We start from the raw sequence: 57,671 nt of genomic DNA on the forward strand, positions 1-57,671 counted from the left end.
AACCTTCATTATCGTTAATGTTACCACTAGCAGCCTGCATGTAAACGGGAATACCTGCCTTGTTTTCAGTGATAAGGTTAAGCACAACTTGATTCAACTCTGGCCGATGATCTCGGCTGTATCCTCGTACTAACTTAACGGCTTTACTGTCGATATCATGCTCATAATTGCCGTCAACATGAATACTTGTTGAGTCTAAATTAATACCTTCGCATGGTAGCTCTAGATGCTTAACCACACTCGCAGATAATGTTTGATAAATACCTGATACACCCGTTTCATAAAGTTTATCAAGGCAACGACCCAGCGCATCGTCATTAATGTATTCAGCCTTGATCCCGTTACCTATAAGACGCTCAACAGGACGGTCTTTGAAATATTCTGGATACATGTGTAAGGTGCGACCAACAAAGCCTAAGCCATTTAAGATCATAGCCTCAACAAGTTGACCGTAAGAAATAAGCTTGTCATCACTTTGTTCAGGGAGTGCTTTATCAATTAAGGTGGCAATACCAAGCTCTTTGTTCATGCCAGCAACCAAACCTAAATGATCAAGACCTTTTGTTGAATACGACGCCATAATTTTTCCATCACCCAAAGATAAGTAATAGATCAAATATGGCGATCTGCGTCAAGCTTTTTTTTATTATATTTTTGGGTGCGGAAAGACAGTTACTATTCATAAACAAAATGATTTTTATCTTAACATTAAGCAAAATCGTTTAAAAAGTGCCACAAATTACATGTTACTCTCGCAAGGGAGCCGCTATAATAGCGACATTTATCTACTTCCATTTAATAAGATCTTTAACCTTAATTATGTCTGACTATTCTTTACGCTTCGGTGGTATTAGCCGGTTATATGGCTTACACGGAGCAAATACTTTAAAGCAAGCACATTTTTGTGTCATTGGTATCGGTGGCGTTGGTGCTTGGGCTGCTGAAGCCCTTGCTAGAAATGGCATTGGTAATATAACTTTGATTGACCTTGACGATATTTGTATTACCAATATTAATCGTCAAATCCATGCACTCACGTCAACCATAGGAGAGAGCAAAGTAGAAGTGATGTGTGAACGCATCAAGCAAATTAATCCTAATTGCCAAGTTAATGTTATTGATGATTTTATCACGGTAGAAAACTTAGCTGACTTGCTTAATAAAGATTATCACTACGTTATAGATGCTATTGACTCGGTTGATATAAAAACCCGGCTTATTGCTTTTTGTAAACGCAATAAGCTCCCTATAATTACTATTGGTGGTGCCGGTGGACAAGTAGACCCAAGCAAAATACGCATCACAGATTTAAGTAAAACTTACCAAGACCCATTATTGGCAAAAGTTAAAAACCAATTACGCCGTGAATTTAACTTCCCCCGCGCAGATCTTAGCAAAGCCAGTAAGAGAAAGTTTGCAATTGATGCGGTATTTTCTACTGAACAACTACGCTATCCAACTGAGGCGGGAGATGTATGCTTAGCAAAACCTGAAGTTAATAGCGAAGGTGAGCAAGGCGCTATGCGTTTAGATTGCAGTAGCGGTTTTGGTGCTACGACACACGTAACTGCAACCTTTGCATTTTTTGCTGTTGGTCGAGCAATAGATAATCTGTTAGCCAAATCTACTGCGAACAACAAAAAACCTTAAGTACTGCTTGCATCGATTAGAGGCTCTATTTTAGCGGGAGATGCAGTAGGCATAAATAAGTAATTTGTTATTAAACTAATGACTTAGGGCAGCTTAGCGCGACTAAGCATAAAGTGTTCATGCATTGTCGATAATGAATAGGTTGCCTTGCTTTTATTGCTAACAAACTGCATCCATGCAGCGTTAGTTATTAACGAATAAAAGTAGTTATTTAGTAAGCTTGTTATTAATCAATAAGTTGATACTGTTCACGTAATATGGCAACAATTTCAGCTTTTGGGTTGTCACTTAAGACAATTTTTTCTCCCGTAATTTTCTCTGCAATATCAGTATAGGTTTTGGAAACATCCATTATTACTGGTAAAGGGAGTAAATTATCACGCGCTAGTGCTTCGCGCTCTGGCATACGGTCTTTATTTAATAAGATATCTGCGTCAGGGAAATGTTCCAGTAAACGTTGGCGAAAACCTTCTTTCGAATTTTCGACAACATTACCAGCACGGTATTGTTCACCGTCCCAAATGCGTGATGAATCAGGCGTGCCCACTTCATCCATATAAATTAATTTATCATTGCCTGCTTTGTCTTTTACATAGCCAAATTCAAATTTCGTATCGACAAATATTTGGTCAAGCTCCTTGAGTGCATTTGAGATAACATTAAAGCCTTCGGTTAACAGTTTCTCGTATAAAGCAATATCATTAAGGGATTTAAAGTTAAAGGCCGCGTAGTTATCTTCGATATTTTTCCGGGTAATGTTAACATCATCCACTTCAGGCACACCAGGAATGCCTGTCAAAACCCCCTTAGTTGACGGCGTTTGTAAAAGTGATGACAATTTTGAATCTTTGTTTAAGCCTTCAGGTAACGTTATGCCACAAAATTCACGTTCACCTTTAACATAACTACGCCACATAGAGCCGGTGATGTATTGGCGGCAAATTGCTTCTATCATTACTGGCGTTGCTTTTTGTACTATCCAGACAAACGGATGTGGAATATCTAGAATGTGGCTGTCGGCAAGCCCTTGCTCTCTAAACAGTTTAAACCAATGGTTTGAAATAGCATTAAGTGCTGCACCTTTTCCTGGCACGCCTTTCATACCACCCTCACCTTGCCAAATACAGTCAAAAGCAGAGATACGATCACTAATAACCATTATCGCTAGTGGTGTGTCGCTAGGCACATTATAGTTTTTTTCTGCAATTAAACGCTTACTGTCACTTGCTGTTAACCAATAAACGCTGCGAACTTTACCACTATGAACAGGCTTGTCGGTACGGATAGGTAAATCATTATTTATTGCTAAAACCTGATCAGCTAAATTCATATTTAAACCTTAATTATCAACAGTTAAATTAATTATATTGAATATTATTTTGCATTAAAAAAATAATATTCAATATAATACAGCTATTGTAATCTATTATTACGACAGACTTTAGTTCAATTTCAAGGTTAAAGCACGGAGCTTATGGTAATAAGTGAGTACTTTAAAACGCAGAAAGTGGGCTAAAGGACAAGTATAAATAATTAAAAAAAAGAAAAAAGGACGCCTAGTGGCGTCCTTTTATAATAAAGCTTTTTCAATTCTTATGCTGCTAAAGAAGCTTGCGCTTTTTCAACTAAGAATGTGAATGCTGCTTTGTCATATACTGCAATATCAGCTAGGATCTTACGATCAATTTCAATAGAAGCCTTTTTAAGACCATTAATGAATTTGCTGTAAGATAAACCATTTTGACGAGCTGCTGCATTAATACGAGCAATCCAAAGTTGGCGAAATTGACGTTTACGTTGACGACGGTCACGGTAAGCGTATTGGGCAGCTTTAGTTACAGCTTGAAAAGCAACACGATAAACGCGACTACGAGCACCGTAGTAACCTTTTGCTTGCTTTAGAACTTTTTTATGACGTGCACGAGCTTGTACACCACGTTTTACTCTTGCCATTTTCTATTTCTCCTATTAACCGTGACGTAAAAGTTTTTTAACTGACTTAACGTCAGATGCAGCGATCATACATTTAGGGCGTAAATGACGCTTAACTTTAGTACGGCGTTTAGTCAAAATATGACGTAAGCCAGCTTGTTTAAACTTGTAACCTGTAGCTGTTTTTTTAAAGCGCTTTGCAGCACCTTTATTGGTTTTCATTTTAGGCATGTTAATAACTCTTCAATTTATACCTTTAACCTCGATGGAGGTAGGTATATGCCAAATATTAAGTAGCGAGGGCGAAATCACTATTGTCACAAAATGAACTAGTTAATTTACTTGTAAGCCTTTACTACCAGCGTAAAGATAAAATTGGTGAATTTATTGCACTTAACAAGGCATAATAAATTACTTTTCAAACCAAAGATTATCTATTTTTTAGGGGCTAGTACCATCACCATTTGACGTCCTTCTGCTCTACGCGGAAAGAATTCTAGAACGGTTAAATCTTCTAAATCGTTTTTTACACGCGTTAGGAGCTCTAAACCAAGTTCTTGGTGGGCCATTTCACGGCCACGGAAACGCAATGTTACCTTGACCTTGTCGCCGCCTTCTAAAAAGCGTCTCAGGTTACGTAATTTCACCTGATAATCGCCTTCATCTGTACCAGGACGGAATTTAATTTCCTTTACCTGAATTTGTTTTTGATTTTTACGTTGTTCTTTTTGTTCTTTGGCTTTCTCATAGATGAACTTACCGTAATCCATTACACGACAAACTGGTGGTTTAGCCGTTGGACTTATTTCAACAAGATCAACACCTGCTTCATCAGCTTGGTCCATTGCTTCATCTAAGCTCACAATACCGCCTGCTTCGCCGTCAAACTTAATTAAGCGAACTTCGTTACCAGGGATGCCTGTGATTAATTCATTTAAACGATGTACCGGTTCTTTTTGCCCGCCTCGTTGTCCACCTTTAATAGCCATGTTCCTCCTACAGAAACCTTTTTTATTTACTTATTTATTGTTTTTTAGCTTTATTTCATTATTAAAATGCTTTATTGATATTGCTCAACTTTGCCTTTTCGTTTAGAAACAAAAAAAACACCTGCTTGCTAAGTAACAAATTTGAACACTTAGCAAGATTAAATTTTATTATAGCCTGTATAACCTTATTATTTTCTTGTTTTAACTTCTTCAGTTAATTTAGCAATAAAGCTATCTACAGACATTTTACCTAAATCTTCACCACTTCGTGTACGTACCGCTATTTCGCCAGACTCCATTTCTTGATCACCAGCAACTAATAAATACGGCACGCGTTTTAAAGTGTGCTCGCGGATTTTAAAGCCTATCTTCTCATTTCTCAAGTCTAACTTTGCTCTAAAGCCACTTTCTTTTAATTTTTTTACGATATTTTGACAATATTCGCTCTGTTTATCGGTAATGTTCATTAAAGTGACTTGAATTGGCGATAACCATGTTGGGAATTTCCCCGTGTACTCTTCAATTAAAATACCAATAAAACGCTCAAGTGAGCCTAAAATGGCACGGTGAATCATCACCGGAGTATACCGTTCGTTATCTTCACCAACATAAGTTGCGCCTAAACGCTCTGGCAAAGCAAAGTCTAATTGTACTGTACCACATTGCCAAGCTCGGCCTAGACAGTCCATGAGAGTAAATTCAATTTTAGGGCCGTAAAAAGCACCTTCACCGGGTAAATACTCAAATTTAATACCACTGTCAGTAAGTGCTTGTGCCAACCCAGCCTCTGCCTTGTCCCAAATTTCATCACTGCCAATGCGGTTTTCAGGGCGCGTTGATAGCTTTACCACAACCTCTTCAAAGCCAAACGAGCCGTAAACGTCGTAGACCATATCGATACATTTTTTTACTTCATCTTGTACTTGTGATTCCATACAAAAAATATGTGCGTCATCTTGAGTAAAACCGCGAACACGCATTAAACCATGCAAAGAGCCTGACGGTTCATTACGATGACAACAGCCAAACTCAGCAATACGTAGAGGTAAATCACGGTATGATTTTAAACCTTGGTTAAATATTTGCACATGGCCTGGGCAGTTCATGGGTTTTATTGCGTACTCACGCTTTTCAGATTCAGTGGTGAACATGCCATCAGCATATTTGTCCCAGTGGCCTGACTTTTCCCAAAGACTTCTGTCCATCATCATTGGCGCTTTAACTTCATCGTAATCATACTCATGCAGTTTTTCGCGCACAAATTTTTCTAATTCTGTATAGATTGTCCAACCATCATTGTGCCAAAACACCATACCTGGTGCTTCTTCTTGCCAATGAAATAAATCTAAGGTTTTACCAATTTTGCGATGGTCACGTTTTTCAGCTTCAGCTAAGCGTACTATATACGCTTTAAGCTGCTTTTTATCTGCCCATGCAGTGCCGTAAATACGTTGCAACATTTTATTGTCAGAATTACCGCGCCAGTAAGCACCAGCAACTTTCATTAATTTAAAATGATGACAATGACGCATACTTGGTACATGTGGGCCACGACACATATCAATATATTCTTGATGATGGTATAACGCCGGCGTATCTGACTTGTCGATATTCTCATCAAGAATTTCTAGTTTGTATGTTTCACCGCGTGCGGTAAACGCGTCGTAAGCGTCTTGCCAAGAGCCGGTTTTTTTCACAACTTCATAACCCGTACGGGCTAATTCTGTCATACGTTTTTCAAGTTTGGCTAAGTCTTCTTCGGTAATTGATGTTTCAAGGTCAATATCATAATAAAAACCATTTTCAATGGTTGGGCCAATAGCCATTTTAACATTAGGGTATAATTGTTTTATCGCGTGCCCTAATAAATGTGCGCATGAATGGCGAATGATCTCAAGCCCTTCACTGTCTTTACTTGTGATAAGTTGCAACGTAGCGTCTTGTGTAATCAGTTCACAGGCATCAACAAGGTTACCGTTTATCCGACCAGCAATGGTTGCTTTAGCGAGACCAGGGCCAATGTCGAGCGCGACATCCATTACCGATACTGCATTATCAAAAGAGCGTTGTGAGCCGTCAGGGAGAGTTATTACTACCATTTACTAAAACCTTAGTTATTCAATCTGTTACATAAAATGGTGCAATATATTGGCTGGTAAAAAACAAGCATATTAAGGCGCTTCTCTTCGTCGCTAAATCGCACTCTAAAAATCAGGCTCAGGATTATAGCAAATGAATTAAGCATATGCATGCACTATCACATCATAAAATGCACTTGCCCCTTAGTCGGTGGTAACCCGATAAGTGCCGTAACAAAAGTGACGAGTTAAAAGCGGTATAATTTAGCGATAAAACTAGCGCAGCTAGCAAGTGGTAAAAATAAATGTTTTGACTATCTTTCGCTATATGCCATATTAAGGCTAAACATTATCACTTAGTTTTTGATAATTAGCCTATAGACAAAGAGAAAACACACCAAACAGAGCATATATGAAAGGCAGTAGAAGTGTCACTGAAATTGTATTGTTATCTATAAGTGGTTTAGCTGCATTGCTGATACTTCCCTTTGCTTTGATCCGCTGGCACAACGGTGATACCACCATTGCTATTATTGATGCAGTAATATCTCTTACCTTTATTGTTTTTTTTACCTTTATTTTTATAAGCCAAAAAGTTGATCTTGCCAAATATTTACTCGCTGCCTTTTTAGCTGTTGCTGTCATTATGAGTATTGCTGTAAAAGGGCTATCCCAAATATATTGGCTGTACCCCATTTTTATTGGTCTTTATTATTTAGTGCCACCAAAACCAGCGACAGGCTTATGTCTAGCACTAATAACCGTAGCACTATCTATAACACCAACTCAGCCCAACACTATAGAAGTATTAACCATATCCATTACCACCATATTAACTTCAGGCTTGGCCTTTATTATATTTCGTTCATATGAAATTAAGCTCGTAGACACAGAGAAACTCGCCGCGATTGATTCATTAACCGCTACAGGTAATAGACGCGCTCTTGATAATAAACTATCTGAGTTGATCATCAGTCAGCGCAGGGGCACTTACCCTATGTGTTTATTACTGATTGATTTAGATTGCTTTAAGGAAGTGAATGATGCGCACGGGCATGCGATTGGCGACAATATTCTAATAACCACATGTGACATCATAAGAAAGCATACTCGCATATTAGACTCGTTATACCGATACGGGGGAGATGAGTTTATCATTGTGCCATTGAATATGAGTGTAGACTCAGCCCAACAACTAGCAGAAAAGTTGCGTAGTCTTATTGCGCAACATCAATTTGAGTCTAATATACAGCTCACATTATCGATAGGCGTGGCTGAGTACAAAACTGATGATACCCCTGAAAAATGGATTAAACGTGCGGACATCCAATTATATAAAGCAAAGGAAAATGGTAGAAATAAAGTATGTTAGCCCTGCCCTTTATTTCCCGTGCCTGAGATAAAGTTGCTATTAGCATACACATTAATCAATTTAACTTGAGCACTCAAAATTAACGGCTGGATTTCCTTGCAAGATAAATTGCGTATTGACTTTACAAAGTCTAGTGACCACTTTGTGCCATAATTTAACCAAGCGTTAGGACATATCACAACGAAATAACACAATGACATATTAAACAAATGGCGTAAGGTGCAAATTGTTAAGGAAATTGATTATACCTTGCTTTATTATCTTACTATTGGGGCTGGCTTGATATTTATTGTACTGTTATGCCGTCATTACTTTATGTCGACGTTAATAGATCACTTGAGCTATGTGGCTCGGCAAGAAGGTATTTCGGCAATTTTGATGATAGTTCTTGATTTTTTCAAGCAAATTAATGATGAATTTGGCCATATGGTTGGCGATAAAGTACTAGCGCAGTTTTCGTAAATTTTATCAACAATATTACGCTCTGGTGATATTGCAGCAAGGTGGGGTGGTGAGGAATTTATTGTCCTATTACCTGAGACTGAGGCGAATACCATGCCCACACAGCTAAAAAGTAAAAAGCCTCGTCTATACTTCAGTCAACATGGCTAATGCCATTGCTTCGGCTACTTTAATACCATCAATACCTGCTGATAAAATGCCGCCTGCGTAACCGGCTCCCTCACCTGCTGGGTACAAACCTTTTGCATTCAAACTCTGTAGTGTTTCTTTATTTCTTGTAATTTGAATCGGTGAAGACGTACGTGTTTCAGCCGCAGTTAATATAGCTTGATCCATAGAGAAACCTTTGATCTTTCGTTCAAACGCCGGCAATGCTTCTCGAATGGCGCTTATGGCGTAATCAGGTAAAGCGTCACTTAAATCACAATAAACGACCCCTGGCTTGTATGATGGAGTAACACCGCCGTGTTCGCCACTTTGTCTACCTGCCAAAAAATCTCCTACAAGCTGTACCGGCGCGTCATAGTTTGCACCGCCCATGCTAAAGGCTTGTTCTTCTATGCGACGCTGAAATTCAATACCAGCTAGTACAGTGTTATCTTTAGCTGCAAATTTACCTTGATTAAAGTCTTTAGGATCAATACCAACAACAATAGCGCTATTAGCGTTACGCTCGTGGCGCGAGTATTGACTCATCCCGTTTGTTACTAACCGGCCAGCTTCTGATGCGGCGGCGACGACTGTGCCACCGGGACACATACAAAAACTATAAACACTGCGCCCATTGCTGGCATGATGCACCAGCTTGTAATCGGCAGCGCCTAAAATGGCATTGCCGGCATGGTTACCAAAACGTGCTTCATCTATTACTGATTGTTCATGTTCAATACGAAAGCCCACTGAAAAAGGTTTTGCTTTTATATAAACTCCCTCATTATAAAGCATTTTAAAGGTATCTCTTGCGCTATGACCGATGGCCAGCGCAATATGCTGCGTTACAATATGCTCACCACTGGCTAATGTTAGGCCTGTGACTTGTTTCGCGCTAAAGTCAGTTAGTTCGTCTTGATCAAATTTGATACTCTTATCATGCTCAAAATGAATTTGCTCTACTCTTTCGCCAAAGCGAACATCACCGCCCAGTTCAATAATTTTAGCACGCATTTTTTCAACCATGGTCACTAACTTAAACGTGCCAATGTGGGGCTTGCTTACATATAAAATTTCACTTGGTGCGCCCGCTTCAACAAATTCATGCAGCACTTTACGGCTATAATGTTTAGGGTCTTTTACTTGGCTGTAGAGTTTCCCGTCAGAAAAAGTACCCGCACCACCTTCACCAAATTGTACATTCGACTCGGTATTTAATATTTTTTTACGCCAAAAGCCAAACGTGTCTTTAGTGCGCTCTCTTACCTCTTTACCTCGCTCTAAAATAATAGGGTTAAACCCCATTTGAGCCAACACCAAACCAACAAACAATCCGCAGGGCCCTATACCAATGACCACAGGGCGTTGTTTAAGTTTTTCAGGTGCTTGCGCTACAAATTTATATTCCATATCTGGCGTTATTTTAACCTGCGAGTCGCCCTTAAACCTAGCGAGTAATTCGTCGTCTTTGCTTGTTTTTACGTCTAAGGTGTAAATAAGGACTATATTGCTTTTTTTACGCGCGTCATAACCGCGCTTAAACACGGTAAAGTTCACTAATTCAGCGTTAGTAATAGCCAACTTATCAAAAATGGCCTGCTCAATAGCGTCAGCTGAATGGTCCAAAGGTAATTTAATATCGGTTAAACGCAACATGATTTGCAATCCAGAATGAGAAAGGTAAGTAGTTTATCTGTGCATTTTACCTGATACTGAGAACCATACCAATTGAAATATATGACTAATGACTAGTCTAGTAAATTATGCTTTTCGTTAGTGGCAATTCACACAAAATATTGTATTTAGCCAAAAGCAAGGTATGATCTACCAAAACAGAACAAAGGAATAATGATGGCTTTTGTTGTCACCGATAATTGTATTCGTTGTAAATATACAGATTGCGTTGCGGTATGCCCCGCTGACGCTTTTTTTGAAGGACCAAATTTTCTTGTGATCAACCCTGACGATTGCATAGATTGCGATTTATGCCCGGTTGAGTGCCCCGCTGGTGCCATTTTTCAAGAAGATGAGGTGCCTGAGGAGCAAAAGGGCTTTGTTGAATTAAATGCCCAGCTGTCGCAAATATGGCCAAGAATTACCGAGGTAAAGGCAGCCCCAACTGATGCAAAAGAATGGGATGGTGTTGCCAACAAATTACAATACCTCAAGGTGGAAGAATAACTCTTTTTAATAAAAAGAAGAGCGATAGCGTAAATAATAGGCTAAGCCGCTATTACTTTTTTGCTACTGATGATAACCAACTTTATTGGACAAAAAAAAGCCAAGTAAATACCTTGGCTTTTTTAAAAACTTCAATACTAAATTAATAATAGCTTACTTTAGACGTTATGCTGTTTCGTTAACACTGGGGGCTGCTTTTGACACCATTACCATTGCAGGGCGAATTAAACGGCCATTTAGCTCATAACCTTTTTGCATGACGGCAACAACAGTATTAGGTGCAACCCCTTCTACTTCTTGCATAGACATGGCTTGGTGTAAGTCTGGGTTAAATGGTTGATCCTGAGGGTCTACGGCTTTGACTCCAAACTTTTCTAATGAAGATATTAAACCTTGTAAAGTCAGTTCAACGCCTTCAATGATAGCAACATTGCTTTCATCGTCTTTATCAATGTTTTGTAAAGCTCGCTCTAAATTATCTACTGTGATCAATATCTCACCGGCAAATTTTTCTAAAGCAAATTTTTTCGCTTTTTCAACATCTTGTGCTGAGCGACGACGAATATTGTCTACTTCAGCTTTAGCGCGAATAACGGAATCTTTTTGATCAGTAACCGTTGCTTGCGCCGCTGCTAAACTCAGCTCTAATTCATTAATACGCTCTTGCTCTGCGCTAATAGCATCATTGGCATGCTCATGCTGCTCTTCCACTTGCTCTTCAGCTTGTTGCACAACTTCTTCCGCTAATTGCTCTGCTGATAACTGCTCTTCTGATTTTGTTGACTCTGTAGTCATAAAAAACTCCAATTAAATCTTAGTAACTTTACAATAATAAAAACGCAATGAAACTAATAATGGGGACAAGCTTTCGCTATTCAAGCTTTTATAACAATTTGAATAAATTAATTGATATAAAAGGAGCCAAGTTAAGGCTGATTAATAAAAGGTTGCGAGATAAACCTACTCCCTTATATAAAACCAAGGTTGTAAAAGCAAAGGTTGATCGCTAGCCTTAATCATAAATTAAAAGAATAATATCAAATACAAACTTTACAAGCCATACAAATAAAGGGAAACTTCCCTTAACCGATTAAACAAATTAATGATGACATTATAATGGTTCAACACTATAAAACAATTGGGCTAATTGGTAAGCCTAACCATCAAGGTGCAAACGCTACCATAGCAGCACTACATCAATACTTAATTGAAAATGAGTATAAGGTATTAGTAGAAACCTCAGTTGCCAATACCGTAACCATTACCAATATGACTATTAGCTCACTGACTGAAATTGGTGAACAGGCTGATCTTGCCATTGTGGTTGGTGGTGATGGTTACATGCTTGGCGCTGCCCGCGTTTTGGCTTGTTATAACATAGCTGTTATTGGTGTTAACCGAGGTAATTTAGGCTTTTTAACCGACTTATCTCCTGATGATATCATCCCCCCGTTAATGGATATTTTAAATGGTAAATCACGCTGTGAACAACGCTTCATTATTGAAGCTGAAGTTTACCGACATGGCAAGCTAAAAAGTGCTAACAGTGCAGTAAATGAAGCTGTTTTACATGCGGGCAAAGTCGCGAGCATGATAGAGTTTGAAGTGCACATTGATAATTCTTTCATGTTTAGCCAACGCTCAGACGGGTTAATTATTGCAACACCAACAGGGTCAACTGCTTATTCTATGTCAGCTGGCGGCCCTATTTTAACACCCAATTTAAATGCATTAGCTTTAGTCCCTATGTTTCCTCATACTCTTACCAGCCGGCCTATTGTGGTTGATGGCGATAGTGAAATTAAGCTGATACTTGCCAATGAAAACCAAGAGAGTTTACAAGTAAGTTGTGATGGTCATGTTATTTTGGCCGTTATGCCAGGTGATGAAGTTATTATTAAAAAAAGCCCTTATACAATACGCTTAGTGCACCCACTCGACCATGATTATTTTAACGTATTACGCTGTAAACTGGGCTGGGGTAATAAACTATATTAATTATGTTTTACTGTGTACTATGCATTAACTAATTGAAAAAATTATTTAATATTTAACAACACTCAATAATAGCAGAAATATTAACAAAAACATTTGCACAAAACCATTTTACTGTATAAATTAACAGGTATACATTTACACAGTAAATTACGTGGTAACATATGCTTTTACATCTAAATATTCAAAACTTTGCCATTGTTAAATCCCTTGATATCGACTGGCAAGCCGGTATGACTACCATTACCGGTGAAACGGGTGCGGGTAAGTCTATTGCTATCGATGCATTAGGTTTATGTTTAGGCGATAGAGCAACAACCAATGTCGTTCGCCCTAATAGCAACAAAGCGGAACTTGCCGCCACGTTTGAGATTAAAAAGAATAAAAGTGCACAACAATGGCTAAAGCTGCATGACCTTTTAATAGAGCCTAGCAGTGAGTGCATTTTGCGGCGGGTGATTTCGGCTGAGGGGCGCTCTAAAGCCTACATCAATGGTAGTCAAGTGCCCCTAGTACAACTTAAAGAAGTAGGGCAACTACTGATTAACATTCATGGACAACATGATCATCAGCTTATTGTTAAGTCAAGCCAACAATGTAAACTCCTTGATGAATACGCCAACCACCAAGTACTACTTGACGAAGTGAGACATTACTATCAACAGTGGCATAAGTTAAATAAAGAGCTAACTTTATTACAGCAAAATAAGCAGCAACGTGAAGCCCAGCAACAATTGTTGCAGTATCAAGTTAATGAACTTAACGACTTTTCCCTACAAGCAGGTGAATTTGAAACATTAGAAAGTGATTATAAGCGCCACGCTAACGCGCAAGACTTACTTGACACAACACTACAGTCATTGCAAACCCTAGCCGAAAGTGACAGTTTTAACGTACTAGACTCCTTAAGGCATTGCAGTGAAAACATTGCCGCACTTGCCCGCCTAGATAAAAGGCTTGCCAATGTTGCCACTATGCTGAACGACTCTGTTTTGCAAGTTGAAGAAGCCTCTGCTGACCTTAGACATTACTATCAAGATCTGGAATTAGATCCTCAAGCATACGCTTTAATTGAAGAGCGTTATTCAACTGCATTACAACTCGCTAAAAAGCACAGTTTATCGCCCGAAACATTAGTAAGTTTTCATCAAGCACTGGTGCAAGAGTTAAGTGAGATGTCAAATGATGAGTCAAGGATTGATGATATTATTGAAGCTATTGTAAAAACTGAACAAAGCTACCAAGACTGTGCTTTAGCTTTAACCATCTCTAGAAAAAAAGCAGCAAAGAAATTAAGCGAAAAAATTAGTAAAAACATGCAAGCGCTGAATATGCCCCATGGCCAATTTAACATTGCAATTGACTCAAGTAACGCAACCAGTACTCGGCTTAATAACACGAACCGTGCCAAGGAAGTTAATCCTAGCGAAAGTGCTAGTTATAGTGCCGGTATGTCAGCTAATGGTGTCGATAAAGTGGCTTTTGAAGTAAGTATAAACCCAGGCCAGGCGTTGGAAGCAATGAACAAGGTAGCATCTGGAGGAGAACTATCGCGGATAAGTTTAGCTATGCAAGTTATTTTAGCTGATAAAGTGGTGACCCCTACCCTAATTTTTGATGAGGTAGATGTGGGCATAAGTGGCCCTACGGCAGCTAGGGTTGGCAGTAAACTACAAGAGTTAGCAAAAAACACGCAAGTAATTTGTGTGACCCATTTACCACAAGTCGCTTGTAAAGGACATCAACAGTTTTTTGTTAGTAAACTAACCGATGGTGAACACACAGAAACAAAAGTAACGGAACTAAGTGAACAAAGCCGCGTCCAAGAAATAGCACGTTTACTGGCTGGTGATAAAATATCTGAGCATAGTTTAGCCAATGCAAAAGAGTTATTAGCAAGTTAATTGCGCCGTTAGTAGGAAATTTATGAAAAATAGCTTTGTAACTAAAGCCATGCTTGGTTACTATTAACAAATTGTTCAAAAGTACCTGGGTAAATAGTTTATCTCGGTGAGCATTTTATACATTGTCATTTGATTGTATTGATTTATATTTAAGGAAAATAGAACTTCATGTTGTTTCGCTCCTCCATTATTGCCTTAGCCTTATCACTTTCTGCCTGCTCAAGTTGGGTGTACCGTATTGATATTCCGCAAGGAAATTATCTTGAACAAAAAAATATTGATAAAATACAAGTGGGGATGACCAAAGAACAAGTTAAGTTTGTGCTAGGCAGCCCGGTTTTACTTGACGCGTTTGATAACGACACATGGAATTATGTCTATCGATTTAAGTCTGGCCGAAGTACAAAGTTTGACACGCAAAAACTATTTACCGTAACATTTAAAGAAGACAAGCTAGTGTCAGCTGATGGTGATTTTGAGTTGTCTGAAGATTTTAATATTCCCTTTAACGCGCCAATTACCCCTGAAGATAAGCAGACTGTTATACCTGCGGATGAAACAAGTTAATTGTTACGCTGCTATAATGAGCACACTAAACGAGTAAATATCACATTAAAGGGGCATTCATTTTACCTTGCTCACAAATGATCGCCCCAAATAATGATTACTTTTATTAAAACTTGCTTGTATCCGTAAACAAGCCAACTTTTAAATCTTTAGCAAAATATATTTCACGGCCATCAACACTGACGGTACCGTCTGCTAACCCCATATATAACTTGCGTTTAATAACTCGTTTAAAGTCTATTCTAAAAGTTACTTTTTTAGCTGTAGGTAAGATTTGCCCAGTAAACTTCACTTCACCTACACCTAAAGCTCTCCCTCTGCCTGGGCCACCGGTCCATGCGAGGAAAAAACCAACCAATTGCCACATGGCATCTAAACCTAAACAACCTGGCATAACGGGATCACCTTTGAAGTGACAGTCGAAAAACCATAAGTCTGGTGAAATGTCTAACTCTGCTTCAATAAATCCTTTACCAAACTCACCACCCTCTTCTGTGACCTTAAGTATACGATCCATCATCAGCATGTTGTCTGAAGGAAGTTGAGAGTTACCTTCACCAAACATTTCGCCGGAGCCTGCTTTTACTAAATCTTCTTTGCTGTACGAACTTTGTTGTGCCATTGCCATCAGTATTTTTACCTATATGTGTTGTTTATTGTAGACTGTCGTAGTTATTGGAGGTTACTTTAGCGAACACTTGTACTCTAAACAACTCTGAACAGTAAAATAAAGTCGTTAAAATGATAAAAATCAAGTTTTATTGACTAAAAAGCCACCATCACGCTTATTTTACTGGTAATTTTTTATATTAACTTTACTGCCTTATTGCAAAATTAAGTGGTCAGCGTAATATGAATGTCTTTATAAAAATTTATAAAGCGCATCGAGATAAATATGAACGATACGACAAAAAAGAAGCAAGCACTCACCAACGCCGAAAAACAAAAACGCTACCGAGAACGACAAAAAGAACGTGGTAAACAAGAGATGCGTGGCTATTTATCACCCGAAGCAAAGGTGTGTTACCAGCTAATTTCTGAGCAAACTAACTGGTCAGATAGTATTATTTTAAGCAATGCAGTACGCTTGACCTATGCTGCCTATAAAAATGGACAAATTGGCTTACTTAATAATTGGCTAAAAAATAACGAGTTATAAAGGTAAATTCCATTGATAAAAATATTATTAGTTGATGACCACGAGTTAGTGCGTGCTGGTATCAACAAATTACTGAATGAAGTTAGGGGTTTTAAAGTTATTAATCAATGTGCCACTGGCGAAGATGCAATTACACTTTGTCGCCTAGCACAACCCGATGTTATTTTAATGGATATGGATATGCCAGGCATGGGCGGGTTAGAAGCGACGAAAAGAATTTTACGCTTAGCGCCTGACATAAAAATAATTATGCTTACCGCCCACACAGAAGAACCCTTACCTAGCAAAGTAATGAAAATTGGTGCTGCAGGCTATCTTACGAAAGGAACTGCATCAAGTGAAATGATTAATGCCATTAGAGCTGTTCACTGTGGTCAACGATACTTGCCAGCTGACATAGCCCAACAAATGGCTTTAAGCCAATTAAAAACAACAGAAGAAAATCCGTTTAATGGTTTGTCTGATCGCGAATTACAAATAATGTTGATGATCACGCGTGGTGAGAAAGTGCCTACTATTTCTGAGAGCTTACATTTAAGCCCGAAAACAATTAATAGTTATCGGTATCGCATGTTTAATAAATTAAATGTTGGCAACGATGTGGAGTTAACGCATTTAGCTATTCGCCATGGCATGATAAACACAGAAAGATTATAATTTTGTCACACACTGACCCCACACCAAAGCCCAGTTTTGATAGCGGATCTTTTTTGCGCTCAGTCACCGATCAGGCAGGTGTTTATCGAATGTATAATGCCGAACGAACAGTTATTTATGTTGGCAAAGCTAAGCAACTTAATAAACGCTTAGCCAGCTACTTCCGCCAAGATGTTGGTTCAGTAAAAACAAAGGCATTGGTGAAGCAAATTTGTGCAATTGACGTAACCGTTACTCACACAGAGGGCGAAGCGTTAATACTTGAAAATAACTACATTAAAAAATACCAGCCAAAATATAATATTTTACTGCGAGATGATAAATCCTATCCTTATCTATTAATTACAGACCACAAACACCCAAAGCTTGGTTTGCATCGTGGTGGTAAACGCACCAAAGGTGAGTACTTTGGCCCCTACCCTACAGTTGGTGCTGTTTGGGAAAGCTTGCGTTTAATGCAAAAAATATTTCCGATTAGGCAGTGTGAAGACAGCTATTATAAAGCCAGATCTCGTCCTTGCTTACAATACCAACTAGGACGCTGCTTAGCTCCTTGTGTTGATAAAGTGTCCCAACAAGACTACCAACAACAAGTGAGCTTAGCTAAATTATTTTTAAAAGGTAAAAGCTCAATGGTCATTGAACAGCTTGTTGACAAAATGGAGCTTGCAAGTAAACAGCTTAATTTTGAACAAGCAGCTAAGTACAGAGACCAAATTACCACTTTGCGTAAAGTACAGCAGCAACAACATGTTAGTGGCATTGCTGCTGAAATGGACGTTATTGGTTTATTTCGTCTTAAATCGCAAGTTTGTCTTCACTTATTGTGCATTCGTGATCACAAAATACTAGGTAGCAAAAGTTACTTTCCTGTTGTTCCTAGCGAGACTAGTGATGAAGAGGTTTTACAAGCGTTTATTGGCCAACATTATTTAGGAAATGAATTAGGTAGTGGCGTCAATGAAGGCATAATACCAAAAGAAATCGTGGTTCCCCATGATTTTGAGCAACTAACCGAGCTGGCTGCACTCCTATCGAACCAGTCAGAACACGAGGTTAAAATATCGACCAGAATTCGTTCTGAACGCCGTCAGTATTTAAAATTAGCCGCAACAAATGCCCAAACAGCGTTAATTACCCGTAATAGCCATAAAGAATCAATGCGTGCTAGGTTCGCGGCTTTGAATGAAGTGTTTGAGTTAGCCAATGGTATTCACCGTATTGAATGTTTTGATATTAGTCATACCATGGGGCAGCAAACCATTGCCTCAAACGTTGTTTTTAACCAAGAAGGCCCGCTTAAGTCTGATTACCGGCGCTACAATGTTTATGGTATTACCCCCGGAGATGATTATGCTGCGATGGCTTTCGCCTTAAACAAACGATACGGAAAAATAAAAGCAGACGATGTAGAGTCATTAAAAAAATTACCTGACATTGTTTTTATTGATGGTGGTAAAGGGCAGCTAGCTAAAGCCGAAGACTTTTTTGCGCAATTAAGCACAGCACAAGGCTTGGACAAAATTCCTTTACTTGTTGGGGTTGCTAAAGGTGAGTCAAGAAAGCCTGGGTTAGAAACGCTTATTTTAGCAGGTTCTCATCAGTTAATTTCGTTACCGGCGACATCCCCTGCTTTACATTTAGTGCAGCATATTCGTGATGAGTCTCACCGTTTTGCCATTACAGGTCATAGAGCCAAAAGGCAAAAAGCGAGCAAAAAGTCTGTATTAGAATCAATTGAGGGTATAGGCGCTAAAAAACGGCAAGCATTACTAACACACTTAGGGGGCTTACAAGAAGTAAGTAAAGCTAACGTGGCCGAGTTAGAAAAGGTACCTGGTATTAGCAAAGCATTGGCGCAAAAGATTTATGATGCTTTGCACAACAAGTGACTGTATATAACGAATAATACTGTGTAGAATGGAAAAAGAACTTTTGCTGTTACATTTCTAAATAAATACTATGTGGACATTACCTAACCAAATCACCTTATTTAGGATCATTCTGATTCCTATATTTTTAATAATTTTCTATTTGCCTTTATCTTGGAGTCACTTTGGAGCTTTTGCGGTATTTTGGATTGCGGCAGTAAGCGATGCTTTAGATGGCTACTTAGCACGTAAATTAAATCAGTCTTCGGCTTTTGGCGCTTTTATAGACCCTGTGGCTGATAAATTAATGGTAGTCGCCGCTTTAGTAATGATAGTGCAAGATTATCAAAGTTGGTTAATCGCTATTCCTGCTATTATGATGATTGCCCGAGAAATTTTTATCAGTGCCTTACGAGAGTTTATGTCATCACGCGGTAAACGAGATCTTATTGCCGTGTCTGATATGGGTAAATATAAAACTGCAGCGCAAATGCTGGGCATTATGGGGTTAATCTGGCGACCTGATTATGATATTCCATTAATTTTATTTTACTTACCCCATGAAGTAATTAATTATGCAGCCTATTTTTTCTATTTTATTGCGACTATTTTAACCATTTCTACCTTGGTAGATTACTTTAAAGCCGCACTACCAGAATTAAAAGGATAAATTTGTTTGCTATAGCGCCAAATGAGCTGAATTTTAACCAGTCGAAAGAAAAAAAGAATTAATTAGTTGACTGTAACGTAATACGATGTAGAATGCGTTTCCGTTGACAGGGAGTCAACCGATGAAGCGGCTGTAGCTCAGCTGGTAGAGCATCACGTTGCCAACGTGAATGTCACGAGTTCGAGTCTCGTTAGCCGCTCCATTTTCTAACATTTATTTTGAATGTTGAGCACTAAATATAAGTTTGTTATTTGTTGAAGGGAAATTGTTAATTATAACTTCTGCTAATAACCTAACACCTTGGCAAGGTGATGGTAGCGACTTAGGTGAATGAGACTCGTCTCTTACACAGCGTTTTTTAGTGCTAAGGTTGATAGTATTCAACAAAAGTAAATTTCCTCAACTCGTGTTGATAAAATGGCGGGTTGGCAGAATGGCTATGCAGCGGATTGCAAATCCGTGGACCTCGGTTCGACTCCGGGACCCGCCTCCATTATGCCCGGGTGGTGGAATTGGTAGACACAAGGGATTTAAAATCCCTCGCTCATAGAGTGTGACGGTTCAAGTCCGTCTCCGGGTACCATTTCATTAACAAGAGTTGAGAATTAAATTTAGTGTTATTTTTACTTGTCAAAAGATTTTAAATACGCTAAAATGCGCGCTCATTTTTAACGAAATGAAGGTGTTACAAAGTACAAGCTCTAATGAAGCGGCTGTAGCTCAGCTGGTAGAGCATCACGTTGCCAACGTGAATGTCACGAGTTCGAGTCTCGTTAGCCGCTCCAATTTTTGCGAATACTTTATTAGTGGCATAGTAAAAATGTACATCAAGCTCTAATGAAGCGGCTGTAGCTCAGCTGGTAGAGCATCACGTTGCCAACGTGAATGTCACGAGTTCGAGTCTCGTTAGCCGCTCCAACTTTTAGTAGTGTATGTTCAAATGAAAATATGACCTCTTGCCAAAAGCAAAGTGAATGTCGCAAATTACGTTAATAAGAATTATCTTATTATCAGTTCCAATTTTCAGATTTAGAAATGTAAAAGTAGGTACCAACCTACTATAAAAATACTCCCATTATTTTTTAGTTTATAATTAATAAATATATTGCCCGGGTGGTGGAATTGGTAGACACAAGGGATTTAAAATCCCTCGCTCATAGAGTGTGACGGTTCAAGTCCGTCTCCGGGTACCACTTTTAAAAGTCTTAACTTTCCCTTTATAACACTGTTATAAATTAAGCTATTCTATCCCATTGTTTATCCGTCTTTATTACGCAGCAGACTCTATTTATCGTTCTTAAACCAAATAGCAATTTTACTATATTAAACTATTGCCTACTTGTGCTGGTTCAAATACGCCATGGCGACGTTGCTCTCAATCCCAATAGCGAGTCGAATACAAGTAAATTTAACCAAAAGGTCAGCAAAAAATAGCTGGGACAGCGTCATTTATTCAACCAAGATCAGCTTAGTTAACATGCTTTTACCCAGTCACCCTAGGTATAGCCAAGTGAATTACTGTGTTTCTATTATAGATCGTCGACCAATGATTGTATTTTATCGACAATTGCTAAAACACCATTCCCCCGTGATGGACTTAAATGCTGCATTAACCCGAGGGTGTCAAAGTAGTGGTGAATATCAAAAGACTTTATTTGCTGTGCTGTTCTACCATTAAATACAGCTAGCACTATCACCAATAAACCACGAATCACTCTAGCGTCGCTATCTGCTTTAAAACTAAATACGCCCTGAGAGCCTTTTTTAGCGACAAGCCAAGCTTGGCTTTCGCACCCATTAATTAAACTCTGTTCACCTCTGAGGGCTTTATTTAAGCGCGGCAATTGCTTACTTAACAACATAATCTCTCGATGACGAGCGTCCCAGCTTTTAAGCGTGGAAAATTGCTGAATTATTTCAGCACCTACGACGTCTTTATTCTGTGCATTGTTGTGAGACTGTTTCACTACTGCGCTTTGTTGCTGTTGCGCAATGACATTATTGTTATCGTCGGTATTATCTATTTCAACCACCTTAAGCAACGCCCCAATAAAGTGATCGATTTCCTCAACGCTATTATAAGCTGCCATAGAAACTCTTAGGCAGCCTGACAACTCAAAGTATTCCATTAATGGCATGGCACAATGATGCCCACTACGTACTGCAACACCATAGCTATCAAGGCTTGTTGCTATATCATGGTTATGATTGCCTTTCACTGTAAAAGCAATTACCGGAACGTCAGGCGCTTGGCCAACCAAAAACTCAATACTAGGAATTTTACTTAACGCTTGATAACAGTATTGTGTTAAGTGCTGCTCATAAGCCGTCATTTCCACATGCTCATACTGGCCAATAAAAGCAATGGCTTGTGCAAAAGCGATAACACCGGCAATATTTGGCGTACCGGCTTCAAACTTAAACGGTAATGTATTAAAGGTGGTTGCTTTGTTAAAACTGACAGTGTCGATCATTTCACCGCCTGATTGATAAGGTGGCATGGTTTCAAGTAGTGCTTGTTTACCATAAAGCACACCTACGCCCGTTGGCCCATACATTTTATGCGCTGAGAAGACATAAAAGTCACAATTGAGCGCTTGCACGTCAACCGGAAAGTGTGCAACTGCTTGAGCACCATCTATAACGGTAATAGCACCCACGGCTTTGGCTTTGTTAACTATCTCAGTAATGGGGTTTATTTTCCCTAAAATATTAGAGACATGCGCGCAACAAATAACTTTTGTTTGCTGGGTGATCAGTTGTTCAAGATGGCTAAGATCAACCCGCCCAGCTTTATCTAATGTGACCACTTTAATGACTGCGCCCGTTTGCTGTGCAAGTAACTGCCAAGGCACAATATTAGCGTGGTGCTCACTGACCGCTAAAATAATTTCATCGCCAGCGCTAAGTAGTTGTTTGCCTAACGTTGATACCACTAAGTTAATGCTTTCTGTGGTGCCTTTGGTCCAAATAATTTCTTTCGTGCTTTGTGCATTAATAAAGCGTTTAACTGTGTGCCGAGCTTGTTCAAAGGCACTTGTTGCTTTAGCGCTTAAGTTATGCGAGGCCCGGTGAACATTAGCATTAATATTGTGATAAAAATGTTGGTAACTGGTAATAACTGCATCAGGTTTTTGTGTCGTAGCGCCATTATCAAAATAGACAATTGCCGAGTTAGTTTGACCTGGCTGCCCTGTTATACTGTTCTGACGAATAAGCGGGAAATTTTGACGAAACTGCGCTGAATTAAAATGCTTCATTGGTGGGGTCTACTTGTAAAAATAAGATCATACTCTTGTCACAATTATATCGTATAAACCTTAGATCTCTTAGTTCGGATGCGACAAAATTAATTTACACAGGTAATTTAACGCGGTCTGATATATAATAACAACCTGTAATAAGGTTATACAGGAGTATCTTATGGGGTTATATTCATGGTTTTTAAGATCGAACAAAAGAGCTGTTGATACCAAGCTATCAGAAAAGGCAGAGCCAACTAATTATATTAGTAACTTTACGATGTGGCCAACAGCTAAAGTAAAATCAAATACGGATATCACACTTGTAACCTACAACAGCGCTATTGATAATAACATACCAATAAATAAAGAAGACGTAGCGCCAACGAAAACAACATTAGGTATAATTAAATAATTACCTCGCTAAAATCATCCACTTTATTGGGCATTAAAATTCGCCCCTTCGTACTTTTATGCGTCGACTTTCTGTACTTTCCCAGCGCTCAGCTTGCTTAACCCAGTAGCTGCCGTGTTTACGATTATTACCGTTATCATCTTGTTGAAAATAAGCTAACGCTATATTGTAATGAAAACTAGGCATTCTATAATCTACCTTGTTTGCTTGTAATACATGACGATACAGTGGTGGGAAACTTAACGAAGAATACTGCAGCTTTGTGCGCGTTGATACCCCCTTAAAAGCACCATGTTCGCTTTTCAATTGCGCATTTAGCCTGTTACAGCTTTTAGCGTGGAATAGACCTACTTCATCTTGGTATGCGTCTGGTGTACCTAACAGCCAAAACTGTTTGCCGCTAATATCTGTTGCTAGCTGTACAATGGGGGTAGTATTTTTAATGTACTTTGCCCAAGCTAATTGTTTTAAAATACTCGCCCGCACTGCTTCTTTACTGCCTTGGTAACGTTTTTTTAACACGGCAATATTGTGTGAAAAAGCTGTTTTTTGCGGTGCCTGACAGGTTACATGTCCGGCAGGTAAGGGGTATTCGTCGACAAAACCTAATAAGTGACTCACTTCATGTGCGAACACATCTACCGTGTCTTGGGCGTCAAAGTATAGTATTCCCCGATGAACATTAGCGCCACCTTGGGGTAACATCAACCCTAAGTACCGAGTGTTGACTGTTTTAACCCAGGGTTGCCAAGTCTGCTCGTTGCAGCTAATGGCTAAATTTTTATTATTGCTACAGTCAAGCGCATTAATAGCCATATAACGCACAGGGGGAAAACAAACAGCCTTACTTATATCTTTCCCTTTAAAGCTTGCAATAATGCTTTCTAGGTGCTTTAAGTGCGCCAAATTCGTAGCAAAGAGTTGGATACTGTTAGCACAACTTGGTGTTGGCTGTTTTGCTTTAGCCAACTTATTGATATTAGGCAAGACTTGATACTTATGTAGATCGGCTAACAATAACTGCCCTGCTGCTGTTTTTTGTAATATCGCATGGTAAGTATTGAACAACTTTTCCGCCTCGCTCACCTTGCCTTGTCTAACAGCAATTGTAACCTTGAGTATGATCGCCGCCACTGCGAGTTTTTCAGGCTTGATTTTTGCAAATTTTGCAAATACTGCAAGGGTTTCCGATGCCGCTGTTAAGTTGTTATGTTTAAAGTAATACTGAGCTAATGCAATTGATGCTTTTTTATGTTGTAGCCGAATTGCATTTTTATACCAAAAAACGGTTTGGTAGGTATTGTTCTTGGCTTGATAATAGTTTGCCAGTTGATAAGCCGCCTCTGCGTCTCGCTTCGCTAACTTTTGTGCTAACAAACGCCATTGCTCACTATGGCGTTGTGAATTTTCCCAAGCAAGGTTAAGTGCCGCTATATTGTTTCGTTTTAGCGCAACGTTTAGTTGTGCTTTACTTTGCTGGTTAGCGTTTATTACTTTTGTTAAAAAATCATCTACAACAAATGTGCTTTTCGACAACCCTATTAAAAGTATTAGCGAAAAACACCAGATGATCAGTTTGTTTTTCATTAGGTTCAGTCGGTTGTTGGCACAGCCAGTGTCGCTTTTTTGGTGCGCATGAGGTCTAACTCCAGTTTCGCATAGCGATGCTCAACAAATTCATAGACATTGGTGCTTAATGACAATTTAAAGTAATTTGCTGCTGCGATGTCATCCCCCTGGAGTTGGCTATATTTACCTAAGTAAAAATAAGCCTCACATAACCTATCTGTTAGTGCTTTCCTTGATTGAACATCATGGGTTAAATCATTGACAAACTCCCCTTGACTAATGTCATTAAGGTATAAATATATAATTTGTTTAGCCCAAGTACGCTCGTCAACCGCGCTTGCTCTTTCTTCTAACATTTTTTTCGCTAAGCTTGGATTCATTTTATATTCGGCTAAATATAACCATAATAAACGGTAGGGATCATCACTTTGTTGATAGTGAAAGTCATTAAAGTCTTGTGCAGCTAAGGCAGGCCTGTCGCCATAGTACAGTGCAATACCGCGATTTAAATGGGCATATTCATGTGCTGGGTCTAGCTCTAATACAGAGTCAAATTGCTCATACGCTTGAGCAAACTCTCTTAGCTGGGTAAGGTGTATGCCGATGAAGTTGTATGCTTCTGTCATATCTGGTTTTAATTGTAACGCTTGTGAAAAGTCTAAGCGAGCTAAGGAGCGCAAGCCCACGCTGTCAAATAATACACCCCGGTCGTAATATAACTGTGCTTTTTGAGCATCGCTGATTTTAACACGATTAATCACCTCAGATAAACGGGCAATAGCAATTTCACTTTTAAAGTTTACTGCTAGTGGCTCGGCAATGACGAGTTGATTCATGGCTGATGTGTTAGCTTTATAACTATCGGTTGATACACAGCCTTGTGTTGGTAATATCATGAAAAGTATCATGAATACTAGTGGTTGAAACTTAGATTCAATAAAGGATAAGTTCACTAACGCGCCTTAGAAGTAATCAAATTTGTAGAATCTAGATTGTACTTGATTTACTAACAAAAAAGGAGCCAAAAGGCTCCTTTTTAATAGACTAAATTATTATCTAGCCTTGTCTTTACCAACAGGGTTATTCAGCAGCAGGTGTTGCTTCTGCTGGTTTTTCTGTTGCTTCTTTAATACTTAAACGTACACGGCCTTGGCGGTCAACTTCAAGTACTTTAACTTTTACTTCTTGTCCTTCAGATAATACATCGCTTACATTGCTCACGCGCTCTTCTGAAATTTGAGAAATATGTACTAAACCATCTTTGCCTGGCAATACATTAACAAAAGCCCCAAAGTCTACAATGCGAACCACAGTACCAGTGTAAAGCGTGCCTACTTCAATTTCAGCTGTTAATGCTTTTATGCGGTTAATGGCGTCTTCAGCTTGCACACCTGAGGTAGCAGCAATTTTAACCGTGCCATCGTCATCGATTTCAATCGTTGTACCTGTTTCTTCTGTAAGTTGACGAATTGTTGCACCACCTTTACCGATAATGTCACGAATTTTATCTTGGCTTACTTTTAAGGTATGTATGCGTGGTGCAAACTCAGAGATTTCTTCTCTGTGGCCTTTAATAGCTTGATCCATTACCGTTAAAATATGGGTACGTGCTGCTTTTGCTTGGTTTAACGCAATTTGCATAATTTCTTGCGTGATACCTTCAATTTTAATGTCCATTTGTAGTGCTGTAATACCACCAGTAGTCCCTGCTACTTTAAAGTCCATGTCACCTAAGTGATCTTCATCACCTAAAATGTCTGATAACACGACGAATTTATCACCTTCTTTAACAAGGCCCATGGCTATACCAGCAACAGAAGCTTTAATTGGCACACCAGCATCCATTAGCGCAAGTGAAGTACCACAAACAGACGCCATTGACGATGAACCGTTAGATTCTGTAATTTCAGAAACAACACGTACAGCATACGGGAACTCTTCTATCGTTGGCATTACTGCTAACATGCCACGTTTGGCTAAGCGGCCATGACCAATCTCACGACGTTTTGGTGAACCAACAAAACCTGTTTCACCAACACAGTAAGGAGGGAAATTATAGTGCAGCATAAAGGCGTCTGTTTTTTCACCCATAATGGTGTCTAAACGTTGCGCATCACGTTGAGTTCCTAGTGTTGCCGTAACAAGGGCTTGTGTTTCACCACGGGTAAATACCGCTGAGCCATGCGTGCGTGGTAATACACCTGTCATTACGTCTAAGGCACGAATTGATTCAGGATCACGACCATCGATACGAGGGTTGCCATCAGTAATACGGCCACGGACTACTGTTTTCTCTAAATCATGGAATAAATCTTTTGCTTCTTGTACGTCAAGTTCTTCATCTTGTTCCAATAATTGCTCTAAAACCGCATTACGGATTTCAGCAATTTTTTCATAACGAACTGTTTTTTCAGTAATTTGATAAGCTTCGTTCAGTTGCGCTTCGCTTAATTCGGCAATTTTAGCGACTAATTCAGCATTTTTAACCGGTGCAGTCCATTCCCATGCAGGGGTATTTACTTCTGCTTTAAACTCTTTAATTGCATCTACAGCAACTTGCATTTGCTCGTGGCCAAAGACAACAGCGCCTAGCATGACTTCTTCTGATAATACGTCAGCTTCTGATTCAACCATTAATACTGCAGAGTCAGTACCTGAAACGACTAAATCTAATTGGCTTGTTGGTAATTCAGATTGTAACGGGTTAAGAAGGTATTGACCGTCGGTATAACCAACTCGAGCAGCACCAACTGGGCCACTAAATGGCACGCCTGCAATTGCTAACGCAGCAGAAGTGCCAATTAATGAAATAATATCTGGGGCAATTTCTGGATTAACAGAAACAACGGTAATAATAACTTGTACTTCGTTATTGAAGCCTTCTGGAAATAAAGGACGAATTGGACGGTCAATTAAGCGTGCAATTAATGTTTCTTCTTCTGAAGGTCGGCCTTCACGTTTAAAGAAACTTCCTGGGATTTTACCCGCAGCGTATGTACGCTCTTGGTAGTTTACTGTTAACGGGAAAAAATCTTGTCCTGCTTTGGCTTCTTTTTTTGCTACTACTGAAACTAATACACTGGTATCGTCCATGCTTGCCATTACTGCTGCAGACGCTTGACGTGCAATATTACCTGTTTCAAGTGTTACGGTATGTTTACCAAATTGAAATTGTTTTGTGACTGGGTTAAACATTTACTATGTTTCCTTAATTCTTTTGTTCGTTCTGTTTTATATGTTATCCATACAAAAAAGTAACGCATTGATTATTTTAATCAATCTGTACAATTATTTATTCACTTAAACACTAAATAGGTTAAGTTGAACAAAAAATTATACAGTTTGATTGATTAGTCTTTTGCCTTTGTATTACTTTATCGCTGTATTATGAATAAAAGATTAAAGTTTTGTTAGTAGTTAACATTGCTATTGAATATCTAGCTAAACACTAACGAAGTTTAAATAATTTATCCCTAAAAAGCTGTAATAAAATTAGGCAAGCGTATTATACCGACCTAAATATTATTTGCTAGCAAGAATCAAGTGTTATCGTATTTTGCTTAAGTGAATAGATACTTTTTATATTGCTTGATATTACTGAGGGTAATTCTATGGTGTGATATTGCAGGGTAAGTTTTATTAATGCCAACAAAAAAGGAGCCTAAAGGCTCCTTTATTCATAGTAGGTTCAAAGCGACTACTAGCGACGTAGACCTAACTTACCAATTAAGGCAGTGTAACGAACAACGTTTTTACCTTTTAAATAGTCAAGTAATTTACGACGTTGTGCAACCATGCGCAATAAGCCACGACGTGAATGGTGATCATGCGTGTGCTCTTTGAAGTGACCTTGTAAGTGGTTGATTTGTGTAGTTAACAAAGCAACTTGAACTTCTGGTGAACCTGTATCACCTTCTTTTTGTGCGTATTCAGCAACGATAGCTGCTTTTTCTGTAGCATTTAAAGCCATAATAAATCCTTAGTGTGAAACTCTACCAACCTAATAAAAAATTTATAGATCCAGAGTTAACATAACAACCTGAGCCAAACACTAATCCAGCCGAGGTAACGAAAGAGCGCGCATTCTAACAGAGAATGAAGATATTACAACAATTAAATCTATGTTTACTGCCAAGCAATATACAGCTTAGTTGTTCACTCCCTGTTACTTCTACTGTGCTTAGTCATTCTCTATGTAGTAAAGCTACGACTTAAGCCAAGCATAGCGGCTAAATAACAACAATACGTTTAGGAGCGACTTGTCCATCATCGTCAATTACCCCCACGCCAATAAATTCAGCCGTTTCATCTTGTTCATCTTCACCAATATACACTTGCACACTGCCGTCCATAGGAGCTTTATAGGCTTGCACAGGATTGCCATGGCGCAAGAAATTAGCTGACATGTCGTCAACATACACAGCTGGCATACCTTCAACTGCGCTTTGCATAGGCAGCAATAATGGGTCAAGTAATTCTGATGGCGTTATTTCTTGTGTTTGTGCTTGTGCAAGTAAGGCCTCTAACTGCGGTAAGGTGACCATTTTATCTACGGGGTAACTACCTACAGCTAAACGCCTTAAATCGGCAACATGCGCGCCACAACCTAACAACTCGCCTAGGTCGTCAATAATTGTTCTGATATAGGTTCCTTTTGACACATGAATTGTTAGTTCAACTTCATCTTGCTCAAAACGTAATAAGTTTAAAGAAAAAACAGTGATCTCTCGTGCTTCACGAGGTACTTCTACCCCTTCTCTGGCGTATTTATATAGCGGTTGGCCTTGGTATTTTAACGCAGAATACATCGAAGGAATTTGTTTGGTCGTTCCGCGGAAGGTATCAAGCGCTTCTTTTAGTTGCTCGGGCGAAACCACTACCGGCTTTTCACTAACAATATCACCGTCAGCATCACTGGTGGTTGTACGAACCCCCAATTTAGCGGTCACTTGATAGGTTTTATCCGTGTCTAATAAATATTGAGAAAACTTAGTTCCCTCCCCCAAACAAATGGGTAACATACCAGTAGCAAGTGGGTCTAATGCGCCTGTATGACCTGCTTTTTGCGCAAAGTAAATACGCTTAACTGCTTGCAATGCATGGTTAGAGGACATTTCATAGGGTTTATCTAATAAGAGAACACCGTTAATAGGGCGCCCTTTTCTACGTTTTGCCATAGGTTATTTGCTCTGCTCACTGTCATCAGTACTATTTAGGTTATTGTTATCAATTTGATTGTTATTAGTGTCGTCGTGATGACTGTCGCTTGCAATGGCTTGGTCAACTAAAGCGCTCATACGAACACCTTCAGCCATTGAACTGTCATAAACAAAGCGTAAGTGTGGCATAATGCGTGCTCGTAAACGTTTGCCTAACAATGAGCGAATATAGCCTTCTGCTTCAGCTAACACTTCAAGCGAGGTTTTTATATCTTGTTCATTATCATTATAAAAAGTCACAAACACTTTAGCATAAGCTAAATCTCGTGTTACTTCTACTGCAGATACTGTGGTCATACTTAAGCGTGGATCTTTAATTTCACGCATTAAAATAACCGCTATTTCTTTTTGGATTTGCTGACCTACACGATCAGTACGGGCATATTCTCTAGCCATAATTATCTCCTAACAAAAACGGAGGCCAAGCCTCCATTTCTATTCTTATTACGCTATCTGTTGCTTTAGATTACAACTAATAACTTCAAGTGCAAAGGTAAACGAGTCCTGGGTTAACACCATGATTTAGCAACTTTTTACACTATCCACAACCTCATTTTATAATGCTGCCATGGTGAAGTTAGCAAAAATATAAAGCTACAGCGTTCTTTGTATTTCTACCGTTTCAAAAACTTCAATTTGGTCGCCTACGCGAACATCATTGTAGTTCTTCACGCCAATACCACATTCAGTGCCGTTACGAACTTCTTGAACATCGTCTTTAAAGCGACGTAATGATTCAAGTTCACCTTCGTAAATCACCACGTTGTCACGTAACACGCGAATAGGTGCGCTACGTTTAATTGTCCCTTCAGTAACCATACAACCAGCAATAGAGCCAAGTTTAGGCGATTTAAATACGTCACGTACTTGTGCTAAACCAATGATTTCTTGTTTAAATTCAGGGGCAAGCATACCACTCATTGCTTGTTTAACTTCATCAATTAATGAGTAGATGACACTGTAATAACGTAAATCGATATTTTCTGTTTCAATTATTTTACGAGCCGACGCATCAGCACGTACGTTAAAACCAACAATAATGGCATTTGACGCCGCCGCTAAAGTTGCATCTGTTTCAGTAATAGCGCCAACACCAGAGCCGATGATTTTTACTTTCACTTCGTCGGTCGATAATTGTACTAATGATTCATTAATTGCTTCTAGCGAACCTTGAACATCTGATTTTATCACTACATTAACTTCAGATATTTCGCCTTCTGCCATACTGGCAAACATGTTTTCAAGCTTGGCTTTTTGCTGACGCGCTAATTTAACATCACGGAACTTACCTTGACGATATAAAGCTACTTCTCTCGCTTTTTTCTCGTCTTTAACGACAGTTGCTTCATCACCTGATTGCGGTACACCACTTAACCCGAGTATTTCAACAGGAATTGAAGGGCCTGCAGACTGGATACTTTTGCCATTTTCATCTCGCATAGCACGAACACGGCCATATTCTAAACCACAAAGCACAATATCACCTTGGTTTAATGTTCCTTCCTGAATCAATATGGTAGCCACTGGGCCACGGCCTTTATCAAGCTTAGACTCAACGACTACACCGTTAGCCATTTTATCAACAACTGCGGTAAGCTCCAGTACTTCTGATTGCAGTAATACTGCATCAAGTAGTTCGTCAATACCTAAGCCGGTTTTTGCTGATACATGACAAAATTGTACGTCGCCGCCCCACTCTTCTGACAGTACGTCATGTTGTGATAATTCACTTTTAACGCGGTCTGGGTCAGCAGTTTCTTTATCCATTTTATTAACCGCAATGATAATTGGCGAGTCAGACGCTTTTGCGTGTTGGATCGCTTCAATCGTTTGCGGCATAACACCGTCATCGGCTGCAACGACAATAATAACAATGTCTGTTGCTTTAGCACCACGTGAGCGCATTGCAGTAAAGGCGGCATGGCCTGGAGTATCTAAGAAAGTGATCATACCATGACCTGTTTCTACGTGATAAGCACCAATATGTTGTGTAATACCACCCGATTCACCCGCGGCAACTTTTGCTTCACGAATATGGTCAAGCAAGGATGTTTTACCATGGTCAACATGTCCCATAATAGTCACTACAGGTGCACGTGTTATTTCATCACCGGCATCACCTCGGTCTGCTAGTACCGCTTCCTCTAAGGCGTTCTCTTTCACCAACACCACGTCAAAGCCCATTTCTTCTGCAACAAGCGCTGCAGTTTCTTGGTCAATTACTTGGTTTATCGTTGCCATTGCGCCCAATTTGAACATAGCTTTTACGACTTCAGCACCTTTTTTCGCCATTTTGTTGGCTAACTCAGCAACCGAAATTGTTTCGCCAATGCGAATGTCTTGCACTTTCGTTTCTACAGGCTTAGTGAAGCCATGCTTTAAACTTTGTGGTGCAGATAATGTTGCTTTACGACCTTTAGCAGCACGACCACCTCGTGCATTTCTGTCTGGTGCCGCTTTTTTCTTTTTACGACGGCGACCAGCACCTTCGTCAGCAGCGTCAACTTTGTCTTCTGCTTCTTGCGCATAAACAGACGATGTTACATGAATAACTTCTTTTTCTTTTGCTTTACGCTCTTCTTCTTGTGCTTTCCAGCGCGCTTCATTTTCTTCTGCAAGTTTTCTGGCCGCTTCTGCTGCTTCTTTTGCTTCAGCTTCAATTTTAGCTGCCGTTTCTTTTTCTTGAATTAAACGAAGTCGTTTCGCTTCTTCCGTTTCTTCTACTTTAACTACCGGCGCTTTTTCAGTTACCGGTTGTTTTGCTTTTTCCGCCGCTGCTTGCTTCGCCTTTTCAGCTGCTTCTCGTTTGGCCTCTGCTTTGCGCTCTGCTTCTGCTTCTGCTTTTGCTATGGCAGCTGCGCGGGCGTTTTCAGCTTCTTTGGCGGCAAGTTCAGCTTTTGCTTTTGCTTCTGCTTCCGCTTTAGCTTGTGCTTCTGCTGCTTCTTTCGCTGCGGCTTCTGCAAGCTGCTGCTCTTCAATGTCACTGCGTTTAACATAAGTACGTTTTTTACGTATTTCTACATTAACAGATTTAGCTTTGCTGCCATGCCCCATAGTCAGCGTTGACTTGGTTTTACGGTTTAGCGTTAATTTATTCGGTTTTGCTTGTGAATCATCACCATGTTGCTTTTTTAAGTAACCTAACAATGATTCTTTTTCATCTTGCGAAATTATATCAGTTGCCGACTTCGGTACGCCTGAATCAGCCAGCTGGCTTACTAGACGTTCCACCGGTGTACCAATTTCTTTGGCAAGCTCTGCTACAGTTATATCTGCCATTTACACTATTCTCCCGGCGTTATTTATTCTTCGTTAAACCAACAAATATTACGTGCGGCCATTATTAGCTCGCCCGCTTTGGTTTCAGTTAATTCTTCAATATCGCTAATGTCATCAATGCCTTGTTCAGCCAATTCTTCCAATGTGTTTATGCCACGGCTTGCTAATACAAAAGCTAAATGACGCTCTAAGCCTTCAAGTGCTAGTAAGTCTGCTGATGGTTCTGAACCTTCTAGCGATTCTTCACTGGCTAATGCTTGTGTTGTTAAGGCTTCTTTGGCGCGTTCACGTAGTTCTTCAACTATTTCTTCAGTTAAGCCATCAATTTCTAGCATTTCAGACACTGGCACATACGCCACTTCTTCCAACGAAGTAAAGCCTTCGTCGATAAGCAAGGTAGCAAAGTCGTCATCCAGATCTAGTTTTTCAACAAATAAACTGAGTACTTTATCGTTTTCTACTTGATGCTTTTCTTTCATCGCTTCAACAGTCATTACGTTTAATTCCCACCCCGTAAGTTGACTTGCTAAACGAATATTTTGACCGCTGCGGCCAATTGCCATTGCTAGATTGCTTTCTTCAACAGCAATATCCATAGTACCTTGGTCTTCATCAACAATGATTGAGGCGACCTCTGCTGGTGACATAGCGTTAATAACATATTGAGCGACATTATCGTCATAAAGTACGATATCAACACGTTCTCCACCAAGCTCACCCGACACTGCTTGTACACGCGAGCCTCGCATGCCAACACAAGCACCGACTGGGTCAATACGCTTGTCATTGCTTTTTACTGCAATTTTAGCTCGAGAGCCAGGATCACGAGCTGCACTTTTAATTTCAAGCATTTCTTCGCCAATTTCAGGGACTTCAACACGGAAAAGCTCTATTAGCATTTCAGGCTTAGTTCGGCTGACAAAGAGCTGCGCACCTCGTGCTTCTGGCTTTATTTCGTATAATAAACCGCGTACTCTATCGCCTGGGCGAAAGCTTTCACGTGGTAACATATCGTCGCGGTAAATTATCGCTTCAGCATTGTTACCTAAGTCTAAGATTACACTCTCTCGACTAGATTTTTTCACAACACCCGTTACTAACTCACCTAGTTGCTCTTGATAAGCTTCAACAACTAAGGCACGCTCTGCTTCGCGAATTTTTTGCACTATCACTTGCTTAGCGGTTTGTGTTGTTACGCGGTCAAATTTCACTGATTCAATTTGATCTTCAATATAATCGCCAACTTTTAATTCTGCATTCTCATATTGCGCTGCCGATAACGTTGTTTCAGCATAAGGGTTTTCCATTGCTTCGTCGCTGTCTTCAACGATCAACCAACGACGGAAGGTATCAAATTCACCTGTTGCACGGTCAATACAGACACGTACACTTATATCACCTTCATATTTTTTTTTGGTTGCTGTCTCTAAAGCTGTTTCCATTGCTTCAAAGATGCTTTCTCTAGGTAATGCTTTTTCATTTGATACCGCATCAACAACCAGTAATATCTCTTTACTCATGCTCTTTAGCCCTAATTTTTTTTGGTTAACTGTTTAGCTTATTTTTATCGTTAAACTTAATGGCAATAAGTGTTCATTGGCTTTACCAATGTAGGCCTTATTTAAATAGCCCTTACGATTTAACACTAATACAGTTACTTTTATTAAACTGAAATATTTATTTTCAATTGTTTTTGTCTTTATAAACGTGCGACAAGATTTGCCTTGTCAATATTATTAAACACAAGCTCGTAATCGCTGCCGTCTACATTTATTATTAATGTGTCATTTTCTATGGTCACTAAAGTGCCTTTAAATTTTCTACGTCCGTTTAATGGTATAGCTAATTTAACATTTACTGTTTCACCAATAACTGATTTAAAATGCGCCATGTCAAATAATGGTTTATCAACACCAGGTGATGATATTTCTAGATTATACTCACTGCTTATTGGGTCTTCGACGTCTAAAATAGCACTTACCTGATAACTAACTTCTGCGCAATCATCAACATCAATGCCATTCTCATGGTCGATAAACAAGCGTAAAACTGAGTTATTACCCGCACTGATAAACTCAACACCGAGTAATTCTTTTCCTGTTTCTTCCACTGCGGGACGAAGCATGTCAGTTAGTTTTTGTTCAAACTTAGCCAATCGTGTTCTCCTGTTCATTTATACTATTGCGCATAAAAAGCGACCACTTAGCACGACATTTAACTAGGTTTCTGACGTTACCAGGGTGCTATACGTTCCCAATGGGCACGTACCTAATAAAAGGCATTAGCATTAAATACACTTTAAAAAGTTTAAAGGTACAAAAAAAGGGCATAAAGCCCAGCATGTTTTTTTTTGCTGTGTATTTTTGTTTTTAATGCTTGTTAGGCCAATAAACTAAACACTAAAAACAAAAAAACCCCATAAAAGGGGCCTATATCACTGACCCCATGCTTTTATTGACTACTTAACTAGATAAAGTCTAGTGAGTCTTAAAATAAAAACACCAATAGCAAGAATAGGAACACAAAACTAAATAGTTAACCTTTAGCCTTGTATTCTTCAGTGACATCTTACTAGCTGTTAACTTTGCTTTAACTCATCTTAAAATTAACAGATAGGATTATATAAGGGCGCGCCCTTAAGCGCAAGCTTGAATAACAACTTATATGATGTAAAGCAAAGACAATGACAACTTTAGCTCATTAAAATGAATAAATTAACAACTGTAATATAAATAAGTTATCATGCACTATATTAGAGTACTATAATAAATAAAAAGGGGGACATAATTGATTAATTTCACCCTGATTATTAGGAATATAACGCTAGCTTAGCTATAACTTAGTTATACTTTATTTATGTTTTAATTAGTATGTTATATAGCCATATAACAGCACTAAAGAGCGTGGCTATACTAGTGATACAAAGTACTGATTGAATATTTATCGCAGCAGTTATATCGGAGCAATCATATTATGAAACCTTTAGTGATGATAAACAGCTTTAATACTCTTTGCTACTATCTTTTTATGGAGTAAGTTAATTCGCTATGTATACATTTTCCCAATTATTACTAAGAAATATGGGGTTAGTGTTAATATTTATTTTATCTATTAGCACAGCGTCACTGTCTATATTTTCTACTTTGCTCAAAAGTAAGTCAGACGATAATGTGCAAGTCATTCAAGTGTTATCACAACAGCTTACACCAAGTGAAGATGAAACAGCGATTGCCAAAAGCCTTTCAACTAAGCTTCAGCGAGTATCAAGCTATAATCATTTAACGATTGAGAATTTGGCTGGTAAAAGGCTGTCAACGTTTGAAAACAAAAATAGAAGTTTTGCCTTCCCTTTTATTGCACCTGACACTCGTGAAGTTAGCCTTAACGAACTCCCATTAACAATAAAATATCAACTTAACTTTGATAGAGAGTCAACGTTAGTACTTTATTTTATTCTTATTTCAACGGCTTTATCATTACTATTAATCATGATCGCCGTCATAAAGAGTACAAAGCGCTACAAAGCCATGTTTAATGTAATTGGTCAGCAAATTAAACATGACTTCGCGGTGATTAACCACACACCTACAAACAATAAAGAAAACAGTGCAACTGATAAACAACTCTTAGAAATTCCAGAATTGCAGCAAGGTATTGCTGAAATTAAACAGTTAATAGCGCATCAGTTAGCAAGTGTGACGCAGTTAGAGCAAAAAGCTTATGTAGATCACTTGACTGACCTTGATAACCGAAGCCGCTTTGTGCAGTTTTATGAAAGCTTAATTGATAAAAGTAGCGCAGTGAAATTTGGCGTGTTAGTAATGACACGGTGTACAGAGTTACAAACAATCAATCAAATACATGGTTACAAGGAGGGGGATAATTATATTATCCATGTTGCTTCTTTACTGAAACAAGTTATCTCTACCTTTCCTGACGGGCGTTTGTTCCGCTTAAACAGCTCTGATTTTGCCTGCATTCTTCCCAATACGACGCTAAAAAAAGCAGAAGACTTTGCTCAGCAGTTAACTCAGCTATTTAATACCTACCAAGCAACGTCCGAATTAGAGTCTATTGCATACACTGGTTTAATTTCATTTGATGAAACTAAGTCTTTAGGTGAGCTACTCGCTTTGGCTGATACTGGTGTTAACATTGCACAAACACAAGCGGCTAATTCTTGGCATGCACAAGCTGACAATGATATATTGCATGAAAGCGGCATTAATTATGGTAATCAAAACTGGCGTCAAGAAATAGACAGTGTTATTGAAAATCAGCGCATCAACTTATTAGTGCAGCCAATTCATCCTAGTGGACGCAACAGTAAAGTATATGGTGAGGTATTAGCACGTTTTCATAACTCTAATAATGATGCACTTCCAACAGCATCTTTTATTGCCATGGCTGAGAAACTAGACAAAATAACAGCCATTGACAAGCTGATTATTGAAACAACCATTAATGAAATTAATCATAAAAATATGTTTGACCAGAGCTTTGGCATAAACATTAGTTCCCGCAGTATCAACGATGAGTATTTTATGATTTGGTTAGAGCGTAAATTACTACGTGAGTCTAGGGTTGCGCCAAAATTAATTTTTGAAATAACAGAGTATGGACTACAACAAAACATTAAAACGAGTAAACGTTTAATAGATATGTTACATCGTGTTGGTGCTAGAATTACTGTAGAGCGTTTTGGTGTAGGGTTAACGTCATTTAAATTCTTTAGAGATTTAACCCCTGACTACATTAAAATGGACAGCTCTTATACTCGCAATATTGATGATGACAGAAATAACCAATACTTTTTACGTCTCATGGTAGATTTAGCGCATAGACTCAGTGTTAATGTTTTAGCAGAAAGCGTTGAAAGCCAAGAAGAAAAACATACATTAGAAAAGCTCTTTATTGATGGTTGCCAAGGCTATTATATAGGAAAGCCAGAGCCACTGTAGTGCGTCACTTAGCTATATTGGTAAAATCATTAATATCCCTATGCAGAGTAGTGTTGTTATATCACTTAAAACAAAGGATAATGTCGCTAATACTCTAAAACTAACGTTCTGATCTAACTCGCAAATGACCGATTATATTCTGCTACTTATTGGCACAGTACTCGTAAATAACTTTGTATTGGTGCAATTCCTTGGTTTATGCCCTTTTATGGGAGTGTCATCTCGTACTGAAACGGCCATAGGTATGTCTTTTGCCACGACCTTTGTTATGACGTTAGCCTCTTTACTTAGCTACTTAGTGACTACGTATATTTTAGCGCCACTTAATATTGAATACCTAACCACCATGAGCTTTATTTTAGTGATTGCCGTAGTGGTACAATTTACAGAAATGGTGGTTCATAAAACAAGTGCTAGTCTTTATCGTTTATTAGGCATATTTCTTCCACTCATTACAACGAACTGCGCCGTATTAGGTGTTGCTTTATTAAATTTAAGATTAGAGCACAACTTTTTTGAATCTATCATTTATGGTTTTGGTGCGGCAGCTGGATTTTCCTTGGTGTTAGTGATGTTCTCAGCAATGCGAGAGAAAATAGTAAATGCTGACGTCCCCAGCCCATTTAAAGGCGCTGCCATAGCAATGATTACCGCAGGCCTTATGTCGCTAGCCTTTATGGGCTTTTCTGGCCTAGTTAAGATCTAAGGCGCTGCTATTATGAATATTCTTATTGCCATACTCGTTCTTGGGGTTATCGCTGCACTATTTGGTGCAATTCTTGGTTATGCCTCTGTCCGCTTTCATGTTGAAGGCGACCCTATTGTTGAACAGCTTGATGCCTTACTACCGCAAACACAATGCGGGCAATGCGGTTACCCCGGATGTAAGCCTTATGCTGAAGCCGTTGCAAACGGTGAAGCAATAAATAAATGTGCACCTGGCGGGGAAGACACTATAAAAAAAATAGCTGACTTACTCGGTGTTGATGTTGAGCCATTAGACGAAACCCATGAGGCTGATAAAGGGCCTACGGTTGCTTTTATCATTGAAGAAGACTGTATTGGCTGCACTAAATGTATTCAAGCTTGCCCTGTAGACGCGATTTTAGGTGCTGCCAAGCAAATGCATACCATCATTGCAGATGAGTGCACGGGCTGTGATTTATGTGTCGCCCCATGCCCAGTAGACTGCATTGAAATGCGCCCTATTGCCGAAACCACTCAAAACTGGCAGTGGGATCTGAACAAAATTGCTGTTAAGCAAGTAGACTAGGAGAGAGTAATGGAGTCTATAATTGAACGTATTAATCAGCAAAAGTTTTGGCAGTTCCATGGCGGTATTCATCCTCCAGAGCAAAAGATGCTAACGGCAAATAAGCCGATTAGGCAACTGCCATTACCAAAACAGTTAATACTTCCTTTACAGCAGCATATAGGCCGCCAAGGTGATTTATTAGTTAACGTTGGCGATAAAGTATTAAAAGGCCAGCCCTTAACCAAAAGCACTAACCCTATGGCTGTACCAATACACGCCCCAACAAGTGGTGTTATTAGCGCCATTAAAAAATCAGTTATAGCGCACCCCTCTGGCTTAAGCGAGCTTTGTATTTTCCTTGATGTCGATTATGAAGACACATGGCGTCCAAGAGAAATTTGTCAAGATTTCACGCAGCTAAGTCCAAAACAGATAATTCAAAAAATTACTGACGCTGGTATTTCTGGCATGGGTGGTGCTGGCTTTCCAACACATATTAAAGTAAATATAAAATCTGGTATAAACTTTTTAATCATTAATGCTGCTGAGTGTGAACCCTACATCACTGCTGATGATTTATTAATGTGTGAACAAAGCGAAGCCATTATTGATGGTATAAAAATATTAGATCATTTACTTAACCCTGACATAATTCTGATCGGCATTGAAGATAACAAGCCCAAAGCAATAAAAGCACTAGAAAATGCCACTCACACTATTAAAAAGCTAAAGGTGTGTGTCGTGCCAACAAAGTATCCGTCTGGTGGTGAAAAGCAGCTGATAAAAATATTAACTGGCCAAGAGATTAAAAGTGGCTCTTTGCCTATTCACGCCGGTATTGTTGTACAAAATGTTGCGACTTGCTTTGCTATTAGTGACGCTGTGATTAATGACATTCCACTGATTAGGCGTGTGGTTACCGTAACCGGCCAAGCACTCAGTAAACCACAAAATGTTTGGGCATTATTAGGGACACCCGTTAGGCATTTATTAACCCAAGCTGGCTTTGTTTCTCAAAGCCAAAAGACTGCTCCACCGGTTATCATGGGTGGACCATTAATGGGCTTTACAATGCTAAACGACTTGGTGCCCATTGTTAAAACCAGTAACTGCATATTAGCACCAAGCAAAAAAGAGATGCCTAGTGCTTTTGAAAATGGCTCCAATGAAGTTGAATGTATTCGCTGCGGCCAATGCGCTGAAGTCTGCCCAAGCCAGTTATTGCCACAAGAAATGCAATGGAGCGCGAAAGCAAAAGATCACGACCAACTCCTCAAGCTAAACTTATTTGATTGTATTGATTGTGGCGCCTGTGCTTATGTGTGTCCTAGCCAAATCCCACTAGTACAATATTACCGCATTGCAAAAGCCGAAATTCGCCAGCAACAACAACTTGACATTAAAGCGGAGAAAGCCAAAGTAAGGTTTGAAGCGAGAAAGTTACGCCTAGAGAAAGAAAAAGCCGCACGAGAAGAAAAACACAGGAAGGCTGCTGCCGCGCGCAAAGCCAACATGAATAAAAAAGCAGCTGACGGTACAACGGCAAGCGATGCTGTTGCTGCAGCACTTGCCCGTGTAAAAGCTAAAAAAATGGCGAATGCACGGCCAAAAACGGAAACAGAACAACCCGCCCCAGCTGAACCCGAAATGCAAAGCAAGCAAGTTGAAAATATCGCCCTATCAGATGAAAAGTCACAAGTAAAAGCGGCTATTGCTAGAGCAAAAGCAAAAAAATTGGCAAAAGCAAGTACACTAACCGCAACTGATTCAGGTGATGAACAAGTAAGTTCAGCTATAACAAATGCTAATACTGAGGCCAATAATAAGCAAGCAAAAATTGCTGCCGCTGTAGCCAAAGCAAAGGCTAAAGCTCAAAATAAAAAGAGGGATGAAAATAAAAACAAAACTTCCCCCGCCCCTACCAGCACAGCTAATGAAGTGCCAGTAAACACAACAGCTAAGGCCAGTGCTGATAATAAAAAAGCTAAAATTGCTGCTGCTGTAGCTAAGGCTAAAGCTAAAGCTAACGAGAAAAAAGCGCAATCGCAAGCCTCTGATGCACAATTAACAACAGCCGGAAGCGATGATATATCACCTTTAAAATCTAGCAATGAAGAGTCAGAATAATTATGGCCTTTTGGATAGCAAGCTCACCCCACAATCATAATCACACCCAAACCTCTGCTTTAATGCGTTTAGTTATTTATGCTTTATTCCCCGGCATAATAACTCAATGGTACTTTTTTGGCTGGGGGAATATAATACATATATCTTTAGCTATTGTCACAGCCTTGTTGTGTGAATTTATTGCTTTATCTTTACGAAGCAACAAAAATATTCGTAAACAAATATTTGATGGAAGTGCCGTTTTAACCGCAGTGTTACTTGGTATTTGCTTACCTGCTATTGCTCCATGGTGGATTTCTGTATTAGGCGCAGCCTTTGCTATTTTAGTTGTAAAGCAGCTTTATGGTGGTTTAGGGCATAACCTATTTAACCCTGCCATGGCAGCCTATGTCATGTTACTTATTTCCTTCCCCGTACAGATGACTTCATGGCAACCGCCACTATCACTGATGAACATAGAGTTAGGGTTTACCAATACCTTAACCACGATATTTACCGGTTTCACTAGTGAAGGTTACTCTATTGAACAGTTGCGTACTAATATAGACGGTTTTACTATGGCAACGCCACTAGACACCTTAAAAACCAATATAGGTTTGGGATTTACTGCTATAGAAACCACTCAAAACAGTCTTTTTTCTAATGACTTAGCTGGTAGTTTAGGTTTTTCTTTTGGCTGGGAATGGATCAACATAGCCTTTCTTGCCGGCGGTGTATTTTTAATAGTAAAAAAAGGGATTGCTTGGCAAACACCGTTTAGCTTTTTATTCAGTTTATTTATATGTTCTTTTATTGCTTACAGTATCAGTCCTGACAGCAGTGCTTCTACTTTGTTTCATTGGGTAACAGGCGGTACTATGCTGGGAGCATTCTTTATTTTAACCGACCCAGTGAGTGGTGCCACTAGCGTAAAAGGTCGATTAATTATGGGGGCATTAGCCGGATTAATAGTGTACTTAATTAGAACATTTGGCGGATACCCAGACGGCATTGCTTTTGCCGTATTACTTTGTAATATGACCGCCCCTTTAATAGATCAATATACTCGTCCACGCACCTATGGGCATGATATTGACAACAAAAAAGATTAAATCATGAGTAACTCGTCAACTAAAAAAGAAACAAAAAAGAGCAATGGCTTTCAGTTGCCTATGCAAAAAAACAGCCAAATTTTGGCAGTTTTTGCCATTGTTTGTACGGCAATTGTGGGTTTAGTGCATGAATTAACTAAAGACAAAATTGCAACACAAGCACAATTGCAACTATTAAGTACACTGCACAGCATCATTGAACCGAGCCGCTATAACAATGAAATTACGCAAGACTGCATTAGTATTAGTTCTCCTTTACTCGGTGGCTCCAAAGGAAGTAATTTAGAGCAAACAGCCTACATTGCCCGACATAACACCGTACCTATTGCTATGGCTATCACTAGTACAGCACCCGATGGTTACAACGGTAATATCGAATTAATTGTTGCTGTTAATATTGATAATAGCATTAGTGGCGTTAGGGTGTTAACGCATCAAGAAACGCCGGGGTTAGGTGATAAGGTTGAGCTAAAAAAAAGTGACTGGATCACAACGTTTAACGGTAAAACATTATTGTCAGAGCAAGATAGTCGCTGGGCTGTTAGAAAAGACGGCGGTGTTTTTGACCAATTCACTGGTGCAACCATTACCCCTAGGGCTGTGGTAAAAGCAGTGAGCAACACTTTGCTATTTTTTAAAGAGAATAAAACCGCATTATTACAGCAAACAAATACCTGTGCTCTACCAAATAACAACACGCTGTCAGAGCATAAAAGCGAGGTCCTTTATGAGCACTAAGCATGAAATATCAACAGCTCAAGATCAGGCGAGCCAAAATGCCAACAATAACTCCTCTGAGACTCAATTAGCAGCACAGGAAAGTGAGAAGAAGCTCGCTAAGCAAGCCGCTAAAGCCGAATATAAAGAGCTAGCCGTACAAGGGTTATGGAAAAACAACCCTGGTATAGTGCAGTTACTCGGCCTTTGCCCCTTATTAGCCGTAACAGCTACTATTACTAACGCATTAGGGTTGGGTTTAGCGACCCTATTAGTATTAGTTGCCTCAAACACTACTGTTTCTGCTATTCGGCACTGGGTACCAAAAGAAATTCGTATCCCTATTTTTGTCTTAATTATTGCCGCTTTTGTCACCTGTGTTCAGCTACTAATGAACGCATATACCTATAGTATTTATCAGTCATTAGGTATTTTTTTACCCCTGATTGTAACCAATTGCGCTATTATAGGCCGAGCAGAAGCTTACGCTTCAAAAAACCCAGTAAAACAAGCGAGTTTTGATGGCTTGATGATGGGACTTGGTTTTGCTTTAGTATTAGTGTTATTGGGGGCAATTAGGGAGGTTTTAGGCCAAGGCACACTCTTTGACGGTGCACATTTATTACTTGGTGACTGGGCCAGTGTCTTACGTATTGAAGTAATGCAGCTAGACAGCCAGTTTTTATTAGCCATTCTACCGCCTGGAGCTTTTATCGCGATGGGTTTTATTATCGCATTTAAGAATATGATTGATGCCTATATAAAACAGCGTCAACCCAAAGCAGAAAAACAGGTTATTGAGCGTGTTAGAGTTAACTTTGAATCATAGTTATTAAGTTTGTGTTATTAGCTTCGGCTTCTTCGTGGCTAAATACTATTCAAAAGCAGTGATACTAAAAAATGAATAAAGAAAAACGATTAGAAATATTAACCAGGCTACGCGATAATAACCCAGAGCCAACAACAGAATTAAATTTTAGCACACCATTTGAATTACTCATTGCTGTGCTGCTGTCAGCTCAGTCTACCGATGTTGGCGTAAACAAAGCCACAGCCAAGTTATACCCGGTTGCCAATACACCCCAAGCAATTTTAGATTTAGGGCTAGCAGGGCTAACATCTTATATCAAAACTATTGGCCTTTTTAATAGCAAGGCTAAAAACACCTTAAAAACTTGCCAAATGTTAATTGATTTACATGGCGGTGAAGTACCTGAAAATAGAGCTGCATTAGAAGCATTACCTGGTGTGGGTAGAAAAACAGCTAACGTAGTGCTCAATACTGCTTTTGGCTGGCTTAAAGACAATGAAGGTAAGTACTTTATTGCTGTCGATACGCATATACAAAGAGTTGCCAACCGTACCGGCTACGCGAAAGGAAAAACCGTTGAACAAACTGAGCAAGCTATTATAAAAAACACACCCAATAAAAGTGAATTTATGTTCAATTTACACCATTGGTTTATTTTACATGGGCGCTATACTTGCACCGCAAGAAACCCAAAATGCGGCGCTTGTATTATTGAAGACTTATGTGATTACAAAGAAAAAACTGACTAAGCTCAATGTAAGGTATCGCTAGCACAACAATTTTTAGTGTTTTAGCTATCAACCTAGGCTTAAATATATACTTAAGCCTAGAGCCCCCTACAGACTTAGCTTTATCGCAAACCACTAACATCTAGCTGAATATACCCCGTAAGCACACCGTGTCCTTCTATAGTGACAGAGAAATTACCCTCAAAGCTATTTTGATCTGCTGCTATTAAATCTATCCAACCTGGCTCACCAAAATGCTGTGAGCCTACATTACCTAGTATTTCATTATAACTGGCTGCATCACTGTACATATAAGTATAAATAAACCCTGTATCGGTTGCTGAAGAGTCTAAGTCATATAAACCGGCTGGGGGATTACCGGCAAATAAAAATACTATAACTAACTCTTCGTAATTTTCATATGGCATAAAAATGGTGTATCTATTCGTTTCATTATTGCCAAATCGTGTTTGTTTAAACTGCTCAGTACAAATGTTTGTTGTGGCTGAAAACTCTAACGCGCCACTTAAAGCGATTGTACCATTGCTGTAAACATGCTCATTTGACGCTACTCGCGTTAGTGTTTTACGTATTGACTCAGTAGCCTCTTGCTCCCCATACATAGCATCGACTTGTGTTTCTTGTACTAAAACCTGTTTGTCAAGTGTATATGCCTCAGCAGCATTAGCTTCACCTAGCGGGAAATATTTATTGTCTGTTTTAGTGCCCTGGTAGCTATAAGGCTTCCCTGTTGCAAGATCTACCATATCTTGGCACATAAGGTTTTCTATGCCACTGTTAGTGTCTTCAATATAAATTTGTTTTTTTTCAATAGAGGTTTCTATCACTTGCCCATCACTTTTACTGGTATAAGTGGTCGTTTCCTCTGACAACCAAATACCTGTCATATTCATATCGGTCAAGTTAGGGGCTACCAGTTCTGCTTTATTATCGCTGTTAACATCAAGACCACATGCAGTTAAACACAGTATAATTATTATCATTCCTAGCTTTTTTAACATATTGAATTACCACAAATAGTAAAATTAAATTAGTGACGGCACAAAGAAAGCTTTCCGCTGTATGGCTTTATTGTGTGCGAAACAATAACAAAAAACACTCAGTAAGCAATTAAAAACAATATTTATAGACAAAAGGCTTATTAAATCACATTGATGAACAATGCATCACACTTTAGTCCCAAGATATATGCATGGTTCAACGTTTCATACACTTGAAACTTCAGTGTATCCTCGCTATATTGCGTTTCGTTAAATGTAAGGAGTAAATATAAGGTAAGGCCCGTTTGTAAAACTCTTGTATATACTAGTATTAAAGGGCACCTAACTATCTTTGAAACATATACTTTTGAAAAATTATCTTTCAAATAGAATTACCTTTCAAAATATAAACTAGCACTAAGTTAACAATACGAAGGAGTTATAATGAAGTTTTTACATGCCATGGTGCGCGTTCGTGATCTTGAGCAGTCTTTAGATTTTTATATCAATAAGCTGGGGTTAATTGAAACAAGACGCACTGAAGTACCAGAAGGAAAGTTCACCTTGGTTTACTTAGCGACGGCTAAGGGCGAGCCTGAAGTTGAGTTAACTTATAATTGGGACTCTACTGAAGAGTACGACACTGGGCGTAGCTTTGGCCACCTAGCGTTTGAAGTAGACGATATTTATCAAACCTGTTTACATCTGCAAAATAGTGGTGTGCTTATTAACCGCCCTCCGCGTTGTGGAAATATGGCTTTTATTAAATCGCCTGATAATATTTCCATTGAGTTGCTACAAAAAGGTGATGCCCTTGCCCCACAAGAACCTTGGTTGAGTATGGAAAACATTGGTACTTGGTAGTTTATTAAAAGTGATGCCTATTAAATATGGTAGGTTGTTATAAACCTACCATACAATTACCATTAAATTAGTAGCTGTTAAATGAAAAATTATTGCGCTAAAGCTTCTTTAAGCGCAGCTAAACATAATAAAACATTTTCATTGCGCGCAGCATGGCCCATTAAGCCAATTCGCCAAGCAGTACCAGCAAACTTTCCTAAGCCTGCGCCAATTTCTAAGTTATATTCGTTTAATAAAAACTGGCGTACTTTAGCATCATCTACCCCCGCTGGAATATTAACCAAGTTTAATTGTGGTAAACGCTCATCTTCAGGGACTAGATAGTCTAACCCTAACGCTTGTAAGCCTGCTGCAAGTTTTTTATGCTGTGCTTGATGGCGTGCCCAACTATTTTCTAACCCTTCATTTTGTAATATGACTAATGATTCATGTAATGCATATAAGGAGTTTACTGGCGCTGTATGGTGATAACTACGTTTACCCTGCCCTGACCAGTAACCCATGACGAGAGATTGATCTAAAAACCAACTTTGTACCGGACTTTTTCTGTCTTTAATAATTTGTGCGGCTTTATCACTAAAACTCACTGGTGATAACCCTGGAACACAAGATAAGCATTTTTGACTACCTGAGTAAATAGCATCAATTCCCCATTCATCAACACGTAATTCAACCCCTCCTAACGATGTAACCGCATCAACAATCGTCAAACAGTTATATTTTCTGGCTATTTCACATAGCATTTTAGCGTCAGTAAGTGCACCAGTAGAGGTTTCAGCATGGACAAAAGCAACAAATTTTGCGGTGGGTGTTTGCTTTAATGCTGTTTCTAGCGCTTGTGGGTCAACTGCCCTGCCCCAGGTACCTTCAACAACGACTGCAGTCGCACCAATACGTTCTACGTTTTCAATCATACGTGCGCCAAAAACACCATTTTGACAAACCACAACCGTATCACCTGGTTCTATTAAATTAACAAAACAAGCTTCCATTCCGGCAGAACCTGGGGCAGATATAGCCATGGTGTAAGTATTTTTTGTTTGAAAAGCATATTGCAATAATGATTTAACCTCGTCCATCATGCCAATAAACGTAGGATCAAGGTGCCCTACTGTAGGCCTAGCAAGTGCAGATAAAACGCTAGGACTTACATCTGAAGGACCAGGTCCCATTAACGTACGTTGTGGTGGTATAAAAGATTGAATTGACATAATAGCCCCAAAAAAAATTATTAGGTAAGTACCATAACACCTGAGTAATTATTTGCTAAATTTATCGCCATTATTTCAGCTATTTATTGAATAAATGTTTAGTAAGCACAGCTGATATTGGTATCATTGCGTTCCATAATTGACTTCAATCATTACAATCAGGTAACAGACCCTATGGCGCTTAAAGCAACCATTTATAAAGCTAATATTGAGCTTGCTGATATGGATCGCAATTATTACGATTCTCTACAACTCACGTTAGCCCAACATCCTTCTGAAACAGAGCAACGGCTGATGCTCCGTTTACTGTGTTATATATTAAATGCCCACCCAGACTTACAGTTTGGCAAGGGGATTAGTGATGAAGATGAAGCTGCTATTTGGCAAATAGATTATAGTGATGACATTGCTTTATGGATTGAGCTTGGCCAAATAGATGAGAAACGCCTTAAAAAAGCCTGTAATAAAGCCGCTAAAGTAAAACTTTATTGTTATGGCGCTAGCGTTGAAACATGGTGGTCACAGTCACAAAATACCTTAAAGCAGTTTGCTAAACTTAGCGTTGAACAATTTTCACCAAGCACAACCGACGCACTCGTTAAACTACTGAGTAGAACAATGGAGTTCCAATGCAGTATTCAAGACGGTCAATTATGGTTAAGCTGTGGTGACGAGTCATTGTTAATAGAGACTAAAACCTTAAAAAGTGCACAGTAACTACATAAACTTCTAAAGTGATCAAACAGCCTAATCACAAGTAACAAAGAAAAGTTTACCCAATAAATGCGAGACACATATGATTAATAAATTACCCAGCGCTTTGTTTGCTGCAACCTTTTTAGCGGCTAGTTTTTTTGCTTGCTTTAGTGCGACAGCCACAGCAAACCAGATCTCTTTAGCGCAAGTCACTGAAGACGTAACCTACTTAGCCAGTGACAATTTAAAAGGCAGAGGAAACTTTTCTCCAGAAATCAAACAAGCCGCTAACTACATAGCGCAACGTTTTGAAGAAAATGGCCTAGTGGGCGCACCAGACATAGCAGCTCAAGGCTTTTTACAAAAGTACCACATTATAAAAATTAGCAATAACAAGCTGCACTTAGCCATAAATGGCCATACTATTGCGCCGGATAATTTAACAATTGCCAGTAATGCTAAAACGGTTTCCTGGCATATGTCTGATGGCGTCAAAACGAGTGACTTTACCCTGCACACTATCAATAAACATGATGATATGCGCACTATACTTCATCGTATTAATAGCGAAGGCGGCGAACACTTAGTATTGGTAAACCCTGCGCATAAAAAAACATTTAAAGGGTATCAGCAATACTTTAGCCGAGGAATCACTAAACCTGCTGAAGTAGGAAACAATACCAAAAGCGCTGGAACTCTGGTTGTTGCACTGACAAGTATCACAGCAGCAGCGGTTAAGCGCTTAGAACTTTTGGCAGAAAACACCGTTAATACTAGTGAACTAATCAATGTAATAGCGGTACTACCAGGTAAAACCAAGCCAAATGAAGTGGTACTATATTCGGCGCATTATGATCATTTAGGCATGGCTAGCGTAGACCCAGCGACTGCTACGGTTAATAACATTTATAATGGCGCTGATGACAACGCTTCTGGTACAGCAGCAATTATTAACATTGCCCAGTACTATGCTGAGCGTGGTAATAATGCACGCACTTTAATGTTTGCCGCTTTTAGTGCTGAAGAGTTGGGTGGTTTTGGCTCACAATACTTTTCAAAACAATTAGATCCGAATACCATCACCGCCATGATTAACATTGAAATGGTTGGCAAGCCATCAAAGTTTGGTGCTGGAACGGTGTGGATGACAGGTATGGAGCGGTCAAATTTAGGGGAACAACTCAACCAGACACTCGCCAAATCAGGGGATAAAATTCATCAAGACCCCTACCCTGAGCAAGGTTTATTTTATCGCTCAGACAACGCAACCTTAGCCAGGTTCGGTGTACCCGCACACAGTTTTAGTAGTACCCAGTTAGACAAAGATGATCATTATCATCAAGTGAGTGATAACTTGGCGTCACTAAACTTACCTTCCTTGCATAAGGTTATACAAGCCCTTGCTACTGCAACCCAGCCTTTAGTTGACGGTGTTATTACACCCTCACGTATTGATGTAAATACAGTAAAAAACAAAGGGCTGATCTTTTAAGCTCTTTATTAACTTCAGTATTAATAAGCTAGCAGCCTAGCTTATTAGCTACTTCACTGTTTTCTTGTTAATTAGCTGCTAGTACCTCAAGTGGACACCGCATTTGAAACTCTATTTTGTTCTTCCCTTCAATTTGAAAGCCGTGGCGTAAATAAAGCCCTCGGGCAGGGTTTTTTAATAATACATTTAATGTAATAGGCAATTGTAGTTGTAAGGCCTTTTTTTTAACCACTTTTAACACTTTACTACCAATACCTAACCCTTGATATTGAGGCAATACTTGGAGTTGCCTAATATGTAAACTTTTACTAGTGTTATTTAAGGACACGATACCCAGCTTTAATAAACCTATAGGTTTTCGGTCTCGCAAAATAATATGAGAATCATAATAATGCTCTTTTACACGTTCAAGGTGCTGTTCGTTCGTTAGTTTAATTTTGGCATCAGCTAAATGTTTAGACATAGACTTTTTTCTTAAGGTTAATAAAAAATCTAAGTCTTCGTGGTTTGCTTTTCTAAAACCAATGGTAAATTTCATTTCCGTTATTTATAGCTCTCTATCTAGGTACAGTATAACAAGGTAATGTGCAAGATGGCGCCCTTTAAATGGCAAAAAATGAATGACGCCCAATGTACACATTACAACCATTGAGACTAACGGTAACACTATTTATAATATTAATTAATTTAAATAATAACTTAGCTTGTTATTAGCACCGATACTTTATAAAATCACCGCCAATGCTTTGTAGCTCACTTTAATTTTTTAATAAAAAAGCGTAACACCATAAATTTATAGCTGTACCTGTTAGCAAGCATCTTTTTTACTATTTTCTTCTCTGTTTTAAATTTGTTGAATAAGTTTGCCAAAACGCATCCACGGCCTTATTCAGCCTGCACTGTAAGGGGTTGCTATGGAATTATCTGCCTTAATTGAAACACTTCGCGATTCACTAGAAACGAACACTGTCCACTTAATACGTGAACAACTAACAGACATTCACCCTGTTGATTATGCTAGTGCCATTATTGAATTTCCTATTGATGATTTATGGTCATTACTCAATATTTTACCTCGAGCAGAGCAAGCCAAAGTTTTTGGCTATTTACCTCCTGAAATACAAGTAGAGTTGTCTATTAGAGTTAGCCGTAGACAAATATCCCCCATTATTCGACAAGTGTCCCCTGATGAGCGTGCCGATTTATTTAATCGATTAACTGAAGAGCAACGTGAAACATTATTACCTGCTTTAGCACTTGTTGAACGTGAAGACTTATTACACCTTTGCTCGCACGAAGAAGGGACAGCAGGTGCGATAATGACCTCAGATTATGCGATGTTAACGGCTGATCTTACTGTCGCGCAGGCGTTAGATGTGTTGCGCCGTGAAGCCCCAGATAAAGAAACTATATACTCTTCTTATGTGGTTGATAATAATCGTCATTTAATTGGTGTTGTTTCGCTAAAAGACTTAATTTTAGCGCCTGTAACCATGTTTATAGAAGAATTAATGAACCATGAACCTATCTTTGCCGACGTTAACACGGTACAAGAAGAAGTTGCAGCACTTATCTCAAAGTATGACATATTAGCTTTACCTATTATTGACGAAGATCGAAAAATGGTTGGTATTGTTACCTACGATGACGCGATGGACGTAGTCGCAGAAGAAGCAACTGAAGACTTCCATAAAACAGCCACTATTGGCAAGTTAGAGATCAGTGTTAAAAACGCCAGCATTTTTTTACTCTATCAAAAACGGGTGTTTTGGTTGGTTATTTTAGTATTTGGTAATATTTTTTCGGGCGCAGGCATTGCTTATTACGAGGGCACTATTTCGGATCATATTTCGTTATTATTTTTCCTTCCCCTATTAATAGGCAGTAGTGGAAATGCAGGCGCACAATCAGGTACATTAATGGTGCGAGCATTAGCCACAGGGGATATTAAATTACGTGACTGGGGCACTTTACTAGCGAAAGATTGTTTAGTGGCGGCTTTATTAGGCTTAACCATGGCAAGCGCCGTGGTAGGATTAGGCTGGTGGCGTGGTGGTTATGATATTGCGGTTGTAGTGTCTGTGACTATGATGTTGGTAGTGGTGGCGGGTAGTTTAATTGGTCTGTCTTTACCTTTTTTACTAAGCCGCTTTAACCTTGACCCAGCTACCGCAAGTGGACCTTTAATTACTTCTATTGCTGACGTTGCCGGTGTCGTGCTTTATTTCTCAATTGCCACTTGGTATTTGGGACTATAATAGCTAGGCTTTACATGTTGTAGCGTAGACTTAAAATTAGCTTTAGGTTTGTCGCTAACACCCCTTCGCCAATAAGCGCCGGAAATGTTAATACAAAGCCCGTAATACATAGCCGGCCTGAATAAACACTGTAGACTGTAGCTCACTTGTTAATTACTTTGTAATTCATCACACGCAACTTACCTACTCTTCTACGGGTACAGCTTCAAGTAACTTGATGATTGCCCGATTGTTGTTCACTTTGGCTAAATCAAGTAAGTAACTTTTTTCTATGTCGATCATTGTTTGGTTTGCCAGCAAGGTTTTTACTGTCTGCTCTTCCGCATTAATTATTGCCGTTTTTAAAGCTGCAAAAGTGGCGATAGTATATTTTATTTCGTCTGTCATTGTCGTTCCCGTTCATTAAGTGCTGCTATAAGTTAACTTTAACAGTTCATCCCAGAAAAAACAGGGCAAGAGACTAGATAATAAACTAGGCGCTTGCACTGACTTAACCTTAATTGCTCGCGTAAGCGATGTTCTTTTACATCATCTATCAGTCTAGTTCATCAGTAATACAGCCTAATGAGGCGGATTTTACTGTAGCTATGTATTTTCTTAATACACCATTTGTGGCTTTATAAGCAGGTTTTATCCAAGTCGCTTTACGCTTAGCAATTTCTGCTTCATCTACCTTTAGTTCTAACGTGTTAGTCACTGCATCTATTTTGATTATATCACCATTTTGAACCAAACCAATCAACCCGCCCTCACTGGCCTCTGGAGTCACGTGTCCCACTACAAAACCATGAGATCCTCCCGAAAACCTGCCGTCGGTAATTAATGCTACATCTTTACCAAGGCCTGCGCCCATGACTGCTGAGGTTGGTTTTAGCATTTCAGGCATTCCTGGCGCACCTTTTGGTCCAGAGTAACGGATCACAATAACCTCACCTTTTTGTACTTCTTCGCTAATTCCTTTTATGGCAGCAAATTCATCATCATAAACCCTTGCTGGCCCTTCAAATAGTTCACCTTCTTTACCGGTAATTTTAGCAACAGAACCTTCTGCCGCTAGGTTGCCATAAAGAATTTGTAAGTGCCCTGTTGCCTTTAATGGCTCACTTACAGGTTTAATAATATTTTGTCCTTCTGTAAGTTCTGGTAAATCAGCTAGGTTTTCAGCAATCGTTTTTCCGGTTACAGTTAAACAGTCTCCATGCAATAAACCTTCTGCTAATAAGTACTTCATCACTGCAGGAATACCACCTATATCGTGTAAATCTTGCATTAAGTATTCGCCTGAAGGCTTTAAGTTTGCCAACAAGGGAGTGTTATCAGCCATTATTTGAAAGTCATCTAACGTTAGTTCAACACCGCAAGATCGCGCCATGGCAATAATGTGCAAGGTTGCGTTGGTAGAGCCACCTAAAACCATAATGATTCTTAACGCGTTTTCAAATGCTTTTTTCGTCATTATGTCTTTTGGTTTAATATCTTTTTCAAGCAGGTTTTTAATCGCATCACCTACTTTTGTTATTTCTATTTTCTTGTCTTCACCAACGGCCAAGTTAGAAGATGAATAGGGTAAGCTCATCCCTAATGCTTCAATCGCTGACGACATAGTATTAGCAGTGTACATACCACCACAAGCACCGGCGCCAGGGATTGCATTTTGAATTATCCCTTTGTAGTCTTCATCAGAGATAACACCCTGTAATTTTTTACCATAAGCTTCAAAAGCAGAAACAATATTTAAGTCTTCACCCTTCCATTTGCCTGCCTTAACAGAACCACCATAAACTAATATGCCAGGGCGATTTACGCGAGCCAAAGCCATCATTGCACCAGGCATATTTTTATCACAACCGACAATAGTAACAAGGGCGTCATAATATTGTGCGCCCGCGACGGTTTCAATTGAATCTGCAATAACTTCTCGTGAGATTAAGGAGTATTTCATCCCAGCTGTCCCATTAGAAATACCATCACTTACACCAATGGTATGAAAAACTAACCCTACCAAGTCTGCATTGGTGACACTTTTTTTCACGTGCGTAGCAAGGTCGTTTAAGTGCATATTACAAGGGTTGCCTTCCCAACCAGTAGAAACAATGCCTACCTGTGCTTTTTTCATATCTTCTTCTGTTAAACCAATAGCATAAAGCATCGCTTGTGATGCGGGTTGCGACTCGTCTAACGTAACTGTTTTAGAAAACTTATTTATTTCTGACATTTTTACCTTCTATAAACCATAAATGAATAACTATTATTTTCTTGCGATAGCAAAAATATATTATTAAATAAAACTGTAAATATTTAGCCTAGCTATCTACTTACAGTTTCCAACGCTTGTCTGGTTTCCACTCACTAAGCCATGCAGGAAAATCTTTGGCTGCCATAGGCCTAGCAATACCATAACCCTGTGCTAAATTACAACCTAACTGTAATAAAGCCATACCATGCTCAACTGTTTCTACGCCTTCTGCAATAACATCGCGCTTAAATGATTTTGCTAAAGCTACAATTCCTTCAACAATAGCTAAATCATCTACGTCATGTAACATGTCTCGAACAAAGCTCTGATCAATTTTAATGAGTTTTGCTGGTAAACGTCTAAGATAAGTTAAAGACGAATAGCCTGTACCAAAGTCATCTAGCGCAAAGCTTATGCCTAAGTCCATACAGGTGTGCATAACCTTTGATACATGATGCACATCATCTAGCGCACTTGTTTCAAGTACTTCTAATGCTAAAAAACGAGGGGAAACATCGGGGTGAGCTGCTAATAGCTCAGTTAACCTTAGCGTGAAATCAGGCTGTTGTAATTGCACTGCGGCAATGTTGACGCTTATATTTACTGGAAACTCCTCCCCCATTTTTTGCCATTGGCTAATTTGTTTCAATGTCGTACTTATCACCCACTCCCCCATTTCTATACTTATAGGGTTGTTTTCAATAACAGGTAAAAAATCTACTGGGTATAACAAACCTCGCTCTGGGTGTTGCCAACGAATTAACGCTTCAACACCTATTACCTTGCCTGTTCGCATATTTACCTTGGGTTGATAATAGAGAACAAATTGATCGTTTGCTAAGGCATTACGAATCGCTTCTAGGCTCTCTCGCTTCACTTTAACAGCATCATCTTCAGCCGTATCAAATACATGATAACAATTTTTTCCTAAGCCTTTAGCTACATACATGGCTTGATCAGCATGACGCATAAGCTGATCAGCACTGGAATTATCTTGCGGATAAAGAGTTACGCCAATACTGGCTGAGACTTTTAAAATCAGACCACCTATAGTGATCGGCTGTGATGTAGCCAATAATAGTCGCGCTAATATTGGTTTACAGTCTTCCATGGAATCTAGGCCGGTTATTACTGCGACAAATTCATCACCGCCAATACGAGACAAGCTATCACCTTCACGCAATGCCTTTTTCATTTGTGATGCAAGAGCAATCAACAGTTCATCACCAACGGCATGCCCGTAGCTGTCATTAATGGCTTTAAAGCCATCTAAATCCAAAAAAATAACCGCCAATGATTGCTTTTGACGACTGCATTGCAACATCGCTTGAGAAAGCCGGTCTGCCAGTAAAACACGGTTGGGTAAATTAGTTAACATGTCGTAATGAGCAATATGCTCTAATTGGTTTTGGTGTTCTTTCATCGCCGTGATGTCATTACCCAAACCAACGTAATGGGTAATTTTACCATTGTCATCACGTACTGCACTGATAGTTTTCATTTCAGCGTATAACTTGCCATTTTTATGCCGATTCCAAATTTCACCCTTCCAGTAATCATGGGTTTTGATCGATTTCCACATTTCTGCATAAAACGCAGTTGATTGCATACCTGACTTAAGGATACGAGGGTTTTGCCCTATTAGCTCTTCGCGAGCATACCCAGATATTTCACAGAAACGGTCGTTTACATTAATAAGATTACCCTTTGCGTCAGCAATTGCTATGCCCTCTCCTGCATGTGTAAACACACTGGCACCAAGCTTCAGCTTATCTTCTGCTTGTTTTATTTCAATGGCAATACTCGCTAAATTAGCTGTTTGCTCCATCATGGCAAAATCAGCTTGTGTAGGAGAAACTTCTTTACGGTGGTAGATAGCAAAGGTGCCAAGTACTTTCCCTTGAGAAGAACGTATTGGCTCTGACCAACAGGCAGCTATGCCCGCTTTATTGGCAATTACTTTATAGGGTTCCCAGCAAGGATGTGTTTGGGTACTTTCAACAATAACACGTTGATTTTGAAAGGCTGCGCTGCCACAGGAGCAAACTCCCAAACCAATTTCCATACCATGTATTGCTTCACTATAAAAGCGAGGTAAACTTAATGCTGAGCCAACTAACAGGTGCTTTCTTGAGCCATCAAGCAATAAAATACTGCATAGCATTTTTGGGTTTTCTTGTTCAACCGCAGTTGTAATTGCATCTAAAATAGCTGTTAGTGGTTTACTGCTCGTGATTAGCTCTAATATATTAGTACGGGACTTCTCACGTAATTCGTTTTTTTTACGTTCAGTGATATCATGAATTACCCCAACAATAAAATGATTACCTTCGGAGTCTGTGTATCGATTTTTCTTTGTTAACGTTGTTCTTACTTGCCTGCCGCTAACCGTAAGTGTTTGTTCATTTACAGTTTCAATTCCATCTTTAAGTACTTGTTTATCAATAGATAAAAAGCGATTCATTTCGGCTTCGGGTACCTTTTTAAAAACCTTTTTACCTAATATTTCCTTCCTTGATAAATTAAACATATGACAAAAAGCATCATTAACAAGAATTAACCGACATGTTTTATCTTTAACAAAGATAGGGTCACCTGCATTATTAAAAAATGCATTAAAGTACATTTCACTGCCATGTAGCCCTTCATTCAAGTGACTTAATAAACTTGTATCTTTGTACTGTTCAGACGCCATTTACATGGTTCCTTATTGAGCAATTTTTTATTAAACAAATATTAGTTAGAGAAACTAAATTAAAAATGCCAAAAACGAATGAACATTGCATGGCAACTTATAAAGTTATTCTTAAAGCTATTTGGTTTTGACAATTCTGGTAAATATTTAGTCTAGATAATAACATT

The 57,671-nt window shown here is 39.1% G+C and carries 48 protein-coding genes, 6 tRNA genes and 1 pseudogene; 30 read left to right on the plus strand and 25 right to left on the minus strand.

Going from position 1 to position 57,671, the window contains the following annotated elements; all coding sequences use genetic code 11:
* On the minus strand, nucleotides 1–580 hold a 580-nt coding region (locus tag AC0UA9_RS15345), incomplete at its 3' end, for an IS1634 family transposase (RefSeq protein WP_475661296.1).
* Between the two features lie 239 nt (nucleotides 581–819).
* Here AC0UA9_RS15345 and tcdA point away from each other — a divergent pair.
* Nucleotides 820–1,650 (plus strand): tRNA cyclic N6-threonylcarbamoyladenosine(37) synthase TcdA, encoded by an 831-nt coding sequence (gene tcdA / locus AC0UA9_RS15350; protein WP_475661299.1) that lies wholly within the window; start codon nucleotides 820–822, stop codon nucleotides 1,648–1,650.
* Between the two features lie 226 nt (nucleotides 1,651–1,876).
* Here tcdA and AC0UA9_RS15355 read toward each other — a convergent pair whose 3' ends face one another.
* The 5 genes from AC0UA9_RS15355 to thrS all read right to left on the minus strand — a co-directional run bounded on the left by AC0UA9_RS15355 (nucleotide 1,877) and on the right by thrS (nucleotide 6,670).
* Nucleotides 1,877–2,980 carry a phosphoribosylaminoimidazolesuccinocarboxamide synthase gene (locus AC0UA9_RS15355; protein ID WP_475661302.1) on the minus strand — a complete coding sequence of 368 codons (1,104 nt, stop codon included), beginning with the start codon at nucleotides 2,978–2,980 and terminating at the stop codon, nucleotides 1,877–1,879.
* Nucleotides 2,981–3,243: 263 nt separating this feature from the next.
* Nucleotides 3,244–3,603, minus strand: a complete 360-nt coding sequence (rplT, locus tag AC0UA9_RS15360) for a 50S ribosomal protein L20 (RefSeq protein WP_475661303.1) — start codon at nucleotides 3,601–3,603, stop codon at nucleotides 3,244–3,246.
* 15 nt (nucleotides 3,604–3,618) lie between these two features.
* Entirely contained in the window at nucleotides 3,619–3,813 is a 195-nt protein-coding gene (gene rpmI, locus AC0UA9_RS15365; RefSeq protein WP_475661306.1) for a 50S ribosomal protein L35, read from the minus strand.
* A 203-nt stretch (nucleotides 3,814–4,016) separates the two neighbouring features.
* Complete coding sequence (gene infC, locus AC0UA9_RS15370) at nucleotides 4,017–4,571, minus strand: translation initiation factor IF-3 (protein ID WP_475661308.1); 555 nt, start codon at nucleotides 4,569–4,571, stop codon at nucleotides 4,017–4,019.
* 188 nt (nucleotides 4,572–4,759) lie between these two features.
* Nucleotides 4,760–6,670 (minus strand): threonine--tRNA ligase, encoded by a 1,911-nt coding sequence (gene thrS / locus AC0UA9_RS15375; RefSeq protein WP_475661310.1) that lies wholly within the window; start codon nucleotides 6,668–6,670, stop codon nucleotides 4,760–4,762.
* A 391-nt stretch (nucleotides 6,671–7,061) separates the two neighbouring features.
* Between thrS and AC0UA9_RS15380 the strand changes: the two genes are divergently transcribed.
* Both AC0UA9_RS15380 and AC0UA9_RS15385 read left to right on the plus strand, forming a co-directional pair.
* Nucleotides 7,062–8,021, plus strand: a complete 960-nt coding sequence (locus AC0UA9_RS15380) for a GGDEF domain-containing protein (RefSeq protein WP_475661312.1) — start codon at nucleotides 7,062–7,064, stop codon at nucleotides 8,019–8,021.
* Nucleotides 8,022–8,240: 219 nt separating this feature from the next.
* Nucleotides 8,241–8,633: pseudogene (locus AC0UA9_RS15385) on the plus strand (GGDEF domain-containing protein).
* Here AC0UA9_RS15385 and AC0UA9_RS15390 read toward each other — a convergent pair.
* Complete coding sequence (locus AC0UA9_RS15390; protein ID WP_475661314.1) at nucleotides 8,610–10,289, minus strand: NAD(P)/FAD-dependent oxidoreductase; 1,680 nt, start codon at nucleotides 10,287–10,289, stop codon at nucleotides 8,610–8,612. The pseudogene AC0UA9_RS15385 and the gene AC0UA9_RS15390 overlap by 24 nt on opposite strands.
* 195 nt (nucleotides 10,290–10,484) lie before the next feature.
* Here AC0UA9_RS15390 and fdxA point away from each other — a divergent pair, with 195 nt between their 5' ends.
* A complete protein-coding gene (gene fdxA / locus AC0UA9_RS15395; RefSeq protein WP_475661317.1) occupies nucleotides 10,485–10,814 on the plus strand; it encodes a ferredoxin FdxA in 330 nt (109 codons plus the stop codon).
* A gap of 165 nt (nucleotides 10,815–10,979) precedes the next feature.
* Here the strand turns inward: fdxA and grpE are convergent, their stop codons facing one another.
* The gene (gene grpE / locus AC0UA9_RS15400) at nucleotides 10,980–11,609 is read right to left on the minus strand and encodes a nucleotide exchange factor GrpE (protein ID WP_475661320.1); all 630 of its coding nucleotides are present in this window, start codon (nucleotides 11,607–11,609) and stop codon (nucleotides 10,980–10,982) included.
* Between the two features lie 321 nt (nucleotides 11,610–11,930).
* Here grpE and nadK point away from each other — a divergent pair, with 321 nt between their 5' ends.
* The 3 genes from nadK (at nucleotide 11,931) to AC0UA9_RS15415 (ending at nucleotide 15,280) form a co-directional block, all read left to right on the plus strand.
* On the plus strand, nucleotides 11,931–12,812 hold the full coding sequence (nadK, locus tag AC0UA9_RS15405; protein WP_475661323.1) for an NAD(+) kinase: 882 nt from the start codon (nucleotides 11,931–11,933) through the stop codon (nucleotides 12,810–12,812).
* Between the two features lie 161 nt (nucleotides 12,813–12,973).
* On the plus strand, nucleotides 12,974–14,713 hold the full coding sequence (gene recN, locus AC0UA9_RS15410) for a DNA repair protein RecN (protein WP_475661326.1): 1,740 nt from the start codon (nucleotides 12,974–12,976) through the stop codon (nucleotides 14,711–14,713).
* Between the two features lie 168 nt (nucleotides 14,714–14,881).
* Nucleotides 14,882–15,280, plus strand: a complete 399-nt coding sequence (locus AC0UA9_RS15415; RefSeq protein ID WP_475661328.1) for an outer membrane protein assembly factor BamE — start codon at nucleotides 14,882–14,884, stop codon at nucleotides 15,278–15,280.
* A gap of 106 nt (nucleotides 15,281–15,386) precedes the next feature.
* Here the strand turns inward: AC0UA9_RS15415 and fabA are convergent, their stop codons facing one another.
* Nucleotides 15,387–15,902: a bifunctional 3-hydroxydecanoyl-ACP dehydratase/trans-2-decenoyl-ACP isomerase gene (fabA, locus tag AC0UA9_RS15420; protein ID WP_475661396.1), complete on the minus strand. Its 516-nt coding sequence runs from the start codon at nucleotides 15,900–15,902 to the stop codon at nucleotides 15,387–15,389.
* Nucleotides 15,903–16,175: 273 nt separating this feature from the next.
* Between fabA and AC0UA9_RS15425 the strand changes: the two genes are divergently transcribed.
* The 10 genes from AC0UA9_RS15425 (at nucleotide 16,176) to AC0UA9_RS15470 (ending at nucleotide 20,830) form a co-directional block, all read left to right on the plus strand.
* Complete coding sequence (locus tag AC0UA9_RS15425) at nucleotides 16,176–16,439, plus strand: hypothetical protein (RefSeq protein WP_475661329.1); 264 nt, start codon at nucleotides 16,176–16,178, stop codon at nucleotides 16,437–16,439.
* 12 nt (nucleotides 16,440–16,451) lie between these two features.
* On the plus strand, nucleotides 16,452–17,096 hold the full coding sequence (uvrY, locus tag AC0UA9_RS15430; RefSeq protein WP_475661331.1) for a UvrY/SirA/GacA family response regulator transcription factor: 645 nt from the start codon (nucleotides 16,452–16,454) through the stop codon (nucleotides 17,094–17,096).
* Nucleotides 17,097–17,098: 2 nt separating this feature from the next.
* The gene (uvrC, locus tag AC0UA9_RS15435; RefSeq protein ID WP_475661333.1) at nucleotides 17,099–18,988 is read left to right on the plus strand and encodes an excinuclease ABC subunit UvrC; all 1,890 of its coding nucleotides are present in this window, start codon (nucleotides 17,099–17,101) and stop codon (nucleotides 18,986–18,988) included.
* A gap of 70 nt (nucleotides 18,989–19,058) precedes the next feature.
* Nucleotides 19,059–19,637, plus strand: coding sequence for a CDP-diacylglycerol--glycerol-3-phosphate 3-phosphatidyltransferase (gene pgsA / locus AC0UA9_RS15440; protein ID WP_475661335.1), 579 nt, complete (start codon nucleotides 19,059–19,061; stop codon nucleotides 19,635–19,637).
* Nucleotides 19,638–19,763: 126 nt separating this feature from the next.
* A tRNA-Gly gene (locus AC0UA9_RS15445) sits at nucleotides 19,764–19,839 on the plus strand.
* 217 nt (nucleotides 19,840–20,056) lie between these two features.
* Nucleotides 20,057–20,130 (plus strand) — tRNA-Cys (locus AC0UA9_RS15450).
* Nucleotides 20,131–20,134: 4 nt separating this feature from the next.
* Nucleotides 20,135–20,220, plus strand: a tRNA-Leu gene (locus AC0UA9_RS15455).
* 126 nt (nucleotides 20,221–20,346) lie between these two features.
* Nucleotides 20,347–20,422, plus strand: a tRNA-Gly gene (locus AC0UA9_RS15460).
* Between the two features lie 57 nt (nucleotides 20,423–20,479).
* Nucleotides 20,480–20,555, plus strand: a tRNA-Gly gene (locus AC0UA9_RS15465).
* A 189-nt stretch (nucleotides 20,556–20,744) separates the two neighbouring features.
* Nucleotides 20,745–20,830, plus strand: a tRNA-Leu gene (locus AC0UA9_RS15470).
* 336 nt (nucleotides 20,831–21,166) lie between these two features.
* Here AC0UA9_RS15470 and AC0UA9_RS15475 read toward each other — a convergent pair.
* Nucleotides 21,167–22,897 (minus strand): SufS family cysteine desulfurase, encoded by a 1,731-nt coding sequence (locus AC0UA9_RS15475; RefSeq protein ID WP_475661336.1) that lies wholly within the window; start codon nucleotides 22,895–22,897, stop codon nucleotides 21,167–21,169.
* A gap of 163 nt (nucleotides 22,898–23,060) precedes the next feature.
* On the opposite strand from AC0UA9_RS15475, the gene AC0UA9_RS15480 reads away from it, so the two are divergent.
* Nucleotides 23,061–23,294 carry a hypothetical protein gene (locus AC0UA9_RS15480; RefSeq protein WP_475661338.1) on the plus strand — a complete coding sequence of 78 codons (234 nt, stop codon included), beginning with the start codon at nucleotides 23,061–23,063 and terminating at the stop codon, nucleotides 23,292–23,294.
* A 33-nt stretch (nucleotides 23,295–23,327) separates the two neighbouring features.
* Here the strand turns inward: AC0UA9_RS15480 and AC0UA9_RS15485 are convergent, their stop codons facing one another.
* From AC0UA9_RS15485 to rimP, 9 genes are all read right to left on the minus strand, one after another.
* Nucleotides 23,328–24,881 carry a tetratricopeptide repeat protein gene (locus AC0UA9_RS15485; RefSeq protein ID WP_475661339.1) on the minus strand — a complete coding sequence of 518 codons (1,554 nt, stop codon included), beginning with the start codon at nucleotides 24,879–24,881 and terminating at the stop codon, nucleotides 23,328–23,330.
* Nucleotides 24,882–24,886: 5 nt separating this feature from the next.
* On the minus strand, nucleotides 24,887–25,771 hold the full coding sequence (nlpI, locus tag AC0UA9_RS15490) for a lipoprotein NlpI (RefSeq protein ID WP_475661398.1): 885 nt from the start codon (nucleotides 25,769–25,771) through the stop codon (nucleotides 24,887–24,889).
* Nucleotides 25,772–25,943: 172 nt separating this feature from the next.
* Complete coding sequence (gene pnp / locus AC0UA9_RS15495) at nucleotides 25,944–28,058, minus strand: polyribonucleotide nucleotidyltransferase (protein ID WP_475661341.1); 2,115 nt, start codon at nucleotides 28,056–28,058, stop codon at nucleotides 25,944–25,946.
* Between the two features lie 505 nt (nucleotides 28,059–28,563).
* Entirely contained in the window at nucleotides 28,564–28,833 is a 270-nt protein-coding gene (gene rpsO, locus AC0UA9_RS15500) for a 30S ribosomal protein S15 (RefSeq protein ID WP_475661342.1), read from the minus strand.
* Between the two features lie 259 nt (nucleotides 28,834–29,092).
* Nucleotides 29,093–30,040 (minus strand): tRNA pseudouridine(55) synthase TruB, encoded by a 948-nt coding sequence (gene truB / locus AC0UA9_RS15505; RefSeq protein WP_475661344.1) that lies wholly within the window; start codon nucleotides 30,038–30,040, stop codon nucleotides 29,093–29,095.
* A gap of 3 nt (nucleotides 30,041–30,043) precedes the next feature.
* Nucleotides 30,044–30,478, minus strand: a complete 435-nt coding sequence (gene rbfA / locus AC0UA9_RS15510; RefSeq protein ID WP_475661345.1) for a 30S ribosome-binding factor RbfA — start codon at nucleotides 30,476–30,478, stop codon at nucleotides 30,044–30,046.
* Nucleotides 30,479–30,676: 198 nt separating this feature from the next.
* Entirely contained in the window at nucleotides 30,677–33,361 is a 2,685-nt protein-coding gene (gene infB / locus AC0UA9_RS15515) for a translation initiation factor IF-2 (RefSeq protein WP_475661347.1), read from the minus strand.
* A gap of 23 nt (nucleotides 33,362–33,384) precedes the next feature.
* Nucleotides 33,385–34,881: a transcription termination factor NusA gene (gene nusA / locus AC0UA9_RS15520; protein ID WP_475661350.1), complete on the minus strand. Its 1,497-nt coding sequence runs from the start codon at nucleotides 34,879–34,881 to the stop codon at nucleotides 33,385–33,387.
* 179 nt (nucleotides 34,882–35,060) lie between these two features.
* Nucleotides 35,061–35,516 carry a ribosome maturation factor RimP gene (gene rimP, locus AC0UA9_RS15525; RefSeq protein ID WP_475661351.1) on the minus strand — a complete coding sequence of 152 codons (456 nt, stop codon included), beginning with the start codon at nucleotides 35,514–35,516 and terminating at the stop codon, nucleotides 35,061–35,063.
* A gap of 892 nt (nucleotides 35,517–36,408) precedes the next feature.
* Between rimP and AC0UA9_RS15530 the strand changes: the two genes are divergently transcribed.
* The 8 genes from AC0UA9_RS15530 (at nucleotide 36,409) to nth (ending at nucleotide 45,072) form a co-directional block, all read left to right on the plus strand.
* Complete coding sequence (locus AC0UA9_RS15530) at nucleotides 36,409–38,322, plus strand: EAL domain-containing protein (RefSeq protein ID WP_475661352.1); 1,914 nt, start codon at nucleotides 36,409–36,411, stop codon at nucleotides 38,320–38,322.
* Nucleotides 38,323–38,446: 124 nt separating this feature from the next.
* On the plus strand, nucleotides 38,447–39,028 hold the full coding sequence (rsxA, locus tag AC0UA9_RS15535; protein WP_475661354.1) for an electron transport complex subunit RsxA: 582 nt from the start codon (nucleotides 38,447–38,449) through the stop codon (nucleotides 39,026–39,028).
* 12 nt (nucleotides 39,029–39,040) lie between these two features.
* Nucleotides 39,041–39,595, plus strand: coding sequence for an electron transport complex subunit RsxB (gene rsxB / locus AC0UA9_RS15540; protein ID WP_475661356.1), 555 nt, complete (start codon nucleotides 39,041–39,043; stop codon nucleotides 39,593–39,595).
* A gap of 9 nt (nucleotides 39,596–39,604) precedes the next feature.
* Complete coding sequence (gene rsxC / locus AC0UA9_RS15545; RefSeq protein WP_475661360.1) at nucleotides 39,605–41,704, plus strand: electron transport complex subunit RsxC; 2,100 nt, start codon at nucleotides 39,605–39,607, stop codon at nucleotides 41,702–41,704.
* 2 nt (nucleotides 41,705–41,706) lie between these two features.
* On the plus strand, nucleotides 41,707–42,795 hold the full coding sequence (gene rsxD / locus AC0UA9_RS15550) for an electron transport complex subunit RsxD (RefSeq protein WP_475661362.1): 1,089 nt from the start codon (nucleotides 41,707–41,709) through the stop codon (nucleotides 42,793–42,795).
* 3 nt (nucleotides 42,796–42,798) lie between these two features.
* Nucleotides 42,799–43,533, plus strand: coding sequence for an electron transport complex subunit RsxG (rsxG, locus tag AC0UA9_RS15555; protein WP_475661364.1), 735 nt, complete (start codon nucleotides 42,799–42,801; stop codon nucleotides 43,531–43,533).
* The gene (locus tag AC0UA9_RS15560) at nucleotides 43,523–44,341 is read left to right on the plus strand and encodes an electron transport complex subunit E (RefSeq protein ID WP_475661366.1); all 819 of its coding nucleotides are present in this window, start codon (nucleotides 43,523–43,525) and stop codon (nucleotides 44,339–44,341) included. Before rsxG ends, AC0UA9_RS15560 begins: the two co-directional genes overlap by 11 nt.
* A gap of 71 nt (nucleotides 44,342–44,412) precedes the next feature.
* A complete protein-coding gene (nth, locus tag AC0UA9_RS15565) occupies nucleotides 44,413–45,072 on the plus strand; it encodes an endonuclease III (RefSeq protein ID WP_475661368.1) in 660 nt (219 codons plus the stop codon).
* Between the two features lie 101 nt (nucleotides 45,073–45,173).
* On the opposite strand, the gene AC0UA9_RS15570 is transcribed toward nth, so the two are convergent.
* Complete coding sequence (locus tag AC0UA9_RS15570) at nucleotides 45,174–46,055, minus strand: hypothetical protein (RefSeq protein ID WP_475661371.1); 882 nt, start codon at nucleotides 46,053–46,055, stop codon at nucleotides 45,174–45,176.
* A 441-nt stretch (nucleotides 46,056–46,496) separates the two neighbouring features.
* On the opposite strand from AC0UA9_RS15570, the gene AC0UA9_RS15575 reads away from it, so the two are divergent.
* The gene (locus tag AC0UA9_RS15575; RefSeq protein WP_475661375.1) at nucleotides 46,497–46,916 is read left to right on the plus strand and encodes a VOC family protein; all 420 of its coding nucleotides are present in this window, start codon (nucleotides 46,497–46,499) and stop codon (nucleotides 46,914–46,916) included.
* An 89-nt stretch (nucleotides 46,917–47,005) separates the two neighbouring features.
* On the opposite strand, the gene AC0UA9_RS15580 is transcribed toward AC0UA9_RS15575, so the two are convergent.
* Nucleotides 47,006–48,127: a pyridoxal-phosphate-dependent aminotransferase family protein gene (locus AC0UA9_RS15580; RefSeq protein WP_475661377.1), complete on the minus strand. Its 1,122-nt coding sequence runs from the start codon at nucleotides 48,125–48,127 to the stop codon at nucleotides 47,006–47,008.
* Nucleotides 48,128–48,301: 174 nt separating this feature from the next.
* Here AC0UA9_RS15580 and AC0UA9_RS15585 point away from each other — a divergent pair, with 174 nt between their 5' ends.
* Nucleotides 48,302–48,844, plus strand: a complete 543-nt coding sequence (locus AC0UA9_RS15585) for a YaeQ family protein (RefSeq protein ID WP_475661379.1) — start codon at nucleotides 48,302–48,304, stop codon at nucleotides 48,842–48,844.
* A gap of 79 nt (nucleotides 48,845–48,923) precedes the next feature.
* Nucleotides 48,924–50,315, plus strand: a complete 1,392-nt coding sequence (locus AC0UA9_RS15590) for a M28 family metallopeptidase (RefSeq protein WP_475661382.1) — start codon at nucleotides 48,924–48,926, stop codon at nucleotides 50,313–50,315.
* A gap of 67 nt (nucleotides 50,316–50,382) precedes the next feature.
* On the opposite strand, the gene AC0UA9_RS15595 is transcribed toward AC0UA9_RS15590, so the two are convergent.
* On the minus strand, nucleotides 50,383–50,853 hold the full coding sequence (locus AC0UA9_RS15595; RefSeq protein WP_475661384.1) for a GNAT family N-acetyltransferase: 471 nt from the start codon (nucleotides 50,851–50,853) through the stop codon (nucleotides 50,383–50,385).
* Nucleotides 50,854–51,229: 376 nt separating this feature from the next.
* On the opposite strand from AC0UA9_RS15595, the gene mgtE reads away from it, so the two are divergent.
* Nucleotides 51,230–52,573: a magnesium transporter gene (mgtE, locus tag AC0UA9_RS15600; RefSeq protein ID WP_475661386.1), complete on the plus strand. Its 1,344-nt coding sequence runs from the start codon at nucleotides 51,230–51,232 to the stop codon at nucleotides 52,571–52,573.
* A 183-nt stretch (nucleotides 52,574–52,756) separates the two neighbouring features.
* On the opposite strand, the gene AC0UA9_RS15605 is transcribed toward mgtE, so the two are convergent.
* From AC0UA9_RS15605 to AC0UA9_RS15615, 3 genes are all read right to left on the minus strand, one after another.
* Nucleotides 52,757–52,960, minus strand: a complete 204-nt coding sequence (locus AC0UA9_RS15605; protein WP_475661388.1) for a hypothetical protein — start codon at nucleotides 52,958–52,960, stop codon at nucleotides 52,757–52,759.
* 148 nt (nucleotides 52,961–53,108) lie between these two features.
* Nucleotides 53,109–54,788, minus strand: a complete 1,680-nt coding sequence (ilvD, locus tag AC0UA9_RS15610; protein WP_475661391.1) for a dihydroxy-acid dehydratase — start codon at nucleotides 54,786–54,788, stop codon at nucleotides 53,109–53,111.
* Nucleotides 54,789–54,888: 100 nt separating this feature from the next.
* Nucleotides 54,889–57,504: a bifunctional diguanylate cyclase/phosphodiesterase gene (locus AC0UA9_RS15615; protein ID WP_475661393.1), complete on the minus strand. Its 2,616-nt coding sequence runs from the start codon at nucleotides 57,502–57,504 to the stop codon at nucleotides 54,889–54,891.
* Between the last annotated feature and the right edge of the window lie 167 nt (nucleotides 57,505–57,671).

The sequence above is a fragment of the Colwellia sp. F1 genome (assembly GCF_056238625.1).

Bases quoted from the DNA above. Each gene is read 5' to 3' on its own strand.
- infC (WP_475661308.1), bottom strand. From the start codon at position 4,571: ATGGCTATTAAAGGTGGACAACGAGGCGGGCAAAAAGAACCGGTACAT.
- AC0UA9_RS15425 (WP_475661329.1), top strand. From the start codon at position 16,176: ATGAACGATACGACAAAAAAGAAGCAAGCACTCACCAACGCCGAAAAA.
- tcdA (WP_475661299.1), top strand. From the start codon at position 820: ATGTCTGACTATTCTTTACGCTTCGGTGGTATTAGCCGGTTATATGGC.
- rsxB (WP_475661356.1), top strand. From the start codon at position 39,041: ATGAATATTCTTATTGCCATACTCGTTCTTGGGGTTATCGCTGCACTA.
- AC0UA9_RS15605 (WP_475661388.1), bottom strand. From the start codon at position 52,960: ATGACAGACGAAATAAAATATACTATCGCCACTTTTGCAGCTTTAAAA.
- AC0UA9_RS15355 (WP_475661302.1), bottom strand. From the start codon at position 2,980: ATGAATTTAGCTGATCAGGTTTTAGCAATAAATAATGATTTACCTATC.
- AC0UA9_RS15575 (WP_475661375.1), top strand. From the start codon at position 46,497: ATGAAGTTTTTACATGCCATGGTGCGCGTTCGTGATCTTGAGCAGTCT.
- rsxC (WP_475661360.1), top strand. From the start codon at position 39,605: ATGGAGTCTATAATTGAACGTATTAATCAGCAAAAGTTTTGGCAGTTC.
- ilvD (WP_475661391.1), bottom strand. From the start codon at position 54,788: ATGTCAGAAATAAATAAGTTTTCTAAAACAGTTACGTTAGACGAGTCG.
- AC0UA9_RS15595 (WP_475661384.1), bottom strand. From the start codon at position 50,853: ATGAAATTTACCATTGGTTTTAGAAAAGCAAACCACGAAGACTTAGAT.
- pgsA (WP_475661335.1), top strand. From the start codon at position 19,059: ATGTGGACATTACCTAACCAAATCACCTTATTTAGGATCATTCTGATT.
- thrS (WP_475661310.1), bottom strand. From the start codon at position 6,670: ATGGTAGTAATAACTCTCCCTGACGGCTCACAACGCTCTTTTGATAAT.
- AC0UA9_RS15585 (WP_475661379.1), top strand. From the start codon at position 48,302: ATGGCGCTTAAAGCAACCATTTATAAAGCTAATATTGAGCTTGCTGAT.
- fdxA (WP_475661317.1), top strand. From the start codon at position 10,485: ATGGCTTTTGTTGTCACCGATAATTGTATTCGTTGTAAATATACAGAT.
- AC0UA9_RS15615 (WP_475661393.1), bottom strand. From the start codon at position 57,504: ATGGCGTCTGAACAGTACAAAGATACAAGTTTATTAAGTCACTTGAAT.
- grpE (WP_475661320.1), bottom strand. From the start codon at position 11,609: ATGACTACAGAGTCAACAAAATCAGAAGAGCAGTTATCAGCAGAGCAA.
- fabA (WP_475661396.1), bottom strand. From the start codon at position 15,902: ATGGCACAACAAAGTTCGTACAGCAAAGAAGATTTAGTAAAAGCAGGC.
- AC0UA9_RS15590 (WP_475661382.1), top strand. From the start codon at position 48,924: ATGATTAATAAATTACCCAGCGCTTTGTTTGCTGCAACCTTTTTAGCG.
- AC0UA9_RS15580 (WP_475661377.1), bottom strand. From the start codon at position 48,127: ATGTCAATTCAATCTTTTATACCACCACAACGTACGTTAATGGGACCT.
- rsxD (WP_475661362.1), top strand. From the start codon at position 41,707: ATGGCCTTTTGGATAGCAAGCTCACCCCACAATCATAATCACACCCAA.
- infB (WP_475661347.1), bottom strand. From the start codon at position 33,361: ATGGCAGATATAACTGTAGCAGAGCTTGCCAAAGAAATTGGTACACCG.
- nusA (WP_475661350.1), bottom strand. From the start codon at position 34,881: ATGAGTAAAGAGATATTACTGGTTGTTGATGCGGTATCAAATGAAAAA.
- rbfA (WP_475661345.1), bottom strand. From the start codon at position 30,478: ATGGCTAGAGAATATGCCCGTACTGATCGTGTAGGTCAGCAAATCCAA.
- pnp (WP_475661341.1), bottom strand. From the start codon at position 28,058: ATGTTTAACCCAGTCACAAAACAATTTCAATTTGGTAAACATACCGTA.
- nth (WP_475661368.1), top strand. From the start codon at position 44,413: ATGAATAAAGAAAAACGATTAGAAATATTAACCAGGCTACGCGATAAT.
- truB (WP_475661344.1), bottom strand. From the start codon at position 30,040: ATGGCAAAACGTAGAAAAGGGCGCCCTATTAACGGTGTTCTCTTATTA.
- AC0UA9_RS15380 (WP_475661312.1), top strand. From the start codon at position 7,062: ATGAAAGGCAGTAGAAGTGTCACTGAAATTGTATTGTTATCTATAAGT.
- recN (WP_475661326.1), top strand. From the start codon at position 12,974: ATGCTTTTACATCTAAATATTCAAAACTTTGCCATTGTTAAATCCCTT.
- AC0UA9_RS15530 (WP_475661352.1), top strand. From the start codon at position 36,409: ATGTATACATTTTCCCAATTATTACTAAGAAATATGGGGTTAGTGTTA.
- AC0UA9_RS15415 (WP_475661328.1), top strand. From the start codon at position 14,882: ATGTTGTTTCGCTCCTCCATTATTGCCTTAGCCTTATCACTTTCTGCC.
- AC0UA9_RS15475 (WP_475661336.1), bottom strand. From the start codon at position 22,897: ATGAAGCATTTTAATTCAGCGCAGTTTCGTCAAAATTTCCCGCTTATT.
- rpsO (WP_475661342.1), bottom strand. From the start codon at position 28,833: ATGGCTTTAAATGCTACAGAAAAAGCAGCTATCGTTGCTGAATACGCA.
- AC0UA9_RS15480 (WP_475661338.1), top strand. From the start codon at position 23,061: ATGGGGTTATATTCATGGTTTTTAAGATCGAACAAAAGAGCTGTTGAT.
- AC0UA9_RS15485 (WP_475661339.1), bottom strand. From the start codon at position 24,881: ATGAAAAACAAACTGATCATCTGGTGTTTTTCGCTAATACTTTTAATA.
- nadK (WP_475661323.1), top strand. From the start codon at position 11,931: ATGGTTCAACACTATAAAACAATTGGGCTAATTGGTAAGCCTAACCAT.
- AC0UA9_RS15560 (WP_475661366.1), top strand. From the start codon at position 43,523: ATGAGCACTAAGCATGAAATATCAACAGCTCAAGATCAGGCGAGCCAA.
- nlpI (WP_475661398.1), bottom strand. From the start codon at position 25,771: ATGATACTTTTCATGATATTACCAACACAAGGCTGTGTATCAACCGAT.
- AC0UA9_RS15390 (WP_475661314.1), bottom strand. From the start codon at position 10,289: ATGTTGCGTTTAACCGATATTAAATTACCTTTGGACCATTCAGCTGAC.
- mgtE (WP_475661386.1), top strand. From the start codon at position 51,230: ATGGAATTATCTGCCTTAATTGAAACACTTCGCGATTCACTAGAAACG.
- rplT (WP_475661303.1), bottom strand. From the start codon at position 3,603: ATGGCAAGAGTAAAACGTGGTGTACAAGCTCGTGCACGTCATAAAAAA.
- AC0UA9_RS15570 (WP_475661371.1), bottom strand. From the start codon at position 46,055: ATGATAATAATTATACTGTGTTTAACTGCATGTGGTCTTGATGTTAAC.
- rsxA (WP_475661354.1), top strand. From the start codon at position 38,447: ATGACCGATTATATTCTGCTACTTATTGGCACAGTACTCGTAAATAAC.
- rpmI (WP_475661306.1), bottom strand. From the start codon at position 3,813: ATGCCTAAAATGAAAACCAATAAAGGTGCTGCAAAGCGCTTTAAAAAA.
- rsxG (WP_475661364.1), top strand. From the start codon at position 42,799: ATGAGTAACTCGTCAACTAAAAAAGAAACAAAAAAGAGCAATGGCTTT.